General features: G+C 67.0%; 54 protein-coding genes (2 of these 54 cut by a window edge). 33 read left to right on the top strand and 21 right to left on the bottom strand.

Going from position 1 to position 56,018, the window contains the following annotated elements:
- A protein-coding gene (locus CAL12_RS14515; RefSeq protein ID WP_086065099.1) for a type II toxin-antitoxin system HipA family toxin crosses the window boundary here: on the top strand, positions 1 to 1,173 show its 3' portion. It extends 141 nt beyond the left edge of the window; the window shows 1,173 of its 1,314 coding nt (coding positions 142-1,314); its start codon lies off the left edge, out of view; its stop codon occupies positions 1,171 to 1,173.
- A gap of 73 nt (positions 1,174 to 1,246) precedes the next feature.
- The gene (locus CAL12_RS14520; RefSeq protein ID WP_086065101.1) at positions 1,247 to 2,137 is read left to right on the top strand and encodes a LysR family transcriptional regulator; all 891 of its coding nucleotides are present in this window, start codon (positions 1,247 to 1,249) and stop codon (positions 2,135 to 2,137) included.
- An 88-nt stretch (positions 2,138 to 2,225) separates the two neighbouring features.
- On the opposite strand, the gene CAL12_RS14525 is transcribed toward CAL12_RS14520, so the two are convergent.
- Both CAL12_RS14525 and CAL12_RS14530 read right to left on the bottom strand, forming a co-directional pair.
- The gene (locus CAL12_RS14525) at positions 2,226 to 3,353 is read right to left on the bottom strand and encodes an iron-containing alcohol dehydrogenase (RefSeq protein WP_086065103.1); all 1,128 of its coding nucleotides are present in this window, start codon (positions 3,351 to 3,353) and stop codon (positions 2,226 to 2,228) included.
- Between the two features lie 22 nt (positions 3,354 to 3,375).
- Complete coding sequence (locus CAL12_RS14530) at positions 3,376 to 4,359, bottom strand: Bug family tripartite tricarboxylate transporter substrate binding protein (protein WP_086065105.1); 984 nt, start codon at positions 4,357 to 4,359, stop codon at positions 3,376 to 3,378.
- Positions 4,360 to 4,692: 333 nt separating this feature from the next.
- On the opposite strand from CAL12_RS14530, the gene CAL12_RS14535 reads away from it, so the two are divergent.
- Positions 4,693 to 6,120 carry an NAD-dependent succinate-semialdehyde dehydrogenase gene (locus tag CAL12_RS14535; RefSeq protein WP_086065106.1) on the top strand — a complete coding sequence of 476 codons (1,428 nt, stop codon included), beginning with the start codon at positions 4,693 to 4,695 and terminating at the stop codon, positions 6,118 to 6,120.
- A gap of 66 nt (positions 6,121 to 6,186) precedes the next feature.
- Here the strand turns inward: CAL12_RS14535 and CAL12_RS14540 are convergent, their stop codons facing one another.
- On the bottom strand, positions 6,187 to 7,248 hold the full coding sequence (locus CAL12_RS14540; RefSeq protein WP_157792992.1) for a DNA-binding protein: 1,062 nt from the start codon (positions 7,246 to 7,248) through the stop codon (positions 6,187 to 6,189).
- 229 nt (positions 7,249 to 7,477) lie between these two features.
- Complete coding sequence (locus CAL12_RS14545; RefSeq protein ID WP_157792993.1) at positions 7,478 to 8,473, bottom strand: Bug family tripartite tricarboxylate transporter substrate binding protein; 996 nt, start codon at positions 8,471 to 8,473, stop codon at positions 7,478 to 7,480.
- A gap of 76 nt (positions 8,474 to 8,549) precedes the next feature.
- Here CAL12_RS14545 and CAL12_RS14550 point away from each other — a divergent pair, with 76 nt between their 5' ends.
- From CAL12_RS14550 to CAL12_RS14565, 4 genes are all read left to right on the top strand, one after another.
- The gene (locus CAL12_RS14550; protein ID WP_332458194.1) at positions 8,550 to 9,692 is read left to right on the top strand and encodes a LysR family transcriptional regulator; all 1,143 of its coding nucleotides are present in this window, start codon (positions 8,550 to 8,552) and stop codon (positions 9,690 to 9,692) included.
- 187 nt (positions 9,693 to 9,879) lie between these two features.
- Positions 9,880 to 10,626, top strand: coding sequence for a transporter substrate-binding domain-containing protein (locus CAL12_RS14555; protein ID WP_157792994.1), 747 nt, complete (start codon positions 9,880 to 9,882; stop codon positions 10,624 to 10,626).
- 120 nt (positions 10,627 to 10,746) lie between these two features.
- Positions 10,747 to 12,162: an MmgE/PrpD family protein gene (locus CAL12_RS14560; RefSeq protein ID WP_157792995.1), complete on the top strand. Its 1,416-nt coding sequence runs from the start codon at positions 10,747 to 10,749 to the stop codon at positions 12,160 to 12,162.
- Positions 12,163 to 12,258: 96 nt separating this feature from the next.
- Entirely contained in the window at positions 12,259 to 13,227 is a 969-nt protein-coding gene (locus CAL12_RS14565; RefSeq protein WP_086065120.1) for a Bug family tripartite tricarboxylate transporter substrate binding protein, read from the top strand.
- A 32-nt stretch (positions 13,228 to 13,259) separates the two neighbouring features.
- On the opposite strand, the gene CAL12_RS14570 is transcribed toward CAL12_RS14565, so the two are convergent.
- On the bottom strand, positions 13,260 to 14,168 hold the full coding sequence (locus tag CAL12_RS14570) for a LysR family transcriptional regulator (protein ID WP_086067887.1): 909 nt from the start codon (positions 14,166 to 14,168) through the stop codon (positions 13,260 to 13,262).
- Positions 14,169 to 14,302: 134 nt separating this feature from the next.
- Here CAL12_RS14570 and CAL12_RS14575 point away from each other — a divergent pair, with 134 nt between their 5' ends.
- From CAL12_RS14575 to CAL12_RS14615, 9 genes are all read left to right on the top strand, one after another.
- A complete protein-coding gene (locus tag CAL12_RS14575; RefSeq protein ID WP_157792996.1) occupies positions 14,303 to 15,202 on the top strand; it encodes an amidohydrolase family protein in 900 nt (299 codons plus the stop codon).
- 2 nt (positions 15,203 to 15,204) lie between these two features.
- The gene (locus CAL12_RS14580) at positions 15,205 to 16,173 is read left to right on the top strand and encodes a Bug family tripartite tricarboxylate transporter substrate binding protein (protein WP_086065124.1); all 969 of its coding nucleotides are present in this window, start codon (positions 15,205 to 15,207) and stop codon (positions 16,171 to 16,173) included.
- A gap of 62 nt (positions 16,174 to 16,235) precedes the next feature.
- Positions 16,236 to 17,147 carry a transcriptional regulator CynR gene (gene cynR, locus CAL12_RS14585; RefSeq protein WP_086065126.1) on the top strand — a complete coding sequence of 304 codons (912 nt, stop codon included), beginning with the start codon at positions 16,236 to 16,238 and terminating at the stop codon, positions 17,145 to 17,147.
- A 236-nt stretch (positions 17,148 to 17,383) separates the two neighbouring features.
- Entirely contained in the window at positions 17,384 to 18,505 is a 1,122-nt protein-coding gene (locus CAL12_RS14590) for a Bug family tripartite tricarboxylate transporter substrate binding protein (RefSeq protein ID WP_086065128.1), read from the top strand.
- A 20-nt stretch (positions 18,506 to 18,525) separates the two neighbouring features.
- Positions 18,526 to 19,545, top strand: coding sequence for a succinylglutamate desuccinylase/aspartoacylase family protein (locus CAL12_RS14595; RefSeq protein WP_086065129.1), 1,020 nt, complete (start codon positions 18,526 to 18,528; stop codon positions 19,543 to 19,545).
- The gene (locus tag CAL12_RS14600; protein WP_086065131.1) at positions 19,545 to 20,627 is read left to right on the top strand and encodes an Ldh family oxidoreductase; all 1,083 of its coding nucleotides are present in this window, start codon (positions 19,545 to 19,547) and stop codon (positions 20,625 to 20,627) included. Before CAL12_RS14595 ends, CAL12_RS14600 begins: the two co-directional genes overlap by 1 nt.
- The gene (locus CAL12_RS14605; protein ID WP_157792997.1) at positions 20,620 to 21,774 is read left to right on the top strand and encodes a UxaA family hydrolase; all 1,155 of its coding nucleotides are present in this window, start codon (positions 20,620 to 20,622) and stop codon (positions 21,772 to 21,774) included. Before CAL12_RS14600 ends, CAL12_RS14605 begins: the two co-directional genes overlap by 8 nt.
- Entirely contained in the window at positions 21,771 to 22,076 is a 306-nt protein-coding gene (locus tag CAL12_RS28300) for a UxaA family hydrolase (protein WP_198298245.1), read from the top strand. The genes CAL12_RS14605 and CAL12_RS28300 overlap by 4 nt, the downstream gene beginning before the upstream one ends.
- Before the next feature lie 57 nt (positions 22,077 to 22,133).
- The gene (locus CAL12_RS14615; protein WP_157792998.1) at positions 22,134 to 23,087 is read left to right on the top strand and encodes a LysR family transcriptional regulator; all 954 of its coding nucleotides are present in this window, start codon (positions 22,134 to 22,136) and stop codon (positions 23,085 to 23,087) included.
- Positions 23,088 to 23,172: 85 nt separating this feature from the next.
- On the opposite strand, the gene CAL12_RS14620 is transcribed toward CAL12_RS14615, so the two are convergent.
- From CAL12_RS14620 to CAL12_RS14630, 3 genes are all read right to left on the bottom strand, one after another.
- On the bottom strand, positions 23,173 to 24,171 hold the full coding sequence (locus CAL12_RS14620; protein ID WP_232464516.1) for a Bug family tripartite tricarboxylate transporter substrate binding protein: 999 nt from the start codon (positions 24,169 to 24,171) through the stop codon (positions 23,173 to 23,175).
- 132 nt (positions 24,172 to 24,303) lie between these two features.
- Positions 24,304 to 25,353 carry a TauD/TfdA family dioxygenase gene (locus CAL12_RS14625; RefSeq protein WP_086065139.1) on the bottom strand — a complete coding sequence of 350 codons (1,050 nt, stop codon included), beginning with the start codon at positions 25,351 to 25,353 and terminating at the stop codon, positions 24,304 to 24,306.
- Positions 25,354 to 25,488: 135 nt separating this feature from the next.
- Positions 25,489 to 25,896 (bottom strand): hypothetical protein, encoded by a 408-nt coding sequence (locus CAL12_RS14630; protein ID WP_086065140.1) that lies wholly within the window; start codon positions 25,894 to 25,896, stop codon positions 25,489 to 25,491.
- Between the two features lie 308 nt (positions 25,897 to 26,204).
- Between CAL12_RS14630 and CAL12_RS14635 the strand changes: the two genes are divergently transcribed.
- On the top strand, positions 26,205 to 27,710 hold the full coding sequence (locus CAL12_RS14635; RefSeq protein ID WP_086065142.1) for a M81 family metallopeptidase: 1,506 nt from the start codon (positions 26,205 to 26,207) through the stop codon (positions 27,708 to 27,710).
- Here CAL12_RS14635 and CAL12_RS14640 read toward each other — a convergent pair.
- From CAL12_RS14640 to CAL12_RS14655, 4 genes are read right to left on the bottom strand one after another with little or no spacing between them, the layout of a single operon-like run.
- Positions 27,688 to 28,773 (bottom strand): tartrate dehydrogenase, encoded by a 1,086-nt coding sequence (locus tag CAL12_RS14640; protein ID WP_086065144.1) that lies wholly within the window; start codon positions 28,771 to 28,773, stop codon positions 27,688 to 27,690. The genes CAL12_RS14635 and CAL12_RS14640 overlap by 23 nt on opposite strands.
- A 21-nt stretch (positions 28,774 to 28,794) precedes the next feature.
- Complete coding sequence (locus tag CAL12_RS14645; RefSeq protein WP_086065146.1) at positions 28,795 to 29,670, bottom strand: isocitrate lyase/PEP mutase family protein; 876 nt, start codon at positions 29,668 to 29,670, stop codon at positions 28,795 to 28,797.
- Between the two features lie 40 nt (positions 29,671 to 29,710).
- A complete protein-coding gene (locus tag CAL12_RS14650) occupies positions 29,711 to 31,123 on the bottom strand; it encodes an amidase (RefSeq protein WP_086065148.1) in 1,413 nt (470 codons plus the stop codon).
- Positions 31,124 to 31,136: 13 nt separating this feature from the next.
- The gene (locus CAL12_RS14655) at positions 31,137 to 32,108 is read right to left on the bottom strand and encodes a tripartite tricarboxylate transporter substrate binding protein (protein WP_086065149.1); all 972 of its coding nucleotides are present in this window, start codon (positions 32,106 to 32,108) and stop codon (positions 31,137 to 31,139) included.
- Positions 32,109 to 32,234: 126 nt separating this feature from the next.
- Between CAL12_RS14655 and CAL12_RS28095 the strand changes: the two genes are divergently transcribed.
- Positions 32,235 to 33,248 carry a LysR family transcriptional regulator gene (locus tag CAL12_RS28095; RefSeq protein WP_198298246.1) on the top strand — a complete coding sequence of 338 codons (1,014 nt, stop codon included), beginning with the start codon at positions 32,235 to 32,237 and terminating at the stop codon, positions 33,246 to 33,248.
- Here CAL12_RS28095 and CAL12_RS14670 read toward each other — a convergent pair.
- From CAL12_RS14670 to CAL12_RS14680, 3 genes are read right to left on the bottom strand one after another with little or no spacing between them, the layout of a single operon-like run.
- Entirely contained in the window at positions 33,211 to 34,197 is a 987-nt protein-coding gene (locus tag CAL12_RS14670; RefSeq protein ID WP_086065151.1) for a tripartite tricarboxylate transporter substrate binding protein BugE, read from the bottom strand. The two genes, CAL12_RS28095 and CAL12_RS14670, sit on opposite strands and share 38 nt — an antisense overlap.
- Positions 34,198 to 34,244: 47 nt before the next feature.
- A complete protein-coding gene (locus CAL12_RS14675; RefSeq protein WP_086065153.1) occupies positions 34,245 to 35,213 on the bottom strand; it encodes an alpha/beta hydrolase in 969 nt (322 codons plus the stop codon).
- Between the two features lie 19 nt (positions 35,214 to 35,232).
- Positions 35,233 to 36,129, bottom strand: coding sequence for an amidohydrolase family protein (locus CAL12_RS14680; RefSeq protein WP_086065155.1), 897 nt, complete (start codon positions 36,127 to 36,129; stop codon positions 35,233 to 35,235).
- A gap of 111 nt (positions 36,130 to 36,240) precedes the next feature.
- On the opposite strand from CAL12_RS14680, the gene CAL12_RS14685 reads away from it, so the two are divergent.
- Entirely contained in the window at positions 36,241 to 37,209 is a 969-nt protein-coding gene (locus tag CAL12_RS14685; RefSeq protein WP_086065157.1) for a LysR family transcriptional regulator, read from the top strand.
- Here CAL12_RS14685 and CAL12_RS14690 read toward each other — a convergent pair.
- Positions 37,134 to 38,165: an L-dopachrome tautomerase-related protein gene (locus tag CAL12_RS14690; protein WP_086065158.1), complete on the bottom strand. Its 1,032-nt coding sequence runs from the start codon at positions 38,163 to 38,165 to the stop codon at positions 37,134 to 37,136. The genes CAL12_RS14685 and CAL12_RS14690 overlap by 76 nt on opposite strands.
- Before the next feature lie 105 nt (positions 38,166 to 38,270).
- Here CAL12_RS14690 and CAL12_RS14695 point away from each other — a divergent pair, with 105 nt between their 5' ends.
- Positions 38,271 to 39,869 (top strand): histidine kinase famiy protein, encoded by a 1,599-nt coding sequence (locus tag CAL12_RS14695; RefSeq protein WP_086067890.1) that lies wholly within the window; start codon positions 38,271 to 38,273, stop codon positions 39,867 to 39,869.
- A gap of 17 nt (positions 39,870 to 39,886) precedes the next feature.
- Here CAL12_RS14695 and CAL12_RS14700 read toward each other — a convergent pair whose 3' ends face one another.
- Entirely contained in the window at positions 39,887 to 40,258 is a 372-nt protein-coding gene (locus CAL12_RS14700; RefSeq protein WP_157793000.1) for a hypothetical protein, read from the bottom strand.
- A gap of 240 nt (positions 40,259 to 40,498) precedes the next feature.
- Between CAL12_RS14700 and CAL12_RS14705 the strand changes: the two genes are divergently transcribed.
- Positions 40,499 to 41,404, top strand: a complete 906-nt coding sequence (locus CAL12_RS14705; protein WP_086065162.1) for a fumarylacetoacetate hydrolase family protein — start codon at positions 40,499 to 40,501, stop codon at positions 41,402 to 41,404.
- 2 nt (positions 41,405 to 41,406) lie between these two features.
- Here CAL12_RS14705 and CAL12_RS14710 read toward each other — a convergent pair whose 3' ends face one another.
- On the bottom strand, positions 41,407 to 42,111 hold the full coding sequence (locus tag CAL12_RS14710) for a GntR family transcriptional regulator (protein WP_086065164.1): 705 nt from the start codon (positions 42,109 to 42,111) through the stop codon (positions 41,407 to 41,409).
- Positions 42,112 to 42,233: 122 nt separating this feature from the next.
- Here CAL12_RS14710 and CAL12_RS14715 point away from each other — a divergent pair, with 122 nt between their 5' ends.
- The 12 genes from CAL12_RS14715 (at position 42,234) to CAL12_RS14775 (ending at position 55,107) form a co-directional block, all read left to right on the top strand.
- Positions 42,234 to 43,244, top strand: a complete 1,011-nt coding sequence (locus CAL12_RS14715; protein WP_157793001.1) for a Bug family tripartite tricarboxylate transporter substrate binding protein — start codon at positions 42,234 to 42,236, stop codon at positions 43,242 to 43,244.
- A 4-nt stretch (positions 43,245 to 43,248) separates the two neighbouring features.
- The gene (locus CAL12_RS14720) at positions 43,249 to 45,636 is read left to right on the top strand and encodes a xanthine dehydrogenase family protein molybdopterin-binding subunit (RefSeq protein ID WP_086065168.1); all 2,388 of its coding nucleotides are present in this window, start codon (positions 43,249 to 43,251) and stop codon (positions 45,634 to 45,636) included.
- Positions 45,633 to 46,490 carry an FAD binding domain-containing protein gene (locus tag CAL12_RS14725; protein WP_157793002.1) on the top strand — a complete coding sequence of 286 codons (858 nt, stop codon included), beginning with the start codon at positions 45,633 to 45,635 and terminating at the stop codon, positions 46,488 to 46,490. The genes CAL12_RS14720 and CAL12_RS14725 overlap by 4 nt, the downstream gene beginning before the upstream one ends.
- Positions 46,483 to 46,956 carry a (2Fe-2S)-binding protein gene (locus tag CAL12_RS14730; RefSeq protein WP_232464518.1) on the top strand — a complete coding sequence of 158 codons (474 nt, stop codon included), beginning with the start codon at positions 46,483 to 46,485 and terminating at the stop codon, positions 46,954 to 46,956. Before CAL12_RS14725 ends, CAL12_RS14730 begins: the two co-directional genes overlap by 8 nt.
- Positions 46,953 to 48,071 (top strand): hypothetical protein, encoded by a 1,119-nt coding sequence (locus CAL12_RS14735; protein WP_086065172.1) that lies wholly within the window; start codon positions 46,953 to 46,955, stop codon positions 48,069 to 48,071. The genes CAL12_RS14730 and CAL12_RS14735 overlap by 4 nt, the downstream gene beginning before the upstream one ends.
- Before the next feature lie 9 nt (positions 48,072 to 48,080).
- Entirely contained in the window at positions 48,081 to 48,572 is a 492-nt protein-coding gene (locus tag CAL12_RS14740; protein ID WP_086065174.1) for a RidA family protein, read from the top strand.
- Between the two features lie 7 nt (positions 48,573 to 48,579).
- On the top strand, positions 48,580 to 49,737 hold the full coding sequence (locus CAL12_RS14745) for an FAD-dependent oxidoreductase (protein ID WP_157793003.1): 1,158 nt from the start codon (positions 48,580 to 48,582) through the stop codon (positions 49,735 to 49,737).
- Entirely contained in the window at positions 49,721 to 50,338 is a 618-nt protein-coding gene (locus CAL12_RS14750) for a CoxG family protein (protein WP_086067892.1), read from the top strand. The genes CAL12_RS14745 and CAL12_RS14750 overlap by 17 nt, the downstream gene beginning before the upstream one ends.
- 10 nt (positions 50,339 to 50,348) lie before the next feature.
- A complete protein-coding gene (locus CAL12_RS14755) occupies positions 50,349 to 51,866 on the top strand; it encodes a gamma-glutamyltransferase family protein (RefSeq protein WP_086065176.1) in 1,518 nt (505 codons plus the stop codon).
- Between the two features lie 198 nt (positions 51,867 to 52,064).
- A complete protein-coding gene (locus CAL12_RS28700) occupies positions 52,065 to 53,045 on the top strand; it encodes a histidine phosphatase family protein (RefSeq protein WP_332458208.1) in 981 nt (326 codons plus the stop codon).
- Between the two features lie 35 nt (positions 53,046 to 53,080).
- Positions 53,081 to 54,163: a site-specific integrase gene (locus CAL12_RS14770; RefSeq protein ID WP_198298247.1), complete on the top strand. Its 1,083-nt coding sequence runs from the start codon at positions 53,081 to 53,083 to the stop codon at positions 54,161 to 54,163.
- 206 nt (positions 54,164 to 54,369) lie between these two features.
- Positions 54,370 to 55,107 carry a class II aldolase/adducin family protein gene (locus CAL12_RS14775; RefSeq protein ID WP_086065177.1) on the top strand — a complete coding sequence of 246 codons (738 nt, stop codon included), beginning with the start codon at positions 54,370 to 54,372 and terminating at the stop codon, positions 55,105 to 55,107.
- A gap of 38 nt (positions 55,108 to 55,145) precedes the next feature.
- Here the strand turns inward: CAL12_RS14775 and CAL12_RS14780 are convergent, their stop codons facing one another.
- From CAL12_RS14780 to CAL12_RS14790, 3 genes are all read right to left on the bottom strand, one after another.
- On the bottom strand, positions 55,146 to 55,571 hold the full coding sequence (locus CAL12_RS14780; RefSeq protein WP_086065178.1) for a putative toxin-antitoxin system toxin component, PIN family: 426 nt from the start codon (positions 55,569 to 55,571) through the stop codon (positions 55,146 to 55,148).
- A complete protein-coding gene (locus tag CAL12_RS14785) occupies positions 55,561 to 55,812 on the bottom strand; it encodes a type II toxin-antitoxin system Phd/YefM family antitoxin (protein ID WP_086065179.1) in 252 nt (83 codons plus the stop codon). The genes CAL12_RS14780 and CAL12_RS14785 overlap by 11 nt, the downstream gene beginning before the upstream one ends.
- Before the next feature lie 93 nt (positions 55,813 to 55,905).
- Positions 55,906 to 56,018, bottom strand: the end of a protein-coding gene (locus tag CAL12_RS14790; protein ID WP_086065180.1) for a GntR family transcriptional regulator. 622 nt of this gene lie beyond the right edge of the window; 113 of the gene's 735 nt are visible here — the last part of the coding sequence; the start codon falls outside the window, past its right edge; the stop codon is at positions 55,906 to 55,908.

The raw sequence follows: 56,018 nt of genomic DNA on the forward strand, positions 1-56,018 counted from the left end.
TCCTATGTGAACGACCCGCGCGCCTTCCCGCTGGACCCGCTGAACCTGCCCCTGATCGACACCAGCACGACCTTCAGCACCACCAGCCGCTATGAAACCCTGGGCGCGATATTCGACGCCGCACCCGACGCCTGGGGCCGCAACGTCATGCGCATGGACAACGCCGGCGCCCGCGTGCCGGAAGACGAGGTCCTGCTGAAAGGCCGCGGCATGGGCGTGGGCGCCCTCTTCTTCAGCGCCCGGCTGCTGACGCCGAACATGCGCAAGGTGTACCGCCTGCCTGAAATCACGCAGGTGGAATCGCTGACGGACCTGATCGCCGATATCGACCAGGGCATCAAGCCCAAGGGCCTGTACCGCGACCTGCTGGGCAGTTCGTGGGACATCGGCGGCGCGCGTCCCAAGACCATCGTGCGCGACGATCGCGGCGAAATGTGGATCGCCAAATTCCCGCGCCGCGGCGAATCCTACGATCGGCAGCGCGTGGAATACGCCAATCTGCGCATGGCCCGCGACATCGGCCTGAGCGTGCCGGAAATCCGGCTGGTGGACACGCACTTGGGCGCGGTACTGCTGACGCACCGTTTCGACCGCGGCCTGCTGCCGGCCAGGGATGCCACCGGGCCGGTGGTCGCGCGCCGCCATTTCCTGAGCGGCGCGGCGCTGATCAGTCCATCGGTACAGATCGGCAAGCGCGAGCTGGACGGTCCGCGCGGCAAGGCGACCTACTCCTATGCGCGCCTGGCGGACGTGGTCCGCCGCGTGTCGTCCAATCCCATACACGACCTGAAGGAACTGTACGCGCGCATGATGCTGAACGTGGCCGTCCACAACACCGACGACCACCTCAAGAACATCGGCTTCCTGAAGGACGAAGACGCCGATACCTACCGGCTCGCGCCGCTGTTCGACGTCACCACGCAGGAGGGCTCGGCCAGGCATTATCTGCACGTCGGCGCGCAGGGACGGCTGAGCTCCTTCGAGAACTGCCTGACCGAATACCGCCGCTTCGGCCTGCGCGGCGAGGAAGCCGCGCGCTCCATCCTGGACCGCGTGCGCGCGGTGGTCGCGCAACGCCGCCGCTACTACGAGCAGGCCGGCATGACGCCCGATGAAATCGAACGAATCGAATCGTCGCTGTCGGCCTGGCGTGCCGACGGCGCCGCGCCGTAAGCCCTCGGCGGGGCCGGACGCTACACTTGTCGGCCTTGCCGGCATCTGCACCGGCACATCGGGGGAGCAAAAAATGAGTGGCCTGGACATACCAGCCCTGAAGATATTCGTCGCGGCGGTGGAGGAAAAAAGCCTGTCCAAGGCGGCCGAGCGGCAAAGCCTGGTCACGTCGGCGGCCAGCAAGCGCGTCGCGGAGATGGAACGGCACCTGAACCGCGTCCTGCTGCACCGCCATGGCAGGGGCGTCGAACCGACGCCCGCCGGCATGCTGCTATACCAGCGCGCCAAGGCCATCCTGCGCAGCCTGCAACTGGCCGAAGCGGCCGTGGAAGGCTACGCCGTGGACGGCATGGCCAAGATCCGCCTGGCCAGCGTGCCCTCACCCATCCTGGTGATGCTGCCCGCGCAGATCGGCCGCTACCTGCGGGCCAATCCCAGGGTCAGCGTGGACCTGCTGGAGTGCTACAGCGACGAGATCCCGCGCATGGTGGTGGAAGACCGGGCCGACATCGGCATCTACCACGGCCGCCATCCCGCGCCCGGCGTCCTGTCCTATCCCTATATCCGCGATCGCGTCGGCCTGGTGGTGCCGCTGGGCCATCCCCTGGCCCGGCGCCAGGCGGTCCACCTGGAAGACGCGGTCGACTACGACCTGGTGGGATACTTTCCGCGCCACTCCTTCGACCAGTTCCTGGCCTATGTGGACCAGTCGGTGTCGCGGCCGCCGAACGTCCGCTTGCAGGTGTCCAACTTCGAGGCACGCTGCCGCATGGTGCAGGAAGGCCTGGGCCTGGCCGTGCTGCCGGAGGCGATCGCCAGCAAATACCTGGTCGACATGGGCCTGGCATGGCTGCGGCTGGAAGACGAATGGGCCGAACGGCAGTTCTACATCTGCGTACGGCACATACGGGACCGCGACAAGGCGGTCGACGAGCTGGTGGACGTGCTGCGGCCCGCGGCATAGCGCGGCGGCCGGATACGCACGGCGCCGCGGGATGCGCGTCCGCGGCCGGCATGCGGGGCACGCGCTGTCGGCATGCGCATGGCGTGGATCAATACGCGGCCCGCAGCAGCGTCAGGTAATCCTGCTTGTCCAGCGGACGCGGATTGGTCTTGTGGGCATTGTCCGCCAGCGATGCGTCGGCGATGGCGTCGAAGATGCTTTCCTCCACGCCCAGCGCCTTGAGCCCGGCCGGCAGCCCGAGGCGCGCATTCAGGTCCAGGAAGACCTGCCGCAGGTCCGCGTCCGCGGGCAGGCCCATGGCCAGGCGCAGCGGCGGCAGCTTGTCCGCCAGCCACTCGCGGTTGTAGCCGATCACGTGCGGCAGCAGGATGGCGTTGAGGGTGCCGTGGTGATGGTTCAGCGCGCCCAGCGCATGCGACATGGAATGCACCGCGCCCAGCCCCTTCTGGAAACAGATGGCGCCTTCCAGCGCGCCCATCATCATGTGCCAGCGGCCTTCGCGATCGCTGCCGTCTTCGGTGACGCGTTCGATGTTGGCGTAGACCCGCTTCAGACCGTCCAGCGCGATGGCGTCGGCCGGCGGATTCACGGTGGGCGAGCAAAAGGTTTCGACGCAATGCGTCAACGCGTCCATGCCGGTCGCGGCCGTCATGTAGCGCGGCAGGCCCAGGGTCAGCTCGGGATCGCAGATCGCCGCCTTGACGACGTTCGGACACCCTACCCCGGCCTTGATGCCGTTGCGGAAAATGATCACCGCCGAGCGGCCGACTTCGCTGCCGCTGCCCGACGTGGTGGGCAGCACGACCAGCGGCGGCGTATCGGCCACCGGGCGCGGCTTGGCGTGGCGATTGCAGTACTCCCACAACGGCGCCGGATCGCCGCACATGACGGCGATGGCCTTGGCCAGGTCCAGCGAGGCGCCCCCGCCGATCGCCACGATGCCGTCGCACTGCTCGCGCACGAACATGGCGTGGCCGGCTTCCACCGCGTCTTCGGTCGGATTGGCCGGCGTGTCGTCGAACACGGCGAGCGGGCGACCGCCCGTGGCGGCCGCGTCCAGGGGCTCGGTCGCCATCGCGAAGACGCCGGCCGCGATCAGCCCCTTGTCGGTCACGAACATGGGGCGCTTCACGCCATTGCGCGCCAGCTCGCCGGGCAATTCGCGCCGGCTGCCGTAGTCGAAATGCACTTTGGTCAGGAACTGGAGGATGGACACGCGGGTTGCTCCCTGGTGAAACTCAATTCAACGACACGCCGGCCTGCTTGATCGCCACGTCCCATTCGGCCAGCTCCTTGTCGATGCGCTGCTGAAACTGCTTCGGACCTTCGGAGATGATGACCGAACCCAGCATGGTCGTGAGCTGTTCCTGCACGGCGGGCCGCGCCGCGATCTCGGCCAGGTCGGCATGGATTTTCTCGACGACCTTGGGCGGCGTGCCGGCCGGCGCCAGGAATCCGTACCAGGTGGCGATGTTCACGCCCTTCACACCCAGTTCGTCCAGCGACGGTACGTCGGGCAGCTGCGGCACGCGCTTGTCGTAGGTGATGGCCAGCGCGCGGATCTTGCCCGCCTTGATCTGCGGCAGCGCGGAGCTGAGGGTGGCGAAGGACATATCCACGGTGCCGCCCATCAGGTCGGCGATCGCCGGCGCGGCGCCCTTGTACGGCACGTGCAGGATGGACGTGCCGGTCTTCTGGCTGAACAGCACGCCCGCCAGGTGCGGCGTGCCGCCGTTGCCCGACGACGCATAGGTGTACTTGCCGGGATTCTGCTTGAGCACTTGCAGGAACTCCTGGAAGTTCTTCGCGGGGAAGCTGTCGCGCACCACCAGCACGTTGGGCGCCAGCGCCAGCAGCGCGATGGGAGCGAAGTCCTTGGACGTATCGAACTGCATGCCCTTGTACATCGCCGGGTTCATCGTGTGGTTGCCCAGGGCCACCAGCAGCGTGTAGCCGTCCGGCGGCGCCTTGGCGACGTAGTTCGTGCCGATCAAGGCGTTGGCGCCGGCCTTGTTCTCGATGACGACGGGCTGGCCCCACTTCTTGGATAGCTCCTGGCCGAACAGGCGCGCGAAGGGATCGGCGGATCCGCCGGCCGGGAAACCGACGACGACCGATACGGGACGGTCCGGGTAATCGGCCGAAGCCGGTGCGGCCGATGCCAGGCTGGCCAGCGCCGCCACGGCGGCAAGAAAATGCTTGAGCGTCCGGGACGGGCCCATGAGTGTCTCCATTTTGTTCTGGTTATGCGGCGCCGGCCTGATGGCGGCGTCCGTGGCGCCCTGTCTTGCGTATCAGGCGCCAGGAGAGATTATGGACAGCCCGGCGCGGACTGCATTGAAATTTTGGAACATCGCAGTTCTCCGACGGGCAAGAGTCGGCGGGCAGCGAGCAGAGTCATGGACGCCAGCCGCCGGATCGCCGGCCGCCGGAACGCCGGCCGCCGCTTTTTCCAAACGAGAACAGTGGCGTTCCCAAAAGGAAATCGGCGCCGCCATGCCGCTGATACGATGGGCCGTCGCATCGCAGGCGCTGCGGAACAACAGGAGACAACGATGTACGAACAACCCGCCCTTTACATCAACGGCCGCTTTATCTCCGCCGAAGGGCGAGCCACGCAGTCGATCACCAATCCCGCCACCGGCGAAATCCTGGGCCAGTTGCCCCATGCAACCACCGAGGACCTGGACCAGGCCCTGGCCGGGGCGCAAAAAGCCTTCGAGACCTGGAAGCGCACTTCCCCCATGGAGCGCTCCGCGATCCTGCGCAAGGCCGGCGACCTGCTGCGCGAGCGCGTCCAGGACATCGCCCGCAATATTTCGCTGGACCAGGGCAAGCCCTTGTCCGAAGCGCTGGCGGAGACCGACAAGAGCGCCGAACATGCCGACTGGCACGCCGAAGAAGGCCGCCGCGTCTATGGCCGCGTCATCCCTCCCCGCCAGGCCGACGTCCGCCAGTTCGTGGTGCGCGAGCCGGTCGGCGTCTGCGTGGCCTTCTCGCCGTGGAACTTCCCGATCGGCCAGGCATCGCGCAAGGTATTCGCGGCCCTGGGCAGCGGCTGCACGCTCGTCATCAAGGGCCCCGAGGACAGCCCCAGCGGCGTCATCGCCCTGGTGCGCGCCCTGCACGACGCCGGCTTGCCGGCCGGCTGCCTGAACCTGGTCTGGGGCGTCCCGGCGGATATTTCGAGCTACCTGATCCGCTCGCCCATCGTCCGCAAGGTCTCGTTCACCGGCTCGACCGCCGTCGGCAAGCAGGTGGCGGCACTGGCCGCCAGCCATATGAAGCGCATGACCATGGAACTGGGCGGACACGCGCCCGTCCTGGTGTTCGACGACGCCGACCTGGACCGTGCCGCCGATATCCTGGCCCGCTTCAAGATGCGCAACGCGGGCCAGGTGTGCATTTCACCGTCGCGCTTTTTCGTGCAGCGCAAGGCCTACGACAAGTTCGTCGCGCGCTTCGTCGACATCACCGCGTCGCTGAAGGTCGGCGATGGCCTGGACCAGGGCGTGGACATGGGCCCGCTGGTGCACGACCGCCGCGTCGCCGCCATGGAAAGCTTCATGGACGACGTCCGCCAGCGCAAGGGGGAAGTGCTCACGGGCGGCTCGCGCGTCGGCACGCGCGGTTCCTTCTTCGCGCCGACCGTCGTCGCCGGCCTGCCCGCCGATGCGCGCCTGATGCACGAAGAGCCCTTCGGGCCCATCGCGCCGATCGCGCCCTTCGACACGTTCGAAGACGGCATACAACTGGCCAACGCCCTGCCCTATGGGCTCAGTTCATACATCTTCACGGAGTCGCTACGCACCGCCACGCAGGCATCGAACGCGCTGGAAGCCGGGATGGTCAATATCAACCATTACGGCAGCGGCGCGGCGGAAATGCCTTTTGGCGGCGTCAAGGACAGCGGCATCGGCAGCGAAGGCGGCGCGGAGACCTTCGATGGCTACCTGGTCACCAAGTTCATCACGCATCGGTAGGGACGCCGGTAGGGACGCCGGTAGGGACGCTGGTAAGGACGCCAGTAGGAACGCCGCGCGCACGCCTCAGGCGGACGTCTCCCCGCGACGGCCGGCGCGGCGCGGCGCCAGCGAACTGGCCAGCGCGTCCAGTTGCCTGTCCTTGCCCGCCAGCCGCGCCGATAGCTCGGCCAGCGACTGCCGCAGTTCCGCCTCGCGCGTATCGGCGACGGCCGCCGCGGCGCGCGCGGCCGCTTGTTCCGCCTCCAGCCTGGCGGACGTCGCCGCCAGCTCGGCGCGCAGCGACGTTTCGCCCCGCAGCGCCTGGCGCAATTCCCCCTGCAGCGCGGCGATCGCCGCCTGCATCTCGCCTCGCGCACGTTCCGCGGCCTGCCTTTCCTGGTCCAGGGATAGGCGTTCGCGTTCCGCCGCCTCGCGTTCCCGCTCCGCCGACTGCCGGTCCCGCTCCGCGGCCTGGCGCGCGCGTTCGATCTCCGCCGTCAACCGCTTGGTCGCCTGCCGCTCGGCATCCAGCTCGTTCAACCAGCGTCGCTCCTGCGCGGCATGCCGCGCCTGGGCCTGCGCCAGCGCATCGGCCTGACGGCCTTGCACGTCGACCAGCTGGGCACGCAAAGCCTCGGCCTCGGCGCGCGCCTGGGTCACGGCTTCCTCGGCCATGGCCGCCTTGCGCCGTTCGGATCGCAACGCGTCGCCGGCGTCGCGGGCCGCATCCTGCGCCGCCGCCAATTGCTGGCGCAAGGCCTGCAGGCCAAGCTCCAGGTCCGCCTCGCGCGACCGCAGGCGCTCCCCTGCCTGCGCCAGCGCCTGCTCCAGCGTCGCCAGGCGATGGGCTTCGGCGGCCAGCCGCGACGCTTCTTCGGTTTGTCCCGCCGCCACCTGCTCGTGCGCCTGCGCCAGCGCGGCGCGCCATAGCTCCTGCGACAGCCGCGCCACGGGATCCGGCAAGCCGCCATGGCCACCGCCGGCCAGGCGCTGGCCCAACCCGGCGAACCAGGAATTCAGGAAACCCGTGATGGTGTTGGGCGAACCGCGTCCGAGCTTCAGGCGCACCCGTTCGATCGTCGGCCGCTCGCCTTCCCGCAGCAGCGCGTCGGCGGCGGCATGGACGTCCAGTTCTGTGATGGCCATGGGATTCTCTTCCTGAAACGGCGGGGCGCGGCGGCGCAGATCGCCACGCGCGTCAAAAACCAAATAAGGTGCGATAAGGAAAGTTTATCCGCCATAGCATGGCCGACTTGGCATATATCCTACATTATATGTAGCGTCTAATACATAGTATATTTATCACGCCTATAACGGCCGCGAATTCGGCCAAGAACCTGAAATCAGCCCGACCCCGAGTCAGCTAGCCGCCGCGTCAGTTCACTGTCGTCCCGCTCCTCTTCACCACGTCCGCCCACTTGGACACTTCGGCGGCGATGAACGCGTTGACCTTGTCGGGCAATGCCTCCGGCGGATCCACGCCGAGCTCAACCAGCCTTGCCTGCAGTTCCTTGTCCGCGAGCGCCTGGGCGATCGCCTTGGCCAGGGTCTGATGGATCGCGGGCGGCAAGCCCTTGGGTCCGGCCAGGCCATACCAGGCGCCCACCACGAATTCGGGTACGCCCAATTCGCCCATGGTCGGCACGTCCGGCAGCGCGGCGTTGCGCTTCGCGCTGGTCACGCCGAAGGCGCGCAGCTTTCCGCTCTTGATCTGCGGAATCGCCGTGGAAATGTTTTCGAACTGAAAATCGAGCTCGCCGGCCATGACGGCGACCAAAGCCGGTCCCGCGCCACGATACGGCACGTGTTCCGCATGAATGCCCGTCTTCATCTTCAGCAATTCGCCGCACAGGTGCGGCGACGAGCCGTTCCCCGCGGAACCGAAGTAATAACTGTCCTTGCCCTGGCGGGCCTTGCCCTGGGCGATGAATTCCTTGAAGTCGTGGGCCTGGACCCTGGGTCCGACCACCAGGACGTTCGGGAATTGGCCGAACAAGGCAACGTGCGAAAAATCGCGCACGGGGTCGTAAGCCAGGTTACGGTACAGCGCCGGCGCGATCGCGAGCGGCGCGACGTTGCTCAGGAGCAGCGTATAGCCGTCCGGGTCGGCCTTCGCGACCTTGTCGCTGCCTATCGTGCCACCGGCGCCGCTCACGTTCTCGACGAACAGGCTGCCGCCCATGAGCGGCCCGATCTTCGATGCCATCAGGCGCGACAGCACGTCGGCCGAGCCGCCCGGCGCGAAGGGGTTCACAAAGCGGACTGGATGCGTTGGATAGTTGGCCGCGCGGGCCATTTTCAACGTGCCGAATGCGGCGCTCATGGCCATCGCACCCAGCAGCATACGGCGCGTCTTCAGATGACTGGTCATCCGTGTCTCCGTTATAGTTTTCGGTTTCCGGCACTTCCAGCGGACCCGCATTCTTTCCAGGCCGCGTCATCGGTCCGTGGAAGTGCAGCGATTCTGCGGCTTCCCGGCGCAGGCCGCATTCGGCCAGGCCAAAGAGTTCTTCAGCGCGAGCGAATGGCGATCGCATCGCGCAGGGGTGGCGCCCCCCTGCCCGCGCACGTGGGGGTCCGGGTATCATGCGGCGCAGCAGGCCAGGCTGCGACGGTCCCCACTACACTCTCGCGACATGGAATTCAGACAACTTCGGTCGTTCGTGCGGGTCGTCGAGCTCAGCAGCATGGGCCGCGCCGCGGGCGAACTCGGCATCGCCACGTCCACGTTGAGCCAGCAGATCGGCCAATTGGAAAGCGAGCTCGCGACCTGCCTGCTCGAGCGCCGGTCCACCGGTGTCTTCCCCACGGAAGCCGGACTGAAGTTCTGGCACATGGCCCAGGTGATCCTGCGCGGCGTCGACGCGGCGGCCACCATTGCCCAGAAAGGCCGTTTCTCGGGCCAGGTGAGCGTGGGCATGGCCAGCACCACCGCGGCCGTCCTGGCGGTGCCCCTGCTCAATGCCATGCGCGAGCGCTATCCGTCCATCCGGATCAAGCTGGTGGAAGGGCTGACCAGCTATCTCACCGGCCTGCTCAACGCCCGCCAATTGGATTTCGCGCTGGTTTTCGACGGTTCGCAGAACAGCCGATGGAGCAATACGCCCATCGTGGATGAGCGCCTGTTCCTGATTTCGCGGCTCGACGCGCCCGGATTTCCCAGCGCGCTCGCGAATGCCAGGACCGTGCGCATGAGCCAGATCTGGGATTTGCCACTGATCATGCCCGGCGCGCGCCACGCCTTGCGGGAGTTGTTGACCGCAAGTCTGAGCGCCTTCGATCGGACGCCAAACATCGCGATCGAGATCGAGGGCGCCCACAGTCTCATGCATGCCGTGAATGCCGGCCTGGGCGCGACCATCCAGCCCGGAGCGGCGCTGTCGATGCTCAACCAGAACGGCACTTCGAAAGGCGCTCGCGCATTGCGCGCATTGCCTATCGAAGATAGCGCGATGCGACGGCGCTGCGTGCTCGCCTGCGTGTCGGATGACGAGCTGTCGCCCGCCGGCCTGGCGACGCGCGTGGTCCTCACGCAGGTCGCCAGGGCGCTCGCGCATACCGACGAATGGCGCGGCGCGATCGCGCTCTAGCTCCAGCCCTTCCTGCCTTTGCATCATGGCCTCTGCTGGCTGCGAAGAGGACTTCGGCCACGCCGAATGCGCGGCCCGCCAAGGGCGTGCACACTCGAGCCGTGCGGTTTCGAACAACCAACTGCCGCGGACGCCCCGTCAACCGCGCACGCAACGCGCCGCGGCGGCCTTGCACGGACGAGACTCCATGACGACAGCCTTCCAATCCGCCGATCGAGACGCCTACCGCCACCACGTCGCGCCCAAGGGCGTCCTGCGGCTGGGCCTATACCGGGGCAGCCCGTCGTCGTACGTGGAAGACCGCGCATCGGGGGAGCCGCGCGGCGTCGGCTACCTGATCGGGCAATGCCTGGCGGAACAGCTGGAACTGCCCTTCTCGCCCTGCATCTTCGACAGCAATGCGGACGTCCTGAGCGCCATGAAAGCACAGGACATCGACCTAATGTTCACCAACGCCACCGAGGCGCGCAAGCAATTCATCAGCTTCGCGCCGGTATTGCTCGAAGTTGGCAAGAGCATACTGGCCCCGGCGGCGTCGGCCTTGCACCAACTCGCCGAGCTGGACGAACGCGGCTACCGGATCGGCTTCAGCAAAGGCAGCACCACGGGCACCGAGTTCGGCAAGCTGTTTCCCCTGGCCGAGGTCGTCGCCGTGGATGATCTGGTCAGCGCCGCCTCCTTGCTCCAGGCGGGGCGCCTGGACGGATTCGCCACCAACAAGGCCATCCTCTTGAAGCTTGCGGCTTCCATGCCGGATGCCAGGCTGCTTCCCGACGATTGGGGCAAGGAACAATACGCATTGGGCGTCCCCCTGGCCCACGACGAGGCCCGACCGCTGCTGACCGCCTTCAGCCACTGGCTCGCGTCGTCGGGCAAACTGGAGCAGTACACCGAGGTGTCCGGATTCCAGGGTGCCAGATCCGCACATCGTTGATCTGTCCGCCCGCCGGCGGACATGAATCAAACGAATGTGTGGATAAGAATTAGCGATTGGATTCGCCCGGATCGCACCGCGCATAATCGCCTCACTCGATAACAGGTGGGAGACAGAACCGTGGGTGTCACCGAGCAGTTGGCTCGCTTCGCCATCGAAACGCCGGCAGGGGTGTTGACCCCTGCCCTGGCCCGGTCCGCGAAGACCAAATTCTTCGACACGATAGGCATCATGGTAGCCGGCGCCCACCATCCCGCCGGCATCATGGCGGCCAATGTCGCGCGTCACATGGGGGGGCATCCCTCCGTCACTTTGATCGGCCGCGACGAGCGCACGTCCGCGCCCGTGGCCGGTTTCGTCAACGGGGTCGCCGCGCACGCGCTGGAGTACGACGACTACACGCGCGGCGTGGGACACGCCAGCGTCGTGCTGGTGCCCGGCTGCCTGGCGATGGCCGAATCGCTACGCCTGTCCGGCGCCCGGATGCTGGAAGCCTTCGTTCTGGGTTTCGAGGTGACCAGCCGCATCGCGAAAGGCCTGCGCCCCACCTTGCTGGACAAGGGCTGGCATCCCATCGGCATCGTGGGCGGCCAGGGCGTGGCCGTCGCCTGCGGCCGCATGATGGGACTGGACGTGCGCCAGACCCGCATGGCCATGGGCATCATGGCGTCCTCGGGATCGGGCGTGCGCAAGAACGTGGGATCCATGGGCAAGGCCTATCACGTCGGCCACGGCGTGCGCAGCGGCATTTTCGCGGCCATGCTGGCGCGTGAGGGCTTCGTGGTCGATCCCGACATCATCGAGGGTTCCGACGAAGGTGGCGAAGGCCATCAGCGCTACGGCCTGGCCGATTCCTACAACGGCGTGGGTCAATACCGCCTGCACCTGATGACCGAAGGCCTGGGCCGGGACCTGGAAGTCGGCAAGGACACGACCATGCTGCGCATGCACCCGGGTTCCACCGCGCCCGGCGCGGGCGTGGACGGCCTGATCGCGCTCGCCGACGAACACCGGCTGCGGCCCGAGGACGTGGAAAACATCCATTACGAATGCACGCCGCAATGCGTCGCGATCGCACCCTATGCGGAGCCATCCGACGAGCATCGGGCCAAGTTCTGCCTGCCCTATACGATGGCGGTCGCCTTCCTGGACCGCAAGGTCGGCATCGCGCAATACGCGGACGCGCGTATCGCCGATCCCGAGGTGCGCGGCTTCATGAAGCGCATCACGGTGACGCAGCCGGACGACCTGAAGCATCACCGCGGCCAATGGGGCGAGAACGGCGTGAACTGGGCGGAATCGCGCATCACCATACGCCTGAAGGATGGCCGCGAGCTGAAGCGGGCCTGCTCTCACGCCAACGGTTATCCGGAAATGCCGGCGTCCTGGGAAGACCAGAAGGAAAAATACGTCGAGTGCACGCACGCGCTGTTCTCGCCCGGCCAGATCGACGACACCGTCGCGATGATCGCCGAGCTGGATACCTTGCCCGACGTCGGTGAACTGGCGCGGGCGCTGACGCCGCGCCGACGTTGAACGTCGGGCTGGACATACGGGCTGAACATACGGGCTGAACATACGGAATAAACATACGGACCCGCCGAGAGGTCCGCATCCGCGCAGGAGACAAACATGAGAACAGCACTGCTGGCGTGGGCGTTCGCCTGCGCCACGTTCGGGGCCGTCCCCGCGGCCGGCGCCGCCTATCCCGATCATGCGATCCGCATGATCGTGCCCTTCGGGCCTGGCGGCGGCGCCGACATCGTGTCGCGCATCATTTCGCAGCGCCTGGGCGCCATGCTGGGCCAGGCCGTGATCGTCGACAACCGGCCCGGCGGCGGAACGATCATCGGCGCGGAGATGGCCGCCCATGCCAAGCCCGACGGCTACACACTGTTTTCGGGCATCACCGGCACCATGGCCATCAATCCCAGCATGTACAAGCGCCTGCCCTACGATCCGGTCAAGGACTTCACGCCGATCGCGATGGTCGCGGTCGGATCGAACGTGCTGGTGGTGAATCCCGCCTTGCCCGTGCACAGCGTCGCCGAACTGATCGCCTACGCCAAGGCCAACCCCGGCAAACTGAACTTCGGATCCTCGGGCATCGGGGGCGCACCCCACCTTGCCGGCGAACTGCTGAAGTCGCGCGCCGGCATCGACATCGTGCACGTGCCCTACAAGGGAAGCGCGCAAGCCATGGTGGACCTGGTGTCCGGCCATGTGCAGATCATGTTCACGGGACTCGGCGCGGTCATTCCGCAAATCAAGAACAACACCTTGCGGCCGATCGCGGTCGCCAGCGCGGAACGCTCCAAGGCCATCCCGGAACTGCCGGCGATCAGCGAAACGCTGCCGGGCTTCAACGCCTCCACCTGGTTCGGCGTATTCGCGCCCGCCGGCACGCCGCCGGACGTGGTCGACACGCTGAGCAAGGATATCGTCGAGATCATGCAGCGCCCGGACGTGGGCAAGGAGCTGCTGGAACAGGGTTATGAACCCTGGGTCATGGGGCCGCGACAATTGGGCGACTTCGTGATCGAAGAACGCGGCAAATGGGCCAAGGTCATCAAGGATGCGCGCATTCCCGCGGCGGACTGAGCGGCGGATGGTTCGGCCGATCGAGCGGCGGATCAGACGTCCGCCAGGATCGCCGGCCCGACGCTGACGAGTATGTCCACGATGCGGCGGGCAGCGGGCGAAAGCAGGCCGGCCCGTCGATACGACACGCCGAACTGGCGGCTGAAAGTGGTTTCGCCGATGGGAATCTCCCGGAGATCCAAAGCATGCTCGCGCCGCAGCACGCGGCGCGGGAGGAATCCGATCAGCCCCGCGTCCGAGACCACGCGCGGCAGCAGCGCCGGCGCATTGGTTTCCAGCAGCACCGTGGGCCGGCGGAAGCCACGCGACGTGAAGGCGGCGTCCAGCCACTGCCGGCTGGGCAGCTTTTCCGACGGCAGCGCCCAGGGATGCTGCAGCAGCGTTTCCAGCGTGGGGTCCGCTTCGGCGAAGACCGGATGCGAGCTCGGCGCCACGGCGACCACCACCTCTTCGGCGATGGCGACGCTGGTGAAATCCGGATCCGCGGTGGGCAGCAGGCCCAGCAGCAGATCGATGGAGCCGTTGCGCAGATCCTCGCGCAAGGGGATGTTGGAGTCGACCACGATCTCGAACGTCGTCCTGACGCTGCCTGCCAGGATTTTCGCGCACAGGTCCGGCACGATCTGGTCGGCCGACACGAGACCGCTCCCGATGCGCACATGCCCGCCGTTGCCCTGCGCGAAATCGCTGAGCTCGCGATCGATCTCGGCGGCCTTGCTGGTGAGCTGGCGCGAGCGGAACAACAGCAGTTCGCCCACCGGCGTCAAGGTGATACCGCGCCCCGCGCGCACGAACAGCTCGCCGCCGATGGACTCTTCCAACCGTTGGATGCACTTGGTGATGGCCGGCTGGCTGCGCCCCAGCATGTCGGCGGCGCGCCCGATATTGCCCAATTCGGCCACCGTCTCGAAGAACTTCAGATCCCGCAGGCTGTAATCCATGACGCATTCCCCCCTTCCATGGGCCGTCCGCAGGATGTTACGCGCGGCGCCGCGGCGCCGCACCTTCAAACATGGCGAACGCCTGTTCGGCGAAACCGAATGCGCGTTGTCCGTCAAGGCCCCAAACTTCTTGTATGAACTCGATACCGAACTGCCTGAGACAAGACCCCCATCCGCAAACACCCCGGCACCGCCTGCCCGCGGGCGCCACCGACTGCCACTGCCATGTGTTCGAGGACCCCGCCCAGTATCCGCTGAACGACAACCGCTCGTACACCCCTGGCCTCGCCACGATCGAGCAGTACGAGCAGATGTGCGCGACGGTCGGGCTGGAGCGGACGGTGCAGGTAAACGCCAGTATCTACGGTTTCGACAATCGTCCCACCCTGGACGCGATCAGGAAACTGGGGCAACACCGCGCGCGCGGCGTGGCTGGTATCGCGCCGCAGGGATCCCAGGCCGAGCTCGAGGCGCTGCATGAAGGCGGCATACGCGGCGTGCGTGTGTCGACCAGTGTGAAAGGCTATGGCGGCACGGACGCGATCGGCGTCCTGGCCGCGCGGGTCAAGCCGATGAACTGGCACATCCAGGTGCATCTGCGTTCCGCGAACGAGCTGCCCGCGCTGGAAGAGACGCTGTTGAACACGCCGGTGCCGCTGGTCATCGATCACCTCGGCGGCATCAAGGGCGATGAAGGCATCGGACATCCGGGGTTCAAGACCCTGGTGCGCCTGCTGCGGCAGCGCGACGACGTTTGGTGCAAGCTGTCCAGCTGGTATCGCAGGTCGAAGTCCGGGGCGCCGGACTTCACCGACATGATCGAACCGATGCGCGCGTTGATCGACGCGCGTCCGGATCGCCTGGTGTTCGGCACGAACTGGCCACACCCGGATCTGTTTCCGCCCAGCGTCGTCCCCAACGACGGCGCCCTGGTGGATCAATTCTGCGATTGGGTACCCGAGGAGGATCTCCGGCAACGGATCCTGGTTTCCAATCCTGCAACGCTGTACGGCTTCGAACAAGGCTCACGATAACAATGAAACCCTTCACCGCACTCTCTTCCCTGCTGGCGCTGCTGGCGCTGCCGATCGCGGCCCATGCCGCCGATTACCCCGATAAGCCGATCAAGCTGGTCGTGCCGTTCGCGCCGGGCGGCAATATCGATACGACCGCCCGCAACGTCGCCACGGGCCTGTCCGAAGCGCTGGGCAAGCCGGTGATCGTGGAAAACCGCGCCGGCGCCGGCGGCGTGATCGGTTCGCAGTATGTCGCGCGCGCCGCGCCGGACGGCTACACCTGCCTGCTCGGATCCACGGGGGTGCTTGCGACGTCGAAAGCCTTGAACCCGAAACTGGAGCTGGACCCCGTCAAGGACTTCGTGTCGGCCGGCCCCATCTCCCGCGTGCCTTTCGTCCTGGTCGTGAACAATGACCTGCCGGTGAAGACCCTGGGCGAATTCATCGCGTATGCCAAAAGCCATCCGGACAAGCTGACCTTCGGCTCCGACGGCACGGGCACCGCCAGCCATCTCAGCGCCGAGCTGTTCGAAAGCATGAGCGGGACGAAGTTCGTCCATGTGCCCTACAAGGGCAGCTCGCAGGCCTTGACCGACCTGATGGGTGGCCAGATCAACCTGCGCTTCGACCAGCTTTCGACTTCGATGCCGCTGGTCAAGACCGGCAAGATCCGCGCGCTGGGCGTGACCACCAAGGCGCGTTCCTCTGTGGCGCCCGACCTGCCGACCGTGGCCGAATCGGGCCTGCCGAACTTCGAGGCGAGCACCTCGACGGGCATCCTGTGCCCGGCCGGCACGCCTGCCGCCGTGATCGAGAAATTGAACGGCGCCCTGGTCAAGACCTTGCAAGGCGCGGACGTGAAGAAGAACCTGCTGTCCCTGGGTGCCGACGTGTCCCCGGGCACCCCACAGGACTTCGAGAATACGCTGACCGACGAACTGGCGAAGTGGACCAAGGTGGTCAAGGACGCCAACATCAAGGTCGACTGACGGGCGCGGAGGTACCATGACGGCACGCCGCGGCCGCGGCGTGCCCCTCGGATTGGATCCGCATGGAACTTCGACACCTCCGCTATTTCCTGGCGATCTGCGAAGCGAAAAGCTTCTCGCGCGCAGCCGAACGCCTGCACGTGACGCAGCCCACCCTGTCGCACCAGATCCAGCAACTGGAAGAACAGCTCGGCACCCGCCTGCTGGAGCGGCGCGGCAACCGCACCGAACCGACGCCGGCGGGCGACGTGTTTCGCGTCCATGCGGCGCAAGCCTTGCAGGATGTCGCCGCCGGCGTCATGGCGGTGCACGAGCTGGAAGGCCTGATACGCGGCAGCCTGTCGGTCGCCGTCTTCCATTCGTTCTCCAACACGCGGCTGCCGGCGGTCTTCGCCGACTACGCGTCGCGCTATCCGGGCGTGCGCATCGTCGCGCGGCAGCTTTCGCGGCATGACATGGAAAAGGAGCTGCTGGGCGGCCGGCTGGATTGCGCGATCGGCTACCTGGAGCCGGCCGACGACGCGCAGATCGAGGCGCAGACCCTGTTCGACGAGGCGTTGGTGCTGGTGGTGGGCGCCCGCCATCCCTGGGCCGGCCGGCGCAGCATCCCCATGAAGCGGCTGGCCGAACTTTCGCTGGTGCTGCTGACGCCCGAATTCGGCGCGCGCTCGTACCTGGACGATTACTTCGCCAGCATCGGCGCGACGCCGCATGTCGTGCTGGAGATGAATGCCATTGATCCCATCCTGGCGACCATACGCGATACCGCCCTGGCCACGGTACTGCCGCAAGGCGCCGTGGGCGACACGCGGCGCGTGCGGGCGGTGCGGCTGACCGAGCCGGTGCCCCGGCGGCGCGCGGCGATCCTGTGGCGCCGGCACGGCACCCGGTCCGCCGCCGCGACCCGGCTGGCCGAGATGCTGGCGGCTGAATACGCCGACCAGGGCAAGCGCAAGCCGCCGCGCGCGAGCTAGGCGCGCCGCGCGTGGGCGGGCGCCCCGCACCGGCTGGGTGCCGGCACGGGCCTGGCGCCCGGCACACGGGCGCCACGAGTGTGACCGGTGTAATGACGCCCCACGGCCGGATATAACTTCCATCGATATCCCGCATCGAAATTAATCATTTGATCTATGACCTGCCCCGCCGCAGAATGAAACCGCCAAATACATGAGCCCTAAGGGCCGCTGGCGCAACTTCAAGGGGAAGTGTCATGGTTCTGCTATCCGCGGCCCGCCTGGGCGCGTGCGGGCGGACGTTCGTCCGCACCGTGTATCCGTTCATCCGCCGGTCCGCACGACTCGGCTCCTTCATTCGCTCGTCCGCCCCGCTGGGCGCATCGATCCGTCCGGCTGCCCGACTCGCCGACCTCGTCAAGGTCCTTCTACCCGCCATCGCCGTCGCCGCCGCGCTGGGCGCGACGCCCGCGGCCGCCCAGGATTGGCCCAGCCGTCCCATCCGGATGTTGATCCCCTTCCCGCCGGGCGGCGTGTCCGACGTCATGGGACGCTTCTGGGCGCAGAAGCTGACCGATGCCCTGAAAACCCCGGTGGTGGTCGAAAACCGGCCCGGCGCCGGCACCACCATCGCGGCCAGCATCGTCGCCAAGGCGCAGCCTGACGGCTACACGCTTTATTTCGCCGACGTCACCACGCACGCCATCAACGCCACGCTGTACAAGACCCTGCCGTTCAAGAGCGACAAGGACTTCACGGATATCTCCCTGCTGGCGGCGGCGCCGCTGGCCTTCGTCGTCCGGCCGGACATCCCGGCGACCACGCTGGCGGAACTCATCGCCCTGGCCAAGGCCAAGCCCGGCTACCTGAACTATGCGTCGTCCGGCAACGGCACCATCCTGCACCTGGCCGGCGAGACCCTGAAACGCATGGCCGGTATCGACATGGTCCACGTGCCCTACAAGGGCAGCGCGGACGCGGTGATGGCGACGCTCGGGGGCCAGGCCGCCGCGACGTTTTCGGCGCTGCCGCCCGCCCTGCCGCAGATACAGTCCGGCAAGCTGCGCCCGCTGGGCGTGACGTCGACCGCTCCCAACAGCACGCTGCCCGACGTGCCGCCCATCGCCAAGACCCTGCCGGGTTTCGACATGGTGCTGTACTCCGGCATCCTCGGGCCGGCCGGCATGCCGCCGGACATCGTCAATCGCATCAACGCCGCGGTCAGCGGCATATTGAAGGAACCGGACACCCGCCGCTTCTACGAGAGCGTCGGCGCCGATCCGGTCGACATGAGTCCCGCAGCGTTCACCACGCGCATGGCGTCACTGATCCAGGAAATGGGCGTGGCGGTGCGCGACTCCGGCGCCGTGGTCAATTGAAACTGGAGAGAGCAAAAACCATGTCCGACAACAATGTCCTACGCATCGCCGGCCTGGAAGTCGCGCCCGGCCAACGCGCATCCACCCTGCTGCACGTCACCCGCACCCTGCGCGGCGACCTCGCCGTCCCGGTCCACGTAATCAATGGCGCCCGGCCCGGCAAGGTCTTCGCCGTGCTGTGCAACGTGCACGGCGACGAAGCGATGCCGCTGCTGTCGGCGCTGCAGCTCTGGCGCGAGACGGATCCCGCCGCGATGCGCGGCGCCCTGGTGATCCTGCCCGTCTGCAATCCGCTGGCGTTTTCCGATTTCCGCCGCGAGAGCGCCGAACAGCGCGAGAACACCGACCTGCATCGCTGCTTTCCGGGCAATGCGCGCGGGTCGGTCACCGAAATGATCGCCCGCGTCCTGACGGACCAGGTGCTGGACCACGTCGATGCCTTGTGCGACATGCACTCCGGCGGCCAGGGCGGCCGCATCCATCAACGTGCCGACCTGAACGAGGATGCCACCGGCGAGGTGCGCGAAGCCAGCCTGCAGTTGTGCCGCGTCTTCGGCACCGGCGTCGTGCACGTCAATTTCCTGCCGCCGTCCACCGCGGTCGGCTACCTGAACAGCACCGGCCGTCCCGCCGCCGGCGTGGAAATCGGCGGCACCTACATGAGCGGCCCCATGACCGAGGAATTCCAGGCGCGCGTGGTGCGCGGGCTGCGCAACCAGATGAAGGCGCTGGGCATCCTCGAAGGCGAGCCCGAACTGCAGGGCAAGCAGCACCTGTTCACGCGCCGCGAACGCAAGGAAGCCAATCCGACGCGCGGCGGCTACGTCATTTCCCTGGCCAACCGGGTCGAGGACCTGGGCCGCCGGGTGAAGAAAGGCGAAAAGCTGGGCGTGGTGGTGGACCCCTACACGCTGGAGGAATCCGAGAGCCTGAACGCGCCCTGCGACGGCATCCTGTTCTTCAGCCGCATGTCCGGCCCCGCCGAAGCCGGTGCGAAGGGCTATGCGATCGCCGACAGCGCCGGCGTGCAGGAACTCTGATGGCGGGCGCCACGCTCTATCCCGCCGCGCGCCTGCACGGCTTCTGCGTCGCCGCGCTGCAAGCCCTGCACGTCCCGGCGCCGGATGCGGTGCTGGTCGCCGATTGCCTGGTGGCGGCCAACCTGCATGGCGTCGATACGCACGGCATGGCGCGCCTGCCCACCTATCTGCGCCGGCTGGCGCAAGGGGCCATCAACGCACGGGCCCGGCCGCGCGTGGTGCGCGAGTTCGCCGCCACCGCCGTGGTCGACGGCGACAACGCCCTGGGTCCGGTGGCCGGCCATATGGCCATGAACGAAGCGATCGAGCGCGCACGCCGCCACGGCATCGGCTATGTGGCGGTGCGGGCCAGCAATCATTTTTCCTACGCCGCGTGGTACTGCGAACAGGCAGCGGCGCAGGGCATGATGGGCTTGTGTTCGTCCGGCGGCGAGCCCACGGTGGCGCCCTGGGGCGGCAAGCGGGCGTTCTTCACCAACAGCCCCCTGGCGTTCGCCGCGCCGACCGGCGGCGAACCCGTGGTGGTGGACCTGGCCACCAGCGTCAGCTCGCGCGGCAACATCCTGCTGGCCGACCTGCTGGGCCAGCCCATACCGTCCGACTGGGCGCTGGACGCGGAAGGCCGGCCCACGACCGAGGCCGCCGCCGCGCTGAAAGGCTCGGTGCTGCCCATGGGAGGCGCCAAGGGGTATGCCCTGATCGTCGCATTGGAAGTGCTGAACAGCGTACTGGCCGGTGGCGCCATGGCGCCCGAGGTGGGATCGCAGGCGGCGCAGGACGGCCAGCCGGCGGGCGTTCCGCATTGCTTCATGGCCATCCATCCCGACGCGCTCATGGATCGCGACGAATACATCGCGCGCATCGATGTGCTGTGCGCACGCACGCGCGCCGCGCCGCTGGCCGACCCCGCTCAACCCATCCGGCTGCCCGGCGACCGCCGCCGCCAGATCGCCGCGGAACGCGCGGCCACGGGCATACCCCTGCCCGCCAAGCTGGTCGACGAACTGCGCGGGGCGGCCGAACGCCATGCCCCGTCGGCCGCGTGCCCGGACATCTGTCCATTCGAGGATCGCCATGACTGAACTGACCGCCTACACGCGCCCCGACGGGCGCCGCGGCATACGCAACCTGCTGGCCGTGGTCGCCGCCACCGATGCCGCCAATCCCGTCGCGCGCCGGCTGGCCGCGGCCCTGCCCGACTGCGTGGCCATCACCCCGCTCTACGGCCGCGGGCAATTGGGCGAGGATCTCGCCCTTTCCATACGCACCATGGTCGGATTGGGCAGCCACCCAAATGTGTACGCGACCCTGGTGGTCAGCCTGGAACGGGTCGCCGGAACCCGCGTCTACGAAGGCATCCGCGCCGCCGGCACGCCCTGCGAGGTCATGGGCATCCAGGAAGAAGGCGGCACGCCCGCGCTGTTCAAGCGCGGCCTGGCCTTGCTGGAGCAGTGGCGCGTGCAGGCCCAAGCCCAGCGCCGCGAGCCGGCACGCATCGCCGACTTCGTCATCGGGCTGGAATGCGGCGGGTCGGATACCACCTCCGGGCTGGTGGCCAATCCGGCCATCGGCCTGGTCACGGACCGCTTAGTCGACGAGGGCGCGACGGCGATTTTCTCGGAACCGGTCGAATGCCTGGGCGGCGAAGCGGCGCTGGGCGCGCGCGCCGCCGACGCCGGCGTGCGCGAACGCATCGACGTCACCATCCGCAAATACGAGGACATCGCGCGCCGCGCCGGCGTGGACCTGAACAAGACGAACCCGGCGCCGGACAACATCCGCGGGGGGCTGACCACCATCGAGGAAAAATCGCTGGGCTCGATCTGCAAGACCGGCAGCCGTACCATCGCCGGCGTGCTCGGCTACGGCCAGGCCGCGTCCGCCCCCGGCCTGTACCTGATGGACGCGCCGGCGCCCGCGACCGAGAACATCACCGCCCTGGCGGCGGGCGGCTGCCACCTGATCCTGTTCGCCACCGGCGTGGGCAATTCCATCGGCAACCCGGTATCCCCCACGGTCAAGATCTGCGGCAACGACCGCACCTGCCGCACTTTCGCCGACCACATCGACGTGGACCTCAGCGCCGTGCTGCTGCACGGGCGTTCGCTGGAAGAAGCGGGAACGCAGGTCTGGGACGCGATGGCCGCCATCATCAACGGCCAGCCGACCTGCTGCGAAGTCCTGGGCGAAACGGAAACCGCCATCAGCCGCATAGGAGAATCCGTATGAGCGCGGACGCGAAAATCTGGGTCGTCCATCGTGACGACAACGTCGGCACCGTGGTGGGCGCGGACGTGCTGGCGGCGGCGTCGGTTCAACTGGCCGGCTGCGTGCAAGGCATGGTCGACGTCGCCGAACCGGTGCCCTACGGCCACAAGATCGCGCTGCGGGCCTTGGACGCGGGGCAGGAAATCGTCAAGTACGGCGTTGTCGTGGGCCGCCTGTCCGAGGCGGTCGCGGCCGGCCACCACGTGCACGTCCACAACCTGGAATCGCAGCGCGGCCGCGGCGACCTGACGACGACCCGCTGAGCGGCTCGGCCTCCGCCGACCTCCCGACCTCATCCGGCGCGTGACGGTCAGGACACCGTGCTTCCACCGATTGTGGGCACGGTGCCGACGGGCCACACTGCGGCGATGAACATCCGGCAGCTCGTTTCATTCGCACGCGTGGCGCAACTCGGCAGCTTCGCCGCCGCGGCCAAGGCCCTGCACGCGACGCAATCCACGATCTCCACGCGCATACGCGAACTGGAAACCACCTGGGGCGTCGAACTCTTCGAGCGCTCCCATCACGGCCTGCAGCTCACCGCCAAGGGGGAGGAAATCCTGCCCTGGGCCAGGCAGATCATCGCGCTGTCCGAACGCATCAGCTTTCACCTGGGCGAGCCGGAAGCCATCACCGGCCTGCTGCGCATGGGCGTGGCCGGCCGCATCGCCCACACGTGGCTGCCACGGCTGATCGCGGCGATCCGGGCGCGCTACCCCCGCGTCCGCTTCGAAATCCGCCTGGGGCTGACCGCGCCCTTGCTGCAGATGGTGCGCTCGGGCGAACTGGATATCGCGTTCGCCGGTGCGCCCATCACCGACCCCACGCTGGAAGCCGTTTCGCTGGGGCATGACGAATTCGTGTGGATGGCGTCGCCGGAACTGGAGCTGCCGGCGGAACCGACGCTGACGCCGGCGGACCTGGCGCAATATCCCATCGTCGGGCTGTCGCAGGCCTCGCCCCACTACCCTGCGATCGCGCAATGGTTCGGCGCGGCGGGGGTGGAATACAGTCCATTGATTTCCTGCAGCGACATGGGGGTGGCCGCCAAGCTCATCGCGGCCGGGCTGGGCGTGGGGCTGCTGCATCGGGCCTCGCACCGCAATGAAGTGCTGGCCGGGCTGCTGACGGTGCTGGATACCGCACCGGCCTTTCCCCGCCTCGAATTCGTCGCCGTGCACCAGCGGGGCAACACCAGCCCGCTGGTGACGGCGGTCGCGCTGCTCGCGGCGGAGCTGAGCGACTTTCCGCGCGAGACGACGCCGCTGGCGTGAGCGGTCATCCGCCGGTGCCCCCGGATGCCGGCGGCCCTGGCGGGCATCAGCCGGCATCGGTGCGCGCAGCGGCCCTTGGCCGGCGTCAGCGGGCGGCGGTGCGAATCCCCGCCTTCTGGATCACTTGCGCCCACTTGGCGCGCTCGCCCGCCATGAATTCGCCGAACGCCGCCGGCGTCATGCTTTGCGGCTCGGTGCCGATGGCGACCAGCTTCTGGCGCACGTCGTCGCGCGCCAGGATCTTCGCCGTCTCCTTGCTGAGCATCTCCACGATGGCCGGCGGCGTGCCCGCCGGCGCGACCAGTCCATACCAGACCGTCACGTCATAGCCTGGCAGGCCTTGCGAGGCAACGGTGGGAATCTCCGGGACCATGGGCGATCCATGCGCGGCCGTCACGGCCAGCCCGCGCAGCTGGCCGGACTTCACCATGGCCGCGGCCGTGGGCATGTTGTCGAAGATCAGGTCGACCCGCCCCGCCACAACCTCGCTGACGGCCTGCGGGCCGCCCTTGAACGGCACGTGCGTCATCTCGATGCCGGCCATGGACTCGAACAGCTCGGCCGACATATGCGGCGACGATCCCGTGCCCGCGCTGCCGTAGAAAAGCTTGCGCGTCTTGCCGTAGGCAATCAGCTCCTGCACGTTCTTGACCGGCAAGGACGGGTTGACGAGGAGGATGTTCTGGATCCCCGCCACCAGCGAGATCGGCATGAAGCTGCGCACGGCGTCGTAGGGCAGGTCATCCTGCAAGGCCGGATTGACGGCCAGCGCCGAACTCGATCCCATCAACAGCGTATAGCCGTCCGGCGCGCTGCGCGCGGCCACGCCCGTACCCAGCGCGCTGCCGGCGCCGGGACGATTTTCCACGACGACCGGCTGACCCAGGTCCAGCGTCATCTGTTCCGCCAGCGTGCGCGCCAGCACGTCCGACGTACCGCCCGGCGTGAACGGCACGATGATCTTGATCGGTCGCTCGGGATAGGCGCCGGCATGCGCCAGTCCCGCCCATCCCAAGGGAAGGATCAATGAGAACGCCGCAAGCAGGCGCGCGCCGACGCCGCGCATCGCGCATGAAATATCCATGGAGTACCCCTTGTATCGTTGTCCGGAAGGCCGGTGTCCATGTCCCCTCGCCTTCGCCGCTGGCGGGCGTATGCAGCTTGTCGTGGCCGACCGTGCGATCGGCCGCGTGTTCGGTCGCGTGTCGTCCGCGTCTTATCCGTGATACGAGCGCCGTCCCTCGTCGCGCAGCCACAGCCGCAGCAGATGCCGTTTGCGCTCGGGCTCCGGATAATCGACGAAGCCCGTGCGCCGATGGCCGCAACGGCGATTGTCCACGATCTGGATCTGGCCACGTTCGAAGAAGAACTCGCGATTCCAGCGTTCCTCGCGCATGATGGATTCCAGCGCGTCCAGGGCCTGCAAGCCCAGCGGATCCAGCTCCTGCCCCGCCAGGTGATAGCCGCTGAGCGTCTGATGCCGCGACAGCTTGCAATTCAGCCAGTCGCCGTCGTAGGTGAACAGCGGCCGGCTGAGCACCATCGGATCGCCGGGATAATGTTCGCGCTGCCGGTTCGCCAGGAAAGGCTGGTACAGGCGCTCGACCAGCTCGATGGGATGCCGTTTCAGCATCTCGTTATAGACCGAATAGAAGCTGACGATGCTGTTGATGCCGCCCGCCATCGCCGGATGCAGGCAGAATAGGGCCACATAATGCGGCGGGCACAGGTTGTAGTTGTTGTCCGTGTGGAAGTTCTGGTCCTTGCTGGTCGTGTCGCCACGCACCGACGTGCTGTAGGCCCGGCCCTGGTCCTTGACGTCGTAGATCATCTTGCCGTCGAAACTCTGCGCCACCGGCCGTGCCACCATCTGGCCCAGCATCCAGTAGATCGCGCGGTTTTCTTCCAGCGAATAACGTTGCACCGGCACCTTGTCCAGGATGACGAAACCCACGCCGTCCTGCAGGATATCGCGGGCACGCCGCATCATGGCCACGCAGCGCGGCATGGCGAAATCCGATGGCGTCAGCAGCAGGGTGGGCAGCGGATTGCGGCGCAGCGATTCGACGAAGGCGTCGATTTCGGCAAGGGCTTCGTCGTCGATATGGATGATGCCGTCGTCCGCCGCCAGCGTGTCGCGATCCCAGACGATCGGTCCGCTCAGCGGCGTATCGCGTACCAATGGACGGCCTGGCGCCGATGTGTCAAGTATGGTGACTTCCTCGCCTTCGGCAAGATCCCGAGTGCGTTCAACTTGCATTTCCATGAATGCGTTTCCCCTTGGTTGCGGTTCGAGGGGAAGTATAGGAAGCCAGTAATGGCCGCAAAAACGAATAATTCCGTCGCGGCGGCGACGGGAAATCCGATATCCGGGATTACCAGAAGCGCCGCGGGGCTTGCGTCACGAGCCGGCGCCTGTGCGGCCAGACGCATTGAAGTTTCGGACCGTGCCCTTGGCATTGAAGAAAATGTTCAGATCCCGATCGGTTTTCCGCTGCTGGGATTGCGCCGCCGCGCTGCCGAACGAACCGGCCATGCCGGACAGATACTTCGAGGCCTCGCCGAGATAATCCTTGCCGTTGATCTGGTCTTCGCTATACGACCAGTAATCGGCGCCATCCGGCTGCTCGTCCTTGTACCTGGGCTCGCCGAACATCTGCAGGACGTCGGCCTTGGTGGTCTTGTTGACGACCAGATGCTGCTTGAGATAGTTCATGCTCATTTTGTCCTCACCATTGCCGCCATTCATATTGGCGCAGGCAGCAAGGGTGGACAGCAGCAGTACAGCGATCAATCCGCGAAAAGACATGGATACTCCTGAGTAGGATTGGTCTGAGTCAAAAGCCGTCGCACTTTACTTAATTCTTATTACGTTTTCCGTAACAGTCGTTAACTGAAAATTATTCAAAAATTCATGCGTGCCCGGATTCATCCTCGACAGGCCCCGGATCCGGCTCGACGCCGATCCGATAATCCGCAACGAACCTCGGCCAGTCCACCTGATCGAGAAAATCAGCCCGTTGCCCTCAGATCAACAATACCGACACGTCCCGATCATTGACCGCGTCATGCCGGCCCCCGAACATGGCGGCCTCGCCCAGTACATCGGAGTCCAACGTGTCAGCGCGCATCCTGATCGCCGGCTTTCAGCACGAAACCAATACATTCGCGCCGGCCAAGGCCGGGTTTTCCAGCTTCGTCAACGGCGAAGGCCACCCTCCCCTGACGCGCGGCGAGGCGATATACGACCTGCGCGAAATCAACATCCCGATAGGCGGCTTCATCCAGGCCGCCCAGGACAGCGGCCTGCGGATGCTGCCGGTGATCTGGGCGGCGGCCAGTCCTTCGGCCCACGTCACGGAAGACGCCTACGAACGCATCGCCGGCGAGATCCTGGAGGCCGCCGCGCGCCTGAAGCCCGATGGCGTCTACCTGGACCTGCATGGCGCCATGGTGGCGGAGCACGCGGACGACGGCGAAGGCGTCCTGCTGGCACGTCTGCGCGATATCGTGGGCGCCGACGTGCCCATCGTGGCCTCGCTGGACCTGCACGCCAACGTCACGCCCTTGATGCTGGCCAGCGCCACCGGCCTGGTGGCTTACCGCACCTATCCCCACGTCGATATGGCGGCCACGGGCGCCCGCGCCGAGGCCCTGCTGCAACGGGCCCTGCGGGGGCCGCTGCACCGCGCCGACCATCGCATTCCCTTCCTGATTCCGATCAACGGCATGTGCACCCTGGTGCAGCCCGCGCGGGGCATGTACGAATACCTGGCCGAGCTGGAATCCGGCGCCGTCCATTCGCTGTCCTTCACGCCAGGATTTCCCGCCGCGGACTTTCCCGGCTGCGGCCCGGTAGTCTGGGGCTACGGCGACGACGCCGAAGCCGTCAGCGCCGCCGTCACGGCGCTGCGCGACCGCATGCTGGCCCAGGAAGCCGAATGGGCGGTGCCCCTGCTGACACCCGATGACGCGGTACGGCGCGCGCTGGAACTATCGAGCGATGCGCGGCGGCCGGTCGTGATCGCCGACACCCAGGACAATCCCGGCGCGGGCGGCACGTCCGACACCATGGGAATGGTGCGCGCGCTCCTGGCGCATGACGCGAGGGATGCGGCGGCAGGCTTGATCTGCGATCCCGAGGCCGCCGCTGCCGCGCACCGCGCGGGAGTCGGCGCCCGCATCACGCTGGCGCTCGGCGGACGCTCCGGCACGCCGGGCGACACGCCGCTGCACGGCGAATACGAAGTCATGAACCTGTCCGCGGGCGACTGCCGCTACGACGGCCCCATGATGCACGGCATGTCCATCAATGTGGGACCGGTAGCCCTGCTGCGCATCCAGGGCGTATCCATCGCGGTCAGCAGCCAGAAGGCGCAGATGATCGACCGCAACCTGTATCGCATGGCCGGCATACAGCCCGAGGCCATGCGCATACTGGTCAACAAAAGCTCGGTGCACTTCCGCGCCGATTTCCAACCCATCGCCGAGGCGATCCTGGTGGCGAAGGCGCCAGGGCCGATGCTGGCGGATCCAGCGGAACTGCCGTGGACCCGCCTTGCCCCCGGCATGCGCACGCGGCCGCTGGGCCAGCCCATGGCTACGTCAGTTGTTGCGCGATGAACCGGCCGACTTCGTCGGTGGACGCCGATCCGCCCAGGTCGGCGGTGCGCGGCCCCGCGCGCAACTGCTGCTCGATCGCCGCAACGATGTCATCGTGCGCCGCCCGGCATGGCCCCTGCCCCCGTCCGAGGAAATCCAGCATCAGTGCCGCCGACCAGATCATGCCGACCGGATTGGCCACCCCGCGTCCGGCGATGTCGGGCGCCGAGCCGTGCACGGGCTCGAAGAGCGATGGAAAACGCCGTTCCGGGTTGAGATTGGCCGATGGCGCGATCCCTATCGTGCCGGTGCAAGCGGGGCCGAGATCCGACAGGATGTCGCCGAACAGATTGGTCGCGACCACCACGTCGAAGCGGGTCGGGTCGAGCACGAAGCGCGCGCAGAGTATGTCGATATGCTGCTTGTCCCACGCGATGTCCGGATAGCCGCCGGCGACCTCGGCCGCGCGCGCATCCCACCACGGCATGCTGATGGCGACGCCGTTGCTCTTGGTGGCCACCGTCACGCGACGCCGCGCGCGCTGGCGCGCCAGTTCGAAGGCGAAACGCAATACCCGCTCCGAGCCTTTGCGCGTGAAGATCGCCTCCTGCGTCACGAACTCCCGGTCGGTGCCTTCGAACATCACGCCGCCGACGGACGAATACTCGCCTTCGGTGTTTTCGCGCACGATCTGCATGTCCACATCGCCCGCCTTGCGGCCGGCCAGCGGGGAAGGCACCCCATCGAACAGCCGCACCGGCCGCAGATTGATGTACTGGTCGAAGTCGCGCCGGAACTTCAGCAGCGAGCCCCATAGCGAAATATGATCCGGCACCTTTTGGGGCCAGCCCACGGCGCCGAACAGGATGGCGTCGCATCCCTGCAACTGGTCGCGCCAGTCGTCCGGCATCATCTGGCCATGCCGCAGGTAGTAATCGCAGCTGGCCCATTCGATGTGCTCGTAGCGGATGTCGATGCCGTGGCGGCCGTTCGCGGCTTCAAGCACGCGCAGCGCCTGCGGCATGACTTCCATGCCGATGCCGTCGCCGGGAATCACTGCCACACGATACGTCTGTCTGTTCATTCGATTGCTCCGTTGTTCGCGTCAGCTTCGCGGCAGCCCGTAGCGGGCGGCACGCGCGTTGTGGGCGTCGTAGCCCAGGAGGCCGTCCAGCGGCGCGGACATCGGGTGCGACCCAGGGTTCGACCCCGGCTGCGACGCCGCGGGAAGATGCTTTCGATCGGCGAACGCTTCCAGTGCCTGCCCGACCGACGTGTATGCCGCATGCAGGCACAGGTCGTGGTAGACCACCAGGTTGGCGCCGGCCTCCTCTTCGTCCATGACCGAGGCGGGCGGCCGATGCACCAACACCACCTTGCCCGCCAACCGCTCGCGCACCCCCTTCAATGTGGCGGCCCCCATATGGCTCGGCATCACCGCATCGGCGCCTGCTTCGCCGTAATCCCGCATGCGCGCCACGGCATCGTCCAGATCGCCGTTCGCCCACATGGCATCGGTGCGCGCGATGATCTGGAAATCCGGGTCGGTACGCGCATCGAGCGCCGCTTCGATCTTCGCCACCATCTCGGGCGTGGAAAGTATCCGCCGCGGCCTGTCGGTATGCTTGCCGCTGACGTGGTCCTCGATGTGTATCGCGCTGACCCCGGTACCTTCCAGCACCTGGATGGCGTGGCGTATGCCGGCGGCATCGAAGAAGCCGTTTTCCGCGTCGGCGATCACGGGCACGTCGACCGCCGCGCACACCGACCGCAGCCGCGCGGCCAGGGTGGTCAGGTCCAGCAGGCCCACATCCGGCAGGCCCAGCGTGGCGCAGACGGCATAGCTGCCCAGGTAGACGGCCGGAAAACCGGCCTGCTGCACCTGCCTGGCGGACAAGGCGTCGAAGGCGCCCGGCGCCGCGACGATGGAAGGACCAGCCAGCAAGCCTTTCAGGCGCTGGCGCAACAGTGATGCTTTCAAGAGAACTCCCAGTTGGCGATAGTGCGGCCGCGTGCGGGGATCACGCGGCCATGGTGGCGATCATGTCGTCCAGCAGCATGTCGTCATGGCCCCGACGTCCGATGATCTGCAGGCCGACGGGCAGGCCGCCGACCAGGCCGGCCGGCATGCTGATGACCGGGCCACCCACCAGGTTCCAGGCCTTGGTCAGGCTGAGCAGAAGTTCGCGGGTCGGGACCTCGATATTGCCGACGCGGGTGCCGCGCTCGTCCAGCGCGGGCGCTGGAACGGGAACGGCGGGCATGAGCAGGACGTCGTAGTGCAGGAACAGCTCGTCCATCGCCGCCCTGAGGCCGACGGCCTCCCGTTGCGCGCGCACATACTCCCAGCCCGACACGCCGCCGGCCGCTTCCAGGCGCTGGCGCACTTCGGGGTCGAACTTCCCGGGCTCCCGGGCAAGACGTTCCGCGTGCGTTTCGTAGGCCTCGGCCTGCTGAATGACGAGCATGCAGCGATGCAGCGCGGCGGCGTGGCCGGCGACGACGGCGGCGGCGTCCACGAGGCCGCCGCGACCCGTATCGGACGACAGCCCCGCCACGCCGCCGAACCAGCGCGTCGCCGCGTCCGCGGCCTGGCGCATCACGGCAGGGTCCACCGGCCCGAAGCCGCCGTCGCCCAGCCATGCGGCGCGCGGCCGCCGGCGCGACGATGCGTCGGGCGGCGACCCTGTCCGGTAGGCTACCGACTTGTCGCCGCGCAACGCGCGCAACAGCAGCGCGGCATCTTCCACCGAACCCGCGATCGCGCCGACGTGGTCGAGCGTCGTCGACACCGGAAACACGCCCTGGGTCGCGACCGCGCCATGACTGGGCTTCAGGCCCACCACCCCGCACAGGGCGGCCGGAATGCGGATGGACCCACCGGTGTCGGTGCCCACCGCGAGCGGCACCATGCCGGCGGCCACCGCGGCGGCGCTGCCAGCGCTGGAACCTCCCGTCATGCGCCCGATATCCCATGGATTGCGCGCCGCGCCTTGAAGGGAACGGTCGCCCGTCGATCCGTACGCGAACTCATGCGTGAGTGTCTTGCCCACGACAATGGCGCCCGCATCGCGCAGATTGCGTATGCACGCGGCATCGGCGGCAGGCATCCAGCCCGCATAGTGCGCGGATCCGTAGGTCGTCGCGAGACCCAGCGTGTCGATATTGTCTTTCACCGCCACGGGTATGCCGTGAAGCGGGCCCGCGTCGTCGCCGGCAGCCAGGCGCTCGTCCGCCGCGCGGGCCTGCCGCAGCGCATGATCGCCATCCACGCAGGTCCAGGCGTTCAGGTCGAAGCGAGCGCCGCGGATGGCCTCCAGTACTTCGCCGACCAGCTCGACGCTGGACGTCTCGCGGCGGCGCAGGCGTGCGGCCAGTTCCGCCACGCTCAGGCCGGCGAAGTAAGCCGCGTGCGGAGGTATCAGTGCGCGCATGTCAGGGTGGCCATCAATCCACGTGCGCGCCCGACTGCTTGACCAGGGCGCCCCAGCGCTGGATTTCCTGGCCGACGAAGGTCTTGAACTGCGCCACGGAGCCTCCTGCCGGCTCCGCATACATGAAGGCCAGCTTCTCGCGCACGGTGGGCTCGCGCAGGATGTCGTTGAGGGTGCCGTTGAGTTTCTCGACCACGGCATCCGGAGTATGCGCGGGAACGAACAAGCCGTACCACGATGTCACCTCATAACCCGGCACCGTATCGGCCACGGTGGGCAGGTCCGGCGCGAATGCCTGGCGCTGCACGCTGGAGACCGCCAGGCCGCGCACCTTGCCGCTCTTCACATACGGATAGATGGACGGCGCGTTGTCGAACATCACGTCGACCTGGCCGGCCATCATGTCCGTGAGCGCGGGCGCGCTGCCCTTGTACGGGACGTGGGTCATCTTGATGCCGGTCATCGACGCGAACAGTTCTCCCGCCAGATGGGTCGACGAACCGGAACCCGACGAAGCGAAATTGATCGCGCCGGGATGCGCCTTGGCGTAGGCGATGAATTCGCCGATGTTGTTCACCGGCAGCTTGGGACTCACCGCAACGACGTTCGGAAAGCGCGACAGCAGGGCCACCGGCGCAAGGTCGCGCTCCAGGTCATAGGTCAGGTTCTTGTACAGCGTCATGTTGGTGGCCGTGGCGTTCGAACCCAGGAACATCACATAGCCGTCCGGCGCCGCGCGCGACACGTAGGTGGCCGCGATATTGCCGCTGGCGCCCGGCTTGTTTTCCACGATGACCGGCTGTTTCAGCCTGGCGCCGAGCTCCTGCGCGAACAGGCGCGCGATCGAATCGGCCGACCCGCCCGGCACGTAGCCGACGATGAGCCGCAATGGCTTTTCCGGAAATTCCGCCCAGGCGGCATGAGCCAGCGTCAGGCTGCAGGTGGCCAGGAGTACACCCAGGCCGCGTTTGATGCGCAGGTACATCTGCTTCCCCTTGAGAGCGTTCAGGTGCTTGAAGACGTGTGTAGTATTGCGGACGCGAATACAGCGAACAATGATCACGTTGATATAATTTCGTTGCTTTTTAGGCAACATCGATCTGGAGATGCCATGTTGCGTGCCACTGGCTTGAGCGAGCGCCGCCTGCGCTACTTCCATGCGGTCGTGACCGTGGGCTCGGTACGCGGCGCGGCCGACAGCCTGGACGTCGAACCGTCCGTGGTCAGCCGCCAGGTGCAACTGCTGGAAGAAGAGTTGGGAACGCAGCTGCTCGAACGCCGCGGCCGCGGCGTGGCGCCCACGGAGGCCGCCGAGCTGCTGCTGGCGCATTGCCGGGAACGCTGGTCGGGCGAAGAGACGCTGCTGGCGCAGCTGGCCCAGCTCAATGGGCTGCAGCGCGGCCACGTCAGGATCGCGCTTGGCGAAGGCGCCATGGAACACGTCATGGACGCGGTCATCGATCCCTTCTGCCGCAAGTACCCCAGCATCGAAATCACGCTGACGCTGGCGGGCGCGGTGGATACCGTGCGCATGGTGGCGGAAGACCGCGCGCACATGGGCGTGGCCCTCGCCCCACCCAACGATCCCGCGATCGAGATCGTGGCGTCCTGCCCATTGCCCATCTGCATCGTCGTGAGCCCGGACCATCCGCTGGCCGCCATGCGCGCGCCGCTGATGCTGCGCGACGCCCTGGCCCACGCCGTCGGCATGATGACGGTGGTCTTCGGCCAGCGGCAACTGATCGACGCCGCCGCGGAAGTCGAGCACGTCACGGCATCGCCCATGTTCTCGACCAATTCCATCGCGGCGCTCAAGCGCTATGCGGTCGCCGGCCATGGGGCCGTATTGTTGTCGGCCACGGCGGTGCAGGAAGAAATCCGCGCCGGCAAGCTGGTGGCGATCCGCACCCGCAACCCCGTCCTGGAATCGGCGCGCATGTGCCTGTTCATCCGCCAGCGCAAGAGCCTGCCGCCCGCGGTCGCAGAATTCGTGTCCATGCTGCGCGCCGGATCGCTGTTCGGCTCGCACGATCAGGCCGGCAAGCGCGCCTCCGGCTCGACGCCCAAGCGCCAGCGCGCTGCCTCGGTCACTTCCCGTTCTGCCCCATCTGGCGAGCGTCGATGAAAGCCGATTCCTTCTTCAGTTGATCGGCCAGGAAGGTCTTGAATTGTTCTGGCGATTGCGGTGGCGCTGGGAAGATGTACGCTTCGGCAAAGCGCTGCAGCAGCTTGGGGTCCTTGAGGCTTTCCTCTATCCGCGCCGACAGCACCTGCAATCGATCCGCGGGTAGACCAGCCGGCGCCACCACGCCGTACCAGGACGTCGTGCCCATGTCGGGCAGGCCCAGTTCCGCGAACGTCGGGGTATCGGGCAAGGCCGGCAGGCGGCTGGACCAGGCCACCGCCAGGGGCTTCAGCTTGCCCGAGGCAAAATGCGCGGCAAACAGCGGATAGATGTCCATCATCATGTCCAGCGAGCCGGCCAGCAGATCGGTGGAGGCAGGCCCCGAACCGCGGTAAGGCACGTGGACGATATTCGTGCGAAGCTGATCGTTCAGATGCTCCAGCATGACGTGGCCGAAGGAACACGGGCCGGCGGTGCCCAGGTTGTACTTGTCCGAACCGTTCGCCAGCACCTTGCGAAAGTCCTGGAAGTTGTCGGCCGGAAAACCTTGCCTGACCACCAGGATGTTGGGCATGTTGCCTACGAGCGCAACCGGCGTGAAGCTCTTGATCGGGTCGTAGGGCAACCGCTTGTTGCATGAGGGATTCACCACATGGGTGGAGATGGTCGCCAGGCCGATGGTGTAGCCATCGGGCTTGCTGTTGGCGATCAATTGCGAACCGATCGCGCCCCCTGCCCCGCCCTTGTTTTCGACGATGACGGTCTGGCCGAGTTTCTTGCCCAGGGTGTCGGCGATGATGCGGCCCAGGATATCCGTCGGGCCGCCCACCTCGAAGGGAACGACGAGCGTGATCGGGCGGTCCGGATAATCGGCTGCCGCCGGACTGGCGAATGGCATGGCCAGGGCCGCCAGCGCGGCGGTCCAGGCAAAGCGTCGAGCGTATTTCATGTTTTCCCCTTGTCGTACCGCGCGAGGGCGGCGGATCTACATACGGCTCACGGCGCGCGGTTCGCGGACGGCCCCGTCGGCAGTTGCTCCCGCATCCAGGCCACCACCCGCGGCACGTACACCTGTTGCGTGGGATGGGCCGGATCGATCCAGTCCAGGTGGCCGGCATCCTCGACCGCGATCAGCGTCTTGGGCGCCTGCGCCTGGTCGTAGAGCTGCTGCGCGTGCGCGAACGGAAACTCGTGGTCGAGCCGGGAATGGATCACCAGCAGCGGCCGCGGCGCGATGCGGTGGACCTGCGCATCGGGCGCGAAGTCGTAGAGCGCGTCCATCGATTCGATGGTGATCTCGCTGGGTATCCCCAGTTTGGCGGGGTCGGCGGCGCGTTCCGCGCCCACCGCCGCCACCAGGCTGTCCAGCCAACCCTGATGTTGATGGTCCGACGCCTGCGTCTCGTTGTCGCGCCCGAGGATCTCCGCGCGCGGCAACCGGCCGGTCTCGCCCGTCATGACCCGGCGCACGCGATCCATGCGTATTTCCTCCTGCCGCCGCGACCACGCCTGGTCCGTCATCCCGACGCGTCCGTAGCACCGGCCGTTGGCCACGCCGCTCGCGCACACCACGGCCTGGACACGGTCGTCTTCCGCCGCGGCCGTTACCGCCACGCCTCCGCCCAAGCCCCAGCCCAGCAGCCCGATACGCGCGGGATCGACTTCAGGCTGGCATTGCAGCAAGGTCAAGGCGTTCCTGACGTCCCTGACCTCTTCCTGCGGAATGATGCGGCCGGGCGTGCCCTGGCTTTCGCCCAGGTTGCGATAGTCGAACACCATGCAGACATAGCCCGCCTCCAGGAAGTGAGGCGTCCAGCGGGACGGCACCCACTCCTTGATCGCGAAACGGCCATGGCAGATCAGCACCGCCGGACGTTTTTCGCCTTCTCGATAATCCGGCGGCAGGCTTACCGTGCCGGCGAGTTGAAATCCATCGCTGTAGAACCTGACCGACCGCTGCGACATATCGTTGATTCCCGTCAGTTTAGAAATAGAGTTGCCTGGGGTTGTCCACCAGGATCCGGCGCACCGTGGCCTCGTCGGGACACCATGCGGACAAGCCGTCCAGCAACGCCGCCGTGTCGGGCATGTAGCGAAACAGGCCCACGTGCGGCCAGTCGCTGCCCCACACCAGCCTGTCCGGCGCGGCACGTATCAGCGCGCCGGCGATCGGCGCGACGTCGTCGATGTGATCCTCGCGTGGCGACAGCCGGTAGGGGCCGGACAGCTTCACATACGTCCGGTCCGCTTCCAGCCGCCGCAGCAGCATCCGGAAACCGGGCCAGTCCGTGCCCAGCTCCGCCGGGAAGTGGCCCATGTGATCCAGCACGACGGGGACGGGCAGGCGATCCAGCCGCGACGCGATATCGGGCAGCGTGCGCAGGTCCGCCAGCAGCTGCGCATGCCAGCCGAATCCGGCCACCCGCGACGCCGTGCGTTCCAGGGTCTCCAGGCCGGGCCCGCCAGGAAACAGAAGGTTGATGCGAAAGCCGCGCACCCCCGCGTCGTGCAAGGCCGCGATGCTTCCATCGTCGACGTCCGCATCCAGCACCGCGACGCCCCGCCATGCCGGCCCCCGCGATCGCAAGGCATCGACGAGCAGGCTGTTGTCCGTGCCGCACGCGCTCGGCTGCACCAGGACGCCATGCGCCAGGCCCAGCACGCGCAGCAGGTCCGCATAGGCGCCGGGCGTATGCTCCTCGGGCGTGTACGCCCGGTCCCGCACCAGGGGGTAACGATCGAAGGGCCCCAGCACATGCGCGTGACAGTCCCAGGATCCCGCCGGTGCCTGCATGGCCGGCGTCGCCGTCGACAACGGCGCGAGGCAGCGTGGCGCCGCACGCGCGTCCGGCGTCGATAGCTCGTCGAATTGTTCGTCCATGGCCCACCTGATCTTTCCAGGCTCGATTGTGGCGAGTATTCTGCGAAAGAAAAACCGCATGGCGTTCTATATCAGCTATGCGGTTCTTCTATGACTGGAGCGAGCAAGGGCATGGATATACAGCGGCTGGACTACTTCGTGCGCGTCTGCGAGGCGGGAAGCTTCACCCGCGCCGCGGCGGAGGTCGGCCTCAGCCAGCCCAGCCTGAGCCGGCAGATCGCCTTGCTGGAACTGGAATTGGGGCAGCGCCTGCTGGAACGCACCGGCCGCGGCGTCGCGCCCACCGAAGCCGGCCAGGCGCTGCTGCCCCATGCACGCGCCATGCTGGACCTGGCGCAGCAGGCAAGGAACCAGCTCGTCGACCTGCAGGCCCAGCCGACCGGACGCCTCGACATCGGCCTGCCGCCACGCCTGGCCCGCTCCCTGACGCTGCCGCTGGTGCAGTTCTTCCGCAAGGAATTCCCGCGTGTCGCGCTGTCGGTCCAGGAAGGCCTGACCATCCATCTGCGCGAATGGTTGATTGCCGGGAGGCTGGACGCCGCCTTGCTGTTCGATCCGCCCGCGTCGCCCCAGCTCGCTTGCGAGGTGCTGCTGCGCGAACCGCTCTTCCTGGTCGCGGCGGGCAGCGGGCCCCGCCTGCCGGCACGGGTGCGGGCGCGCACGCTGGTCGACCATCCGCTGATTCTTCCGCCCGAGCCCAACGCGCTGCGCGTCCTGCTGGATACGGTGATGAAGCCCTACGGCCTGTTCCTGCAACCGATCGTGGAGATCGGCTCGGCGCAGACCCTGATGACGCTGGTCCGCCGCGGCATCGGCCATACCGTGCTGCCGCAAGGCGCCCTGGCGGCCTATGCCGCGGGTGGCGACATCCAGGCGTCGAGAATAGGCCCCGCGCCGATCTCCAGCTGCATCGTGCTGGCCACCCCCATCGCCCGGCCCTCCACCCGCGTGACTCGCGCCGCCATCCAGATCCTGCGGCAACTGGCGGAGGCGAGCCGCGCCGATCAGCCGGCGCTTTCCGGCGAAAAGCAGAACAAGGCGGTGCGCACGGCCGCCGGCGCGCCGGGCTTGAACCAATAGGTGTCCTGGATATGCGAGGCGGTGACGTAGATGTCGCCGTCAGGCCCTTCCGCCATGGTATCGGGCCAGCGCAACCGCGCATCCTGCACCAAGCGTTCGACCTTGCCGTCCGTCCAGCGCGTGACCGCATTGTCCGACGGCGACGTCAGGTACAGCGTGTCGCGACCGCTCATCAACAGGCCATCGCTGACATGCGTTTCGCCGAGCTTGCGCACACCGGCCTCGCGCCGTTCCCGGGGCGTGTCCTTGCCCAGCAGCGCGGTATCGACGCAATACAGGCTGCGCCCGGTCAGGGCCTGCCAGTACAGCGTGGCGCCGTCGTTGGAAAGCGCGATACCGTCGGAAGCGAACATCGGCTGGCGGCCGTCGGGTCGTCGCAGGGGCGCGCCGTCGACTTCGACGATGACGTCCTTCTCCAGCTGGGTCGACGGATGGCCTGCCAGGGTACGGTAGCTCACGCCGCTTTCCACATCGACCACGACGATGGCGCCTTCGGCGCCGGAATCCGTCAGATAGGCTGTTTTGCCATCCGGGCTCAAGCGCATGTCATTCAGATAGCTGCCCTGCCTGGCCACGTCCGGCGGCACGGGGATGACCCGGCGCACGCGATCGCTGGCCAGGTCGATGCAGACCAGCTTGGGCGCGCCCGGCAGCACGCGCTCGTTGCCGGGCGCGCCCGGGTCGACTACCCACAATGATCCGCGCCCATCGGCATAGAGGGCCTGAACGCAGACGAAATGTTGGTCCAGGGACTTCTCGAAGGCGGTTTCGTTGCGCCAGGCATTCCATTCCTCATCCGGGTAAGGCCGTAGCCCGCCATCGGGCAGGACTTCGGCCACCGATATCGGGGCGTCCTCCGTCCAGCGCGGAAAATTGACGAATATCCGGCCGTCCGGCGTGACGGTCACCCCCGTCACCTGGTGGTCGAACTCGGCGATGGTTTTCAATGTCGGCATGATGGCTCCCGGCTATATGCGGTCGCAGATCCGCAGCATCGCGCGTGCCGGCCGCCGGGCATGCAAGTTGCATGCTCTGCCGGCGATATTTGGAGTTCGATGATCATGGCGCAAAAGGACCATACGCCGATCGAGGGCAAGATCGGCAAGACGATCCCCCCCGGCAAGGACATTTTTTTCGCGGCCGTACAGACCACGCGCATGCCCATGCTGGTGACCGACCCCGCGCAGCCAGACAATCCCATCGTTTTCGCCAACCAGGCCTTCATCCGGATGACGGGGTATGCCGCGGAGGAAATCCTGGGGCGCAACTGCCGATTCCTGCAAGGCCCCGAAACCGATCCCGAAGCCGTCTCGCAGATCCGCGACGCTGTCGCCAATGCGCGCGAGCTTTCGCTGGAGCTCATCAATTATCGCAAGGACGGCTCCAGCTTCTGGAACGCCCTTTTCATCTCGCCAGTCTATGACGAGGCCGGCAAGCTGGCGTATTTCTTCGCGTCCCAGCTGGACATCAGCCGGCGCCGGGATGCTGAAGAGGCGCTGCGCCAGGCACAGAAAATGGAGGCCCTGGGGCAACTGACCGGCGGCATCGCGCACGATTTCAACAACCTGCTGCAGGTCATGCTGGGCCATATCGAGCTTGTCCGGCGCGGCGTGGACAAGGACGCCGTCGACACGCAACGGGTGCTGCGCAGCGTGGACAACGCCAGCCGCGCGGCCAAGGCGGCTCATGTACTGACCCAGCAGCTACTGGCGTTCTCCAGGAAGCAGAACCTGGAAGGCCGCGTCATCAACCTGAACACCCTGATCCGCTCTTCCAGTCTCTGGTCGGACAGCACGCTGGGCGACGTGCACGCCGAACACCGGCTGGCGCCCGACTTGTGGAACGTGCGCGTGGACAGCACGCAAGCGGAAGTCGCCCTACTGAACGTCTACAACAATGCGCGCGACGCGGTGGCGCAGATGCCGGATCGGCATATCCTGACCACGACCAGCAACGTCATCCTGGATGAAGAAGCCAGCCGCAACCACGATGGGCTGCTGCCTGGCCGCTATGTCTGCGTGGAGATCGCCGACAACGGCCACGGCATGCCGGAAGCCATACGCAAGCGGGCACTGGACCCGTTCTTCTCCACCAAGGACGTCGGCAAGGGCACGGGCCTGGGCCTGTCCATGGTCTATGGTTTCGTCAAGCAATCCGGCGGCAGCATCAGGATCACCTCCGAAGAAGGCGTGGGCACCACCGTGGCGCTCTATTTCCCGGCGGAGCAGCGCGCGCCCGAAAGCCGCACTAAGGCCGCGGCCGGTCAGATGAAAGGCGGCACCGAATCCATCCTGCTGGTAGAAGACCGCGACGACGTGGCCGAATTGGGACGCGCCGTACTGCAGGATTACGGCTACCGCGTGGAGGTGGCGCGCAACGCGCGGGAAGCGCTGCGGATACTGGAAACCGCCCGCTCGTTCGACCTGCTGTTCACTGACATGATCATGCCGGGCGGCATGAACGGCGTGATGCTTGCACGGGAAGCCAGGCAACTGATGCCCGGGCTCAAGGTGCTGCTGACCACCGGATACGCCGACAATTCGATCGAGCGCACGGACATGGGCGGGTCCGAATTCGAAGTGATCCAGAAACCCTATCTGCCGGACGATCTGGTCAAGAAGGTGCGCAGGATCATCGAAGGGCCGACGGGTGTCAGCTGAAGCCTGGCGCCCGGCCCTTACCGCCGGCTGCGCTTTTTTGTCCTGAGCTGGCGCGGGTAAGGCCAAGGCGGACCTTCGATGGGCGGCATCATGACGGTGCTGATGACCGGCCTGGGCTGAGCCTCCCGACGTGCGGCGTCGCGCTGGCGTATCGCCAGTTCACGCCTGACCGAAGGCTCGGCTTCCAGCACGACGCGCATATTCATCAGGCATATCGACGCCTGGTAATCGATCTGCTGCTCGCGCAGTCGTCCGATCAGATCGTAGGCGTCGACCAGCCGGCCATGCAGACGCGCGATTTCCCAAAGCAGCCGACGTACTTCGGGACAGGGATTCGCATCCCACAATGCGCGAAGCTCTTTATGGAAGAGCGCTGGATAGCGTGACATCGGCGTCGGTCGATACTGTATGGATAACCAGTATATACGTCGCTTTTCCTTGCTCCTCGCGCGTGCTGGCCGCCGTTGGCAAGGCCCACGAATGGCGCGGGCTTCCAGCTCATCCGCGGTCCGACGGCAAGGTCGGAGGCCTCGATCCCTGGACAGCGCGCGGGCCCGAACCGGCCATTAAGTATACTTATAAGATAAATAGTATACTTATTCGCTGATCCCTTACTCCCGTGGACCATCGTGAAATTCGTCACCTTTGCAGGTTCATCCCATCGCCTGGGCGTCCTTCTGGATCCGGATACCCTGTTCGACCTCACATCCGCATGGCGTCATGCCGATGATTCCACCGCTCCCAGCGACGTCGGCGACCTGATCGCACTGGGCCCGGACGGCCTGCGCGAGGTCGAGAGGCTCTTGCGCGAACAGGCCGGCAATGCCGCCTACACCGCGCGCCTGGCGGATACCCGGCTGCTCGCGCCCATCCCCCGGCCTGCGAAGAATATCTTCTGCATCGGACGCAACTATCGCGAGCATATTGTGGAGGGCAATCGCGCACGCGGACGTGATCCGCATGACTTTCCCAAGGTGATCGAAGTCTTCACCAAACCGCCGACCACCGTGATCGGGCCGGACGCGGCCATCGCCGCCCACGCGGATGTCACGCGCGAATTGGACTACGAAGTCGAGTTGGGTGTCGTGATAGGAAAAGCGGGCATCAATATTCCCGCCGCGCGGGCGATGGACCACGTATTCGGCTACACCATCATCAACGACATCAGCGCGCGGGACCTGCAGAAAGCACATGGTCAATGGTTCAAGGGCAAGGCGCTGGACAGCCACTGCCCGATGGGGCCATGCATCGTGCACAAGCAGGCGATCGACGACCCCCATGCGCTTTCAATACAGCTGGATGTGAACGGCGAGCGCCGGCAGGATTCCAACACCGCGGATCTGCTGTTCAAGATCCCCGACATCATCGCGCAGCTGTCGGCCGGCATGACGCTCGAAGCGGGCGACATCATCGCCACCGGCACGCCTTCGGGCGTGGGGCTGGGCCTGGTGCCGCCCCGCTATCTGCGCAAGGGCGACGTCGTCAGCGCGCGCATCGAAGGACTGGGCGTCCTCCGCAACACCATAGGCGATTAAGGTCAGTCGGCCAGCTCCGGCGTGCGCTGCGCCGATATGGAGCGTGTCGCCATGGCCTCGGTATGCCGCAGGTGGGCAATGGTCAGGCGCCGCGCTTCGTCGGCGTTCTGCGCGCGGATCGCTTCGTACAGCCGCTGGTGCTGGCGCATGGATTCCTTGCGCTCTTCCCACTCGGCGACGAAGAAATAACGGCACAGCCTGAGTTCCAGCTCCTGGATCACCGAGAACGCCAGCGCGTTATCCGCGGCCTGCGCGATCACGGTATGGAACTGCGAATTGACCCGTGAGCTGGTGACGAAATCGCTCAGGTCCACCGCTCGCTCGCCTTCCTCCACCAGCGCCAGCAACTGCTGCAGATGGTTGGCGCGACGCCGGTGGGCCGCCATGGCGGTGATCTCCGGCTCGATGATCTGCCGCAGCTCGAACAGTTCGTGAAGTTCGCCCATCGACAGACGACGCACATAGGTGCCGCGGCGTGGCGCCGATTCCACCCAGCCTTTTGCTTCCAGCGCCTTCAGGGCTTCACGCACCGGGATCTTGCTGACGCCGAACCGTTCGGCCAGTTCGTCGATCAACAGGCGCTCCCCCGCGCGCAGCTTGCCGGTGACTATCTGTTCGAACAGGGCCTCATAGACATTGGGTAAGCGCGCGGCGCGCGGTTCCGCGCCGACGGTTGAAGACCGCGGGCCTTCAGCGATGGTTGCCATGGAGTTTCCGAATATCGCGACTCACGGTGAGCCAGATTTTTCTTGACATGCTAGCACGCTCAGATATTATTCTCCCTTTTCGTATACTTTATAGACTCAACGTATACTTCAAGGGGAAGTTAATGATCAGTATTCCAAAGCTGGGCGGCATGCTCAGGGTCGCCGCGGTGGTCCGCGCGGCGTGTGTGGCGGCGGCGATCACCAGCGGCATGGGTGCCGCGCATGCCGCCTATCCGGATCACCCGGTCACCATCGTCGTGCCGTTCGCGGCCGGCGGCGCGTCGGACATCGTCGCCCGCGTGGTGGCGCAGCAGTTGAACGATGAATACCACCAGGCCTTCATCGTCGAAAACAAGCCGGGCGGCAGCACCCAGATCGCTACGCGCTTCGTGATCAATGCGCCCGCGGACGGCCACACCTTGCTGCTGGCCACCACGTCCGTCGTCAACAACGCCTATCTGTACAAGAACCTCAACTACGACGCGGCCCGCTCGCTGCGGCCCGTCATCGGGCTCGTGGACGTGCCGGCCTTCCTTGTCGTCGGCCCCACCATGCCGGCCAAGACCGTGACGGAGTTTCTTTCGATCGCGCATCAGCGTTCCGACAGCAACAAGCTGTCCTTCGGTTCGGCGGGCACGGCCAGCACGCTGCACCTGGCCGGCGAGTGGCTGAACCAGGTGGAGCACCTGAAAGGCGTGCATATTCCGTACAAGGGCAGCGGACCCGAAGTGGTGGCGCTGGCTTCGGGCGAAGTCGACTACTCGTTCGAAAACCTGGCTCCAGCGCAACCGCAGATCACCAGTCAACGTATCCGCCTGCTCGCCATTGCCGGGCCGAAGCGCTTCCCCACCCTGCCCGACGTGCCGCCGCTGAAGGAGTTCGGCCTGCCGGATACGGATATGGCCAGCTGGTTCGTGCTGCTGGCGCCGGCAAAGACGCCCGACGACGTCGTCGACAAGTTGAACGCTTCCGTCAATCGCATCCTGGCCAGGCCGGACATCCAGAAAAGGCTGCTGGACCTGGGCCTGGTTCCCACCGGCGGCACGCCGCAGCAATTGGCCGATCGCATGAAGGCCGATAGCCAGAAATGGATCGCCATCATCAAGGCCGGCAACGTCACCGTGGACCAGTAAGCCCATGCACAGCGTAGAAGCACCGGCACAGCAGGCCGGCACCGCAACAGGCATCATCGGCGCACGCGTGCCGCGCAGGGAGGACGCGCGCCACCTGGCCGGCGCCGCCGCCTTCATCGCCGACATCGCGGTGCGCGACTGCCTGGAAATCGCCTTCGTGCGCAGCCCCGTGGCGCACGGCGTGCTGAAGGCCGTGCATCCGGGCGAGGACGTTCCCGCCGGGAACATCCGGCTGGCCCGGCACTTCGACGGACTCGCCCTGCCCATCAAGGCCGAGCTGCTGCGCGATGGATTCCATGGCGCGCCCTACCCGCTCCTGGCCACCGGCAAGGTGCGCTTCGTGGGCGAACCCGTGGCGCTGGTCATGGCGCCCACGCGCGCCCAGGCCGAACGCTGGGCCGAATCCTTTACGCTGGATATCGAACCCTTGGCACCGGTGCTTCACGCCCGCGCGGAATGGCAACATCCGGGCATTCCGCTGCATGAAAACCTGCAGTCCAACCTGATCATGCGCGCGGCGCGCACGATAGGCGACTTCGACCGCATCGAAGCCGCGGCGCGCGACGGCGCGGGACTGCATCGCATCGAACGCCGCTTCGCCATGGAACGGGTGCTGGCCAGCCCGCTGGAAGGCCGTGGCTGCCTGGCCTATCGCGACAAGGCCAGCGGCGCCATGCACGTGCATCTGTCGACGCAGCGGCCGCACCTGATACGCAGCTTCATCGCCGCGCAGATACCGGGCCTGCGGGAAAGCGACCTGCGCGTGATCGTCCCCGACGTGGGCGGCGGTTTCGGCGCCAAGAGCAATCTATACCCGGAAGAAGTGCTGTTGACCGCGCTGGCCATGGAGCTGGATCGGCCCGTGCGCTGGATAGAAGACCGCTACGAGCATTTCGTCGCCAGCAACCACAGCCGCCAGCACGACCAGGACATCGCCGCCTGGTTCGACGATGACGGCCGCATCCATGCCATCGACGCGACATTCATCGTTGACGCGGGCGCGTATTGCGCCAAGACGTCCACCGGTGCGATCGAGGCCAATATGGCCGCCAATGTCATGCTGGGGCCCTACGACATCCGCAACTACCGCTACCAGGCCGTCAGCATCTACACGAACAAGAGCCCGGTCGGCCCCTATCGCGGCGTGGGCCGGCCGGGCGGCTGCTTCGCCATGGAGCGCATCGTCGACGAAGTCGCGCATTACCTCGGCATGGATCCGGTGGAGGTCCGCCGGCGCAACCTGATCGCGGCGGAGAAGATGCCCTACGTCACCGCGACCGGGCTGGCCTACGATTCTGGCGACTACGGCCAGGCGGTGGATGAAGCGGCGCGCCATGTGCGGACCCATTGGCACGAACGCCAGCCCGCGGGCGCGCGCCGCCGTGCCGGCATCGGCTACGCCATGCTGGTCGAGCAGGCGGGACACGGCTCGGAGGAATGGTTTCGCCGTGGATCACCCACGGTCTACGGGCACGAGGCCGCGCGGGTCATCCTGAACGGCGACGGCACGCTGGAGATCGACGTCGGCACGCTGGCGCATGGCCAGGGCCACGCCACCAGCTACGCGCAGATCGCCGCCCAGATCACCGCCATACCCATCGGCGATATCCGCGTACGCCAGGGCGATACCGCCGCCACGCCTTACGGCATGGGTACGGTTGCGTCACGATCCATTGTCATGGGCGGTGGCGCGGTGGCGCAGGCCTGCGACGCCTTGATCGCAAAGGCGCGCCGCATCGCATCGGCCAACCTGGGCGATGCGCCGGAAGCCCTGGAACTGCGCGGCGCGGCGCTGCACGGCGCGCACGGGTGCCTGAGCCTGGCGGAAATATCGCGCATTTCCACCGTGCAGATCCACAAGCTGCCCAAGGACATCGAGCCGGGCATGTCGCTGCAGGCCTTCTACCGGCCCAGCGTGGAAACCGGCACGTTCTCTTACGCGGTGCATGCGGCGCGCGTGGAAGTCGATATCGATACCGGCTTCGTGGAGATCACCGATTACCTGGTGGTGGAAGATTGCGGCACCGTGGTCAATCCCCTGATCGCGGATGGCCAGGTGATCGGCGGCGTCGCGCAGGGCATAGGCCAGGCGCTGTACGAGGCCATGCGCTACAACGAGGACGGGCAGCCGCAGACGGTGACCTTCGGCGATTACGTGGTGCCCAGCGCCATGGAAGTGCCGGCCATGGAGATCATTCACCTTTGCACGCCTTCGCCGTTCTCCGCCTTTGGCGTCAAAGGCATGGGCGAAGGCGGCTCGGTGCCGCCGCCGGCCGCCATCGCCAATGCGGTACGCGCCGCGCTGCGCGAACGGGACGTGGCCGTGGACCGCACGCCGATCGAACCGGACTACCTGCTGGCGCAATGGCTGGCCGGGGAGCAGGCGCGATGAAACTCCCCTATTTCGACTACCGCGCGCCCGCGTCGCTGGACGAGGCGCTGGACACGCTCGCGGCGCTGGGCAGCGATGCCAAGATCCTGGCCGGCGGGCAAAGCCTGCTGCCGACCATGCGCTACGGCCTGGCGAGGCCGGCCGTGCTGCTGGACCTGAAGCGCGTACCCACGCTGCGCGGGCAGCAAGCACGCGACGATGGCATTCCAGAAGATGGCATTTCAATTGGCGCGATGACGACGCATGCGGACCTGGCGCGCGGCGCGCCGGATACGCCGCTGGCATCGCTGCTGGCCGCGCATGCCGCGCAGATTGCCTTTCCCGCCGTGCGCACGCAAGGCACCGTGGGCGGCAGCCTGGTGCACGCCGATCCCGCTGGCGACTGGCCGCTGCTGTTTTCGGCGCTGGATGCCCGCGTGGAGGTGCGCAGCCGGCGCGGCCGGCGCGACATCGCCCTGCGCGACTTCATCCTGGGACCGTTGACCACCGATATCCAGATCGACGAACTGCTGACGGGCATCGCGTTGGACGCGGATCATGCCGGCCTGAGCGCCTGGGGCCGATCCAAGCTGATGCACAGGGCGGGCGAATACGCCACGACGTCGGCGGTGGCCTTGCGGCGCGCCTCGGGACAGTGGTCCTGCTGGATCATGGCGCCCTCCACCGGGCCCCGTGCACTGGCCGGGTGCGCCGCGCTGCTCGACGCGGGCCGGCCGGATGCCGGCCAGCTGTCGCGGCAGGCCGCCGACGAAATCGCCGCCCTGCTGCCGGACGAAACACCCGTCGCACGTTACCGCCATGCCGTCAATCTGATCCGCGCCATCGAACAGGCGCTGGAGTATCGCCATGACTGAAAGCCGCATCAACGTCGACATGCTGGTCAACGGCAAGGCCGTGACGCTGGAAGTCGAGCCTCACGCCAGCCTGGCGGACGCATTGCGTGAACAGGCCGGCACGACGTCCGTGCATCTGGGCTGCGAACACGGCGTCTGCGGCGCCTGCAACGTCATCGTCGATGGCGAAGTGGTGCGCGCCTGCCTGACGCTGGCCGCGGGCTGCGGCGGCGGCGCCATCACCACGGCCGAAGGCCTGGACGACGATCTGGCGCACCGCCTGCGCGACGCCATGCATCGTCATCACGGCCTTCAATGCGGTTTCTGCACGCCGGGCATGCTGATCACCGCCCACGACATGGTGTCGCGCGGCCAGGCCCCCTGCCCCGCCGGCATACGGGAGCAGCTGTGCGGGAACATCTGCCGCTGCACCGGCTACCAGGGCATCGTCGCCGCCATCCAGACCACCATAGAGGAATCCACATGAATCCTTCCGAGCAAGCAGGCATCGTCGGCGTGGCCTGCGTGCCGCACGCGCCGCAATTCCTGTCGCGTCCGGACACCGAAGACCTGGACCAGGTCGAACGCGTCCGCGCGGCGATGGCGCAGGCCGGCGAGCGCCTGCGCGCGCTGCGGCCGGACTGCATCATCATGCTGTCCAACGACCACGGCGATCACTTCGTGACGCATTCGGTGCCGGCCTTCTGCGTCCATGCCGCCGCCAGCGCGGACGGCATGCACAAGCATCGCGGCAACTGGACGCTGGACCCGTCCATGGGCTACGGACTGGTGCGCGCCATGGAAGAAGAAGGCTTCGACCTTGCCTTCACCCTGGCAGCCAAGCTGCCGACCGCCTTCACGATTCCCTATGACTTCATGGGCTTCGGCAGGGATGTCCCGCTGACGCCTATCTTCGTGAACGCCTACGTGCCGCCGCAGCCGTCGGCGCTGCGCTGCCATGCCTTCGGCCAGGCCTTGCAACGCGCCGTCACCCGCATGGGACGCCGCGCGCTGCTGATCGCCAGCGGCGGCCTGTCGCACTACCCGGGCACCGTGCACTATCCGCACCCCGACGTCGGCACCGACAGGCAGCTCCATGAGCAGATGTGCGCCGGCAACCTGACCGCCCTGCTCGCCCTGGACGATGCCGCGCTCGACCGCACGGGAAACCTGGAGTTGCGGGCGCCGCTGATCGCGGCGGGCGCGATGGGCAATCGCAAGCCTTTCATCTCCACCTTCGAACCGTCCTGGCATCACACCTACAGCGTGCTGGCCTGGGACCTGACCGAGACCGCCGCAACCGACCCCCTCATCTACCCCGCGCTGCCGCCGCGGCGCGTGCCGCTGGTGCAGGCCTTGTACAGCCTGCGCAGCGACCCCGACAGCGCGCGCCGCTACCTGGACGACCCGCAAGCCTGGTGCGACGGCTACACCTTGGCGCCCGACGAGCGCCAGGCCTTGCTGGAAATGAATCCGGAACGTCTGCGCGACGAGTTCTCCATCCATGCCTTGCTGACCTCCGGCGCGGCCACGCAGTTGCGCCTCCTGCGCGAACGCGACGCCGCGACGAAGCCGGCATCCAACCCATCATCCAACCCTTAGGAAACCGCCATGTCCATCGAAACCTTCAACTCGCTCAAAGGCGCCACGCCGGAAGCCCGCCTGGCCGAGCTCGGCATCGAACTGCCGGAGCGCCGGCAGCCCGTCGGCAATTATGCCGGCGCGGTCACCACGGGCAAGCTGGTCTTCGTGGCCGGCCATGGCACCTTCAAGGGCGCCGAACAGACGCATAAGGGCAAGCTGGGCGGCGAAGTCTCCATCGAAGAAGGCAAGGCCGGCGCACGCAACGCCGTCATCAGCGCCTTGACGTCGCTGAAGGCCGAAATCGGCGAATTGTCGCGCGTCAAGCGCGTGGTGCGCCTGTTCGGCATGGTGGCTTCGACGCCCGACTTCTTCCGCCAGCCCGAAGTGATCGACGGCGCTTCCGACGTGCTGACCGCCGTGTTCGGCGCCGCGGGCATCCATGCGCGCTGCGCGGTGGGTTTCGCGGCGCTGCCGTTCAACATGCCGATCGAACTGGAAATGGTCGTCGAGATCGAGTGAGGACAGCATGACACGCACCGCAGAAATTGCCGGAGGCGGTATCGGCGGCCTGGCCGCCGGCGCGTTGCTGGCCCGCCAGGGCTGGCGCGTCCGCGTCCATGAGCAGGGCGACGAGATCCGCGAAATCGGCGCCGGGATCTACATCAAGAACAACAGCCTGGAGGTCCTGGAGCACCTGGGCGTCATGCGGCGCATCGAGGCGCGCGGCACCAAGCTGGAACGCGCGCAGATACGCTTCGCCGATGGCCGCGTCAAGCAGGAACGGCAGCTGACCGGCGCGTCGCGCGTCCACACCTTTCCCCGCCAGGCCCTGATCGAAGGCCTGCGGGACGTCGCCCGCGACAGCGGCGTGGAAATCCTGACCGGCTCGCGCGTCACCGGCGCCGGGGCCGGAGAACTGCACACGAAGGACGGCAGCCATCGCGCCGACCTTATCCTGGCGGCCGACGGGGTACGTTCGGCGGTACGCGAGTCGCTCGGGATCGGCGGCGGCTTCACCGAACTGCCAACACTGATAGACCGCTTCCTGATCGAGTCACGCGAATTCACCAGGGAGCTGCAGACCGTGGAGCACTGGTCGGGCAACCGCCGCATAGGCGTCACCCCCGCCGGGCCGGACCATACCTATGTCTACATGGTCGCGCCCGCCGCCGACACGGCCGCGGCGCGCCTGCCGCTGGACGTCGCCGACTGGTCGCGCCGGTTTCCCCTGCTGCGGCCCCTGTTCGAGGTGCTCGCGCAAGCACCCGCGACGCAATATCCCTATGGCGTGGTCAGCTGCCCACGCTGGGCCGTGGGCAATGTCGCCATCCTGGGCGACGCCGCGCACGGCCTGCCGCCGACCCTGGGCCAGGGCGCGGGCCTGACCTTGATGAACGCGCTGGCGCTGGCCACCCTGGTGCGCGACGCCTCCGACGTACCCGCCGCGTTGCAGGCATGGGAGAAGCGCGTGCGCTTCATCAGCGACCGCACCCAGGCCTGGGCTTGCCGTTACGACGCCTTCACACGCCAGTGGCCGACGGCGCTGGACTTCGCACGCCCCCTGGTGGTGTGGAGCTTCGGGCGTTTCCGTTCGCTGAACAACCGCATGCGCATCGCCGATCGCGGCCTGGCGCTGGCCGGCATACACGTGGACACGGGATACAGCCATGCTGATAGAAGGTAGCAAGACGCTGGCCACGGACCGCGCCACGGTGTGGCGCATGCTGGCCGATGCCGACTTCCTGCGCGCGACGATACCGGACTGCAAGGCGCTGCAGGCGGTGGAAGGCGACCGCTACGCGGCGACGCTGGTCAGCGCCGTGGGGCCGGTGCGCGCCACGTTCGACGTCACGTTCCAACGCGAGATCGAAACCGATATGGAATCGTACGTGCTGGTCGGCGCCGGCAATGGCGGCATGGCGGGTTCGGCCCAGGGGCGCATCCATATCGCCCTCAGCGACATCCCGGGCGGCACGCTGCTGGCGTATTCCGCCGAAACCACGATCAATGGCAAGCTCGCGCAGCTGGGCAGTCGCCTGATCGACGGCGCGGCGCGCAAGTTTTCGGAGCGCTTCTTCATTAACGTCCAGAAGCGGCTGGCCGGGCCCTCGGCGGAATTGCCCCCTGCCGATTCCGTTCGGGCGGGCTCCTTTCCGGCGGGCGTCTCCACGGCGGACCATCGGGGGGCCGGCGGCGCTCCGATTGCCGGAATCTCCTGGTGGCTGCCGCTGGCCTGCGGCCTGGGCTGCTTCGCCGGCACCTTCCTGGCGGGATATCTGCGATGAGGCCCTCGCGATGACCGAAGCCGCGCGCCCGCGCGCCAGCCTGTACGGGCGCCGCCATGGCGTCGTGACCGGACATCATCTTGCGACGCGCGCGGCCGGCACGCAGCTGGAACGCGGCGGCTCGCTGGTCGACGGGATGATCGCGGCTTCCGCGGTGCTGACGGTGGTGCTGCCGCACGCGACCTCGCTGGGCGGCTGCGGGATGCTGCTGCTGCACGATGCCGCCAGCGGAACAACACGCGCGCTGAACGGTTCGGGCATCGCGCCGGGCCGCGCCACGCCCGCCCTTTTCGGGCATGCCATCGATGCGCGCGGACCGCGCAGCTGGGTCGTTCCCGGCCTGGTGCGCCTGTGGGCCCAGGCGCATCGTGCGCATGGGCGCCGGCCATGGCGATCCCTGTTCGAGGACGCCATCGAACTCGCCGCCGACGGCGCGGCGTTCTCCAGCGAAATCGCGCGCAATCTGGAGCTGGTGGCGCCACAGGTGCGCGCGCAGCCCGGCTTCGACAGCGCGTTCCAGGCCGAGGGCGCCGACCGCCGGCCCGGCACGCCCTGGCCCCAGCGCGCGCTGGCGGCAACCCTGGAACACATCGCGCTTCAGGGGGAAGAAGGCTTCTATGCAGGCCCGGTGGCGCGCGCCCTATGCGCCTTCGCGGCGGAAACCGGAGGCCTGCTGCAACAGGAGGACCTGCGTCGCGTCGCCGCCGATTGGAGCGAACCCGTCAGGCAGCGATACGGCAGGCTCGAAGCACTGGTGATGCCACCGAACTCCGTCGGCGTCCTCATGCTGGCGCAGCTGGCAAGACTGGAAAGCAGCTTTCACCTGCCGCGGGCGCAACGGCTGTACGCGCAGGTCATGAACGCCCGCGCATGCCTGTCCCGGCTGCACGACCGCGTTGCCGACGACCAGGCGGATTGGCCATGGCGCGACGACGTGCTTGCCACGCCAGTCCCGGGCCCCATGCGCGGCGAACCCGGCGACACCGCGGGCATCGTGCTCGCCGATCGCCAGGGCAACGGCCTGGTGATGCTGCAAAGCGTCTTCCAGCCCTTCGGCAGCGGTTGCGTGGATCCCGCGACGGGCATCCTGATGAACAACCGGCTCAGCGAGTTCAGCATCGATCCCGCGCGCCACAACCTGCTGGCCCCGGGCAAGCGGCCCGTGCATACGCTGAACCCCTACATGGTGTTCCAGGATGGCCGGCCGGCGCTCTACGCCGTATCGCCCGGCGGCGTCAGCCAGACCACTACTGGCGTCCAATGCATCTCCAACGTGCTGCTGGACGGCATATCGCTGCCCCAGGCGCTGGACCTGCCCCGCTGGAGCATAGGCCGGGATGGCCAGCTCATGTGCGAACCGGGCTTCCCGCGGGAAACGGTCTGCCTGTTGCGCGATGCCGGCGTCCAGGTGGTGGAAGATTCGCTGCACCCCTTCTACTTTGGCTCCATCAAGGCCGTGCGATATCACGATGGCGCGCTGGAGGCCGCGGCCGATTTGCGCCGGCAGGCCTATGCGGAGGCGTGGTAAACCCGCGAGCGTATCCGCAAAACCGCGTTGGACCTACGTTGCGCGGTAGTGACCGCCAGCGCGCAGCACGCCGCACGCGTCACTTCGTCCGTGCCGGTCGCCGGTTTCGTGAAGCCCCTTAGTACAATCGACGCCACGGCATCACCCGCCCCATCGGGCCAACGATCGGAGGACACCATGGTCAGAAGGCTCTTTTTCATGGCTTCCCTTCTGCTGTGCGCCTTTGCCCATGCCGATGAGGACGCCTGGACAGCCCTGTCGCGGCCAGGCGCGGTAGCGCTCATGCGACATGCGGAAGCCCCCGGCGTGGGCGACCCGGACGGCTTTCGCTTGAACGATTGCAGTACGCAGCGCAACCTGAACGCCGCCGGCCGCGAGCAAGCCGCGCGCGCGGGCCAGGCGCTGAAGGCCCGTGGCGTCGGTGGCGCGGTGTACAGCAGCGCATGGTGCCGCACCATGGAGACCGCCCGATTACTGGATATGGGCCCGGTCCACCCGCTGGCCGTGCTGAACTCGCAATTCCGCACGTCCGCCGACAGCGACGCCCAGACGGCCGCGCTGCGACGCTTCATCGATACATGGCAGGGGCCGACCCTGATCCTGGTGACGCATCAGGTCAACATTACGGCGTTGACAGGAGAAACCGTCGCGGCCGGCGAGATTATCGTTTTGCGGCCGGGACCGGGCGGGCACCAGATGGCCGGACGGCTGAACCTCGGCAATGAAGGAATATCCATGGAAAGCAAGTGGCAGTACCAGGTGCGGATGAACGTGACGCAGGAATTGGCCGACGCCTACCGCGATGGCCGCGATACGCCGGCGCTCGCCAGGCTGCGCGATGTCCTGGGAACGCACCATGCGACGATCACGTCGCAGTACGACGCCTTCGCGGGATACGTCAAGCAGGCGGAAAAGGACGGCACGCAGGATTACCCGCTCTACCAATGGACGCTGGACACCATACGCAATCCGGAAAAGCAGGCGAAGTACCAGCGGGTGTTCACGGTGTACGTGAACGAAGAGGAAGTCTATGGCGAGCGTGCCGCCGATGCGGTGGTGGCGGAGCTGTCCGCGCTGGGAACGCAGGCGGGTATCGAAAGCATCAGCAAGCTGGACACCAATCCGGCGAACAGCCCGCAGCCGCCGCGCGATGCGCGTCGATCCGACGGCAAGGGCTGATCTCCATCTTCACACCGCACGGGGAAGCATTGCCGATGCGCGGCACGCCAATAAAGAACGATCATGCGGCCTTGTCCGACTACGAATGGGGACAAGACCCTCGCAGCGCGAACGCAGTCCGCGCCCTGCTGGGCGAAGGTGCGTCGCCGCACACGGTCGCCTCATACCGCGCCGCGGTTCGCTATCTGGCGGCCTGGCACGAGCAACGCCTGGGAGCCCCGTTCAGCCTGCCCGTGCCGGTACGCACGGTGGTGCTGTTCATCACCGATCACGTGCAGCATGCCACCGAGCACGGATTGGCGCACGGACTGCCGCCGGACATCGACACCGCGCTGGTCGGATTGCGGGTAAAGGCCAGGACCGGTCCTCTGGCGCTGTCCACCATCCAGCACCGCCTGGCCGTACTTTCCGAAGCGCACCGCACACGCGATCTGCCGAATCCCTGCCGCAGCCGGGCCGTACAGACCCTGCTGGCGCGCACCCGCGCGGCCTACGCCAGGCGCGGCGTGCGGCCATCGAAGAAACCCGCGTTGACGCGCGAGCCCCTGGAGCAACTGCTGCACACCTGCGACGAGTCGCTGATCGGGCTGCGCGACCGTGCCATGCTGCTGTTCGGCTGGGCCAGCGGCGGACGGCGGCGGTCCGAGATCGTCGCCGCGCGCGTGGAGCACCTGCAGCGCACGCAGGACGGGTATGTCTATGTGCTGCGCCAGTCCAAGACCAGGCAGGACGGCGCGGATCATGCGGACATGTACAAGCCGGTGGCGGGCCGCGCGGCGCAGGCCCTGGACGCCTGGCTGCGGGCCGCCGGCATCGCGGCCGGGCCGATATTCCGCCGCGTGCGCCGCGGGGGCACGGTATGCGACCAGGCGCTTACCGGCGAAGCCGTGCGGCGCATCGTCAAGCAGCGTTGCGCGGCGGCCGGCCTGGACGAACGCTACGCCGCGCACAGCCTGCGCGCCGGTTTCGTCACCGAAGCGGGACGCCAGGGCGTGCCGTTGGCCGAGGTCATGGCGATGACCGGCCACGCCAGCGTCAACAGCGTCATCGGCTACCACCGCGCCGGCGCCGCCCCGACGCTGCGCGCCGCGCGGCTGCTCGAGCCCGACGGCGAATAGACGGCGCCGCCCCTACGGCTTGCAACTGATCCTGCCGGATCCCACGCAACAGGCGGGCGCTGCCGGATGGATGATTCCGAAGGAAATATTCCGCGGGGTATTCCGCGCTTCGATGGTACAAAGTCGCGACTGACCTCGATATCGGCCAGAGCCGGCGACAACCAGGTCTCCGGCTCGCGCTGGAAGGCCCAACCATTGGAGACACCATGTCATCGATATCCGACGCGGAAAAACAGGCCCGGATCGAACTCGCCGCATGTCATCGGGTGCTCGCGCACCTGGGCGTGAACGACCTTACCTACAACCATCTTTCGGTGCGCGTGCCCGGCGAGCCGGACGCCCTGCTGACCAAGCAGGGCACGGAGATGTTCGACGAGGTGACGGCCTCTTCGCTGCGCAAGTATTCGCTGGATGGCACGCCGCTGCACGACGGCCCGCCGCTGCGGGCCGGCGCGCTGGTCATCCACGCCGGCATCCTGCAGGCGCGTCCTGACATCCACGCGGTGTTCCACACCCATACCCCCGCCAACATGGGTGTGTCCTCGCAGAAGCACGGCCTGCTGATGGTCAACCAGCACGCCGTCAAGTTCTACAAGCGGCTGGCGTATCACACCTTCGGCGGCTTCGAATTCAATATGTCGCAGCGCGCGCCCCTGATCGAAAGCCTGGGTCCGCATCGCGTGGCGCTGCTGCGCAACCACGGCGCGCTCGTCTGCGGCCGCACGCTGGGCGAAGCGATGGTCGAACACCAGTTCCTGGAAATGGCCTGCCGCGGCCAGATCGCCGCCCTGGCCGGCGGCGCCGAAGTCACGCTGATCCCCGACGATGTCGCCGCCTATGGCGTCACCCAGGTCACCTTCGAAGACGCGGCCGCCGCCGGCGCGAAGGACTGGGCGGCCTGCCTGCGCCTGGCCCACCGGCTGGACCCAGGGTTCGCCACGTAGCGACGCGGTCAGGTCCTGAAAATCGACTCTGGCTGAAGTCAGGACCCGCCAGCAAGCCTATTCAATGCCTGGACGGGCGTGACGATCTGGACGCCCTCGACGGCCTCCAGAATGAGCAGGTCCTGGTCACCGGTCACTATCCATGCCGCGTTGCCCGCAAGCGCCAAGTGAATGAACTTGTCGTCATCAGGATCGCGGCTGAAAACGCGTGCGGAGCTCGCCGGCGTTACACAAAGTGCCACGGCGCCGAGGTCGTGCAAGATGGCTTGCCGCTGCTCCAAGGTCAGATAGCGATCGAACTTAGGCCGCCATAGCCGTGTTTGCAATTCCTCAAACGTGCTTGGCGAAAACAGCAAAGTGGCATGCGCCAATGCCCAATCGACAAACCTGGCCGGGGCGGAGGCGGGAGCAAGCGCAGCGCTGATCAATACGTTGGTGTCAATGACGACGTGATCAGCTTTCATCCGCCAACAGACGCTCCAGTTCCTGTTCTGTCAGTCCGGCTTCCGCAGCCGACTTCGCCGTGTCGGCCAAGGTACCGCGCAGCCGGTTGGCATAGAACTGGCGCATCGCTTCGTAGTCTTCGGGCGAGACCATCACCCCCACTACTCGGTTACGGCGAGTGACCTGCACGGGTTCACGTTGAACGCGATCCAGCATTTCACCGAAGCGGGTCTTGGCATCGTTGGCGGTGAATGTCAGCATGGTTCTGCCTCCAGGCAATCCTTGGCTTGAATTTTATACGAATCGTTCGATTCGTTCAATTCGGTCGAAACGCTGCTGCCATACGCGGCGCCGCTACGCCTGCCCGCGCCGCAGCAGCGCCTGGATATAGTGGCCGGCTTCGAGGATGTCGCAGCGGATGGCGCGCGCCGTGGCGTCGGCGTCGTTGCGGGCCAGGGCCTCGACGG

Source organism: Bordetella genomosp. 8, assembly GCF_002119685.1.
GTDB lineage: Bacteria > Pseudomonadota > Gammaproteobacteria > Burkholderiales > Burkholderiaceae_B > Bordetella_C.

Excerpts from the sequence above, each read along its gene's own strand:
- CAL12_RS14780 (WP_086065178.1), bottom strand. The coding sequence starts at position 55,571 with ATGAAAGCTGATCACGTCGTCATTGACACCAACGTATTGATCAGCGCT.
- CAL12_RS14520 (WP_086065101.1), top strand. The coding sequence starts at position 1,247 with ATGAGTGGCCTGGACATACCAGCCCTGAAGATATTCGTCGCGGCGGTG.
- CAL12_RS14650 (WP_086065148.1), bottom strand. The coding sequence starts at position 31,123 with ATGCGCGCACTGATACCTCCGCACGCGGCTTACTTCGCCGGCCTGAGC.
- CAL12_RS14775 (WP_086065177.1), top strand. The coding sequence starts at position 54,370 with ATGTCATCGATATCCGACGCGGAAAAACAGGCCCGGATCGAACTCGCC.
- CAL12_RS14740 (WP_086065174.1), top strand. The coding sequence starts at position 48,081 with ATGTCCATCGAAACCTTCAACTCGCTCAAAGGCGCCACGCCGGAAGCC.
- CAL12_RS14555 (WP_157792994.1), top strand. The coding sequence starts at position 9,880 with ATGACGACAGCCTTCCAATCCGCCGATCGAGACGCCTACCGCCACCAC.
- CAL12_RS14530 (WP_086065105.1), bottom strand. The coding sequence starts at position 4,359 with ATGGGCCCGTCCCGGACGCTCAAGCATTTTCTTGCCGCCGTGGCGGCG.
- CAL12_RS14575 (WP_157792996.1), top strand. The coding sequence starts at position 14,303 with ATGAACTCGATACCGAACTGCCTGAGACAAGACCCCCATCCGCAAACA.
- CAL12_RS14580 (WP_086065124.1), top strand. The coding sequence starts at position 15,205 with ATGAAACCCTTCACCGCACTCTCTTCCCTGCTGGCGCTGCTGGCGCTG.
- CAL12_RS14570 (WP_086067887.1), bottom strand. The coding sequence starts at position 14,168 with ATGGATTACAGCCTGCGGGATCTGAAGTTCTTCGAGACGGTGGCCGAA.
- CAL12_RS14605 (WP_157792997.1), top strand. The coding sequence starts at position 20,620 with ATGACTGAACTGACCGCCTACACGCGCCCCGACGGGCGCCGCGGCATA.
- CAL12_RS14675 (WP_086065153.1), bottom strand. The coding sequence starts at position 35,213 with ATGTCGCAGCGGTCGGTCAGGTTCTACAGCGATGGATTTCAACTCGCC.
- CAL12_RS14655 (WP_086065149.1), bottom strand. The coding sequence starts at position 32,108 with ATGTACCTGCGCATCAAACGCGGCCTGGGTGTACTCCTGGCCACCTGC.
- CAL12_RS14715 (WP_157793001.1), top strand. The coding sequence starts at position 42,234 with ATGATCAGTATTCCAAAGCTGGGCGGCATGCTCAGGGTCGCCGCGGTG.
- CAL12_RS28300 (WP_198298245.1), top strand. The coding sequence starts at position 21,771 with ATGAGCGCGGACGCGAAAATCTGGGTCGTCCATCGTGACGACAACGTC.
- CAL12_RS14545 (WP_157792993.1), bottom strand. The coding sequence starts at position 8,473 with ATGACCAGTCATCTGAAGACGCGCCGTATGCTGCTGGGTGCGATGGCC.
- CAL12_RS14590 (WP_086065128.1), top strand. The coding sequence starts at position 17,384 with ATGGTTCTGCTATCCGCGGCCCGCCTGGGCGCGTGCGGGCGGACGTTC.
- CAL12_RS14540 (WP_157792992.1), bottom strand. The coding sequence starts at position 7,248 with ATGGCCATCACAGAACTGGACGTCCATGCCGCCGCCGACGCGCTGCTG.
- CAL12_RS14755 (WP_086065176.1), top strand. The coding sequence starts at position 50,349 with ATGACCGAAGCCGCGCGCCCGCGCGCCAGCCTGTACGGGCGCCGCCAT.
- CAL12_RS14630 (WP_086065140.1), bottom strand. The coding sequence starts at position 25,896 with ATGTCTTTTCGCGGATTGATCGCTGTACTGCTGCTGTCCACCCTTGCT.
- CAL12_RS14670 (WP_086065151.1), bottom strand. The coding sequence starts at position 34,197 with ATGAAATACGCTCGACGCTTTGCCTGGACCGCCGCGCTGGCGGCCCTG.
- CAL12_RS14625 (WP_086065139.1), bottom strand. The coding sequence starts at position 25,353 with ATGGAAATGCAAGTTGAACGCACTCGGGATCTTGCCGAAGGCGAGGAA.
- CAL12_RS14710 (WP_086065164.1), bottom strand. The coding sequence starts at position 42,111 with ATGGCAACCATCGCTGAAGGCCCGCGGTCTTCAACCGTCGGCGCGGAA.
- CAL12_RS14565 (WP_086065120.1), top strand. The coding sequence starts at position 12,259 with ATGAGAACAGCACTGCTGGCGTGGGCGTTCGCCTGCGCCACGTTCGGG.
- CAL12_RS14680 (WP_086065155.1), bottom strand. The coding sequence starts at position 36,129 with ATGGACGAACAATTCGACGAGCTATCGACGCCGGACGCGCGTGCGGCG.
- CAL12_RS14770 (WP_198298247.1), top strand. The coding sequence starts at position 53,081 with ATGCGCGGCACGCCAATAAAGAACGATCATGCGGCCTTGTCCGACTAC.
- CAL12_RS14725 (WP_157793002.1), top strand. The coding sequence starts at position 45,633 with ATGAAACTCCCCTATTTCGACTACCGCGCGCCCGCGTCGCTGGACGAG.
- CAL12_RS14640 (WP_086065144.1), bottom strand. The coding sequence starts at position 28,773 with ATGAACAGACAGACGTATCGTGTGGCAGTGATTCCCGGCGACGGCATC.
- CAL12_RS28700 (WP_332458208.1), top strand. The coding sequence starts at position 52,065 with ATGGCTTCCCTTCTGCTGTGCGCCTTTGCCCATGCCGATGAGGACGCC.
- CAL12_RS14690 (WP_086065158.1), bottom strand. The coding sequence starts at position 38,165 with ATGCCGACATTGAAAACCATCGCCGAGTTCGACCACCAGGTGACGGGG.
- cynR (WP_086065126.1), top strand. The coding sequence starts at position 16,236 with ATGGAACTTCGACACCTCCGCTATTTCCTGGCGATCTGCGAAGCGAAA.
- CAL12_RS14720 (WP_086065168.1), top strand. The coding sequence starts at position 43,249 with ATGCACAGCGTAGAAGCACCGGCACAGCAGGCCGGCACCGCAACAGGC.
- CAL12_RS14685 (WP_086065157.1), top strand. The coding sequence starts at position 36,241 with ATGGATATACAGCGGCTGGACTACTTCGTGCGCGTCTGCGAGGCGGGA.
- CAL12_RS14700 (WP_157793000.1), bottom strand. The coding sequence starts at position 40,258 with ATGTCACGCTATCCAGCGCTCTTCCATAAAGAGCTTCGCGCATTGTGG.
- CAL12_RS14620 (WP_232464516.1), bottom strand. The coding sequence starts at position 24,171 with ATGGATATTTCATGCGCGATGCGCGGCGTCGGCGCGCGCCTGCTTGCG.
- CAL12_RS14535 (WP_086065106.1), top strand. The coding sequence starts at position 4,693 with ATGTACGAACAACCCGCCCTTTACATCAACGGCCGCTTTATCTCCGCC.
- CAL12_RS14730 (WP_232464518.1), top strand. The coding sequence starts at position 46,483 with ATGACTGAAAGCCGCATCAACGTCGACATGCTGGTCAACGGCAAGGCC.
- CAL12_RS14595 (WP_086065129.1), top strand. The coding sequence starts at position 18,526 with ATGTCCGACAACAATGTCCTACGCATCGCCGGCCTGGAAGTCGCGCCC.
- CAL12_RS14735 (WP_086065172.1), top strand. The coding sequence starts at position 46,953 with ATGAATCCTTCCGAGCAAGCAGGCATCGTCGGCGTGGCCTGCGTGCCG.
- CAL12_RS14745 (WP_157793003.1), top strand. The coding sequence starts at position 48,580 with ATGACACGCACCGCAGAAATTGCCGGAGGCGGTATCGGCGGCCTGGCC.
- CAL12_RS14695 (WP_086067890.1), top strand. The coding sequence starts at position 38,271 with ATGGCGCAAAAGGACCATACGCCGATCGAGGGCAAGATCGGCAAGACG.
- CAL12_RS14750 (WP_086067892.1), top strand. The coding sequence starts at position 49,721 with ATGCTGATAGAAGGTAGCAAGACGCTGGCCACGGACCGCGCCACGGTG.
- CAL12_RS14785 (WP_086065179.1), bottom strand. The coding sequence starts at position 55,812 with ATGCTGACATTCACCGCCAACGATGCCAAGACCCGCTTCGGTGAAATG.
- CAL12_RS28095 (WP_198298246.1), top strand. The coding sequence starts at position 32,235 with ATGTTGCGTGCCACTGGCTTGAGCGAGCGCCGCCTGCGCTACTTCCAT.
- CAL12_RS14600 (WP_086065131.1), top strand. The coding sequence starts at position 19,545 with ATGGCGGGCGCCACGCTCTATCCCGCCGCGCGCCTGCACGGCTTCTGC.